The organism is Mesorhizobium sp. WSM4807 (assembly GCF_055811615.1).
In genome coordinates, this window is sequence record NZ_JBVVQY010000010.1 from 187,647 (window position 1) to 229,606 (window position 41,960).

The following is a 41,960-nucleotide window of genomic DNA, read 5'->3' on the forward strand; positions in this document are numbered from 1 at the left end:
TTTTTTTTTTTTTTTTTTTGGGGGGCCCCCCCCCCCCCCCCCCCCCCCCCGCGGGGGGGGCCCCCCCCCCCCCGCGGGGGGGGGGGGGGCCACGTCCCGCTCGACCCCCAGTCCCGGTTGATAGTAGCCGGCTTTTGGCACGCTGACAGGTTCAGCGACTGCCACACCTGATCCGACGAGACTTGCCAGCCTCTGCACCAGCGCCGTCATATTCTCCGGGCCGCCTTCACGGAAATAGCCAAGCAGCGCGTCCAACTCTTCGCGCGGCAGCGTCGAGCATTCGATCAGCCGGAGATCCTCGTCGCGGCATTCGCCGGGCAGCAGCGCCAGTTTTATGCCGCGTGCGCGGGCGGTCGAGGCGAGCTGGTCGCAGCCGTAGCGCCACCAGTCGTAGCCGCCGAGGATGCGAACCAGAATAACCCTGGCGTGCCGGGCGACGCTGTCGATCCAGAGATCGACGGACATCGGATGGCGGAGATCGCGCAAAGCCGCCAGCCGCATCGAGGGCAGGCGTTCCGCGTCCGTCTTCCACGCTGCTGCCAGCCCGGCCAGATCGCTGTCGGTGAAAGACAGCGCCACGACATCGGCAGGCGTCTGCCTGAGATCAACAGGCTCGGCGAGATCGTCGAGCGAGGCGGATGTTGTGGTGAGGATGTGCATCGCGGCTCGTGCCTGAGGTCAGCCGGCGAGAATACGCTCGATGGCCGGGCGGTTCAGCCCTTTCAGGCCGATGACGACGAGGCGCGAACGGCGCTCGTCCTCGGCGGTCCAGGCGCGGTCGTAATAGTGATTGACGCGTGGGCCGACGGCCTGCAGCAGGAGCCGCATCGGCTTGCCGCCGACCTCGACGAAACCCTTGACGCGCAGCACGTTTTCTTCCTCGGCCGCGGTGGCGACGCGCAACGCCAGCTCGTCGGGATTGGCGATCGATGGAATGTCGATGACGAACGAGTCGAAATCGTCATGCTCATGGTCGAGCTCGTCGTCGTGATGGGTCTTGCGGTTCTCGATGTCGTCCTCGACGGCAAGGCCGAGGCCGAGCAGCACAGACGGATCGACCTTACCCTGCGAGGTCGGCACGATCTTGACGGCGCGCGCGGCATGCTCGCCGATGATCGCATTGGCCCGGGCCGAGCCGGCGGCGTCCATCAGGTCGCTCTTCGACAATATGATCAGGTCGGCGCAGGCGAGCTGGTCCTCGAACACCTCCTCGACCGGATCGTCGTGGTCGAGCGTCTCGTCCTGCGCGCGCTGCGCCTGCAGGGCGTCCATGTCGTTGGCGACGCGGCCTTCCGCCAGCGCCGGTCCGTCGACGACCGCAATGACGCCATCGACGGTCACCCGGCTCTTGACCGTCGGCCACTGGAAGGCCTGGACCAGCGGCTTGGGCAGAGCCAGCCCGGAGGTTTCGATCAGGATATGGTCGACTTTCGGCGATAGCGACAGGATCTGGTCGAGCGCCGGGACGAAGTCGTCGGCGACGGTGCAGCAGATGCAGCCATTGGCCAGTTCGACGATGTTTTCCTCAGGGCAGGTGTCGATGCCGCATCCCTTCAGAATCTCGCCGTCGATGCCGATATCGCCGAACTCGTTGACGATGATGGCCAGCCGCTTGCCGCCGGCGTTTTCGAGCAGGTGGCGGATCAGCGTCGTCTTGCCGGCGCCGAGGAAGCCGGTGACGACGGTGCAGGGCACGCGGGAGATGTTAGCGGACGACTCTGGAGTGGTCATATCTGGTCCTTCAAAAGGTCGAGGGGAGGAATGCGGGCGACGAGGCCGCGTTTCAGGCAATCGGGGCGGCCGCGCCATGGAATGAGGCCGTCCGTCGAGGTGGCGAAGAGCTTTGCACCGGCGACCAGATCGGCGCCGCTGGTCACGGTCAGGTCGCCGAAGACATAGCTCCAGCAGCCGTCGCGCAGGATAGCGGCGCTGAGGCGGCGCTTGCAGTTGCCGAGGCATTCGACGGTGCGGATACGGATATTTTCGCCTGATACAGCGCGGCGCGTGTCTTCGGCCAACAATTCGCCGGCGCGAGGATGGCCATCGGAGCCAGTCTCATCGCGGCAGGAGGCGCAGACGATCACGGTGACGTCGGCCAGAGCATCCCTATCGCCGGACAATACGCCCGCTGTCTCAGCCGAAAAACTGCTGTCGCGTTCCAAATCAGGCTCCTTGCCCGGAAAACCCGCCAGGCGATCGGATTCTTATGTCCTAGACGGCAGGTCTCCTGGCTCGCGGGTCATCGCCTTGGTGCCGCCTTCCCGGGACCGTCCCAGTGGTTATCGGCCTTGGCTCGTCGCTTACAGTTGCGGGGACAGCCGCGGATTTGAAATCGGGATTTCGCACCGCATTCCCTCTTGGCTCCTCCCTTTGCCGAGAGGAGACCGTCTGAACCGGATTTAGGCTTGTGCAGGCAGTCGTGTCAACGCACGTCTACGACGCGGCAATGTTGGCGAGAGCCGAACCCAGATCGCCGGCCGGCGTCACCTCGATGCGATCCAGGCCGAGCCAACCCTGCATCAGCTTCAACTCGTCGAAGAGTTCGGCGGCGGTTTGCGGCGGGGCGCCGGGCTCGGCATAGGCGGCATGGACGCGCAGCACGCCGGCGGGGCGGTCGGCCTTGAGGTCGACGCGCGCCACGATCCTTTCGCCGAGCAGGAACGGCAGCACGTAATAGCCGTATTGGCGCTTTTCGGCGGGGGTGTAGATCTCGATGCGATAGCGGAAGTCGAACAGTCTTTCCGTGCGCGCTCGTTCGAAGACGACCGGATCGAAGGGAGCAAGCAAGGCGCGCGCCTCGATCTTGCGCGGAAAACGGGCATCCCTGTGAAGATAGGCTGTTTTGTCCCAGCCTTCGACGCGAACCGGCAAAAGATCACCGGCGTCGACCAGTTCCTCAATGCGGCCCTTGATGTCGGCGGGAGAGAGACGGAAATAGTCGCGCAGGTCGCCCGCTGTCGCGACGCCGTGGGCGCGGGCGGAAATGCGCAGCAATTCGCGGTGCGCGTCCTCCGGGGAGGGCACCGGCAAAGCAAGTACTGCCGGCGGCAGCACGCGCTCCGGCAGATCGTAAAGCCGCTCGAAGCCACGACGCGACGCCGTGGTGATACGGCCGGCCCAGAACAGCCATTCGAAAGCGTGCTTGGCATCGCTCCAACCCCACCAGCCGCCGTTTCCCTTCTGGCCTTCGAGGGCGGATGCGGCGACCGGCCCTCGTTCGACGACCTCGCGATAAATGTCTTCAATGTAGGCGGCGCGTTCGCGGCCCCACTTGGCCAGTCCGTTATACATTTCCTCGCCACGTTCGGCCCGCTCCATGCGCCAGCGCATCAGCGGATAGGTTTCGACCGGCAGAAAGGAGGCTTCGTGCGCCCAATATTCGAAGACCGTGCGCTTGCGCGTCACGGCGGCGTTATCGAGCAGCGCAAGCGGGTAGGGGCCAAGCCGCGAATAGAGCGGCATATAATGGGCGCGCACCACCGCGCTGACGGAATCGATCTGCAGCAGGCCGGTCCGGGCAAGCACACGGGCCAGATGGCGGCGATCCGGCGTGCTGCTGGGGCGAGGATCGGCAAACCCCTGTGCGGCAAGCGCAACGCGCCGGGCCATGGCGAGCGAGATTTTTTCCTTCATGCAGACGGCACTCTGTTGGCGCTCGACCAAAGTGGGAGCGATGATTCCGCACCATGCTAGCAGGGTTTTGGCGGCATCTATGTCAGGAGAGAAAACTGGAGTAAAAAATGAAGGAAATCAAACAGGAGCGGATCGGATCAGTTTATCCGGATATGCCGTCGAGCACCGGGTTTTGAACAAGGTTTGACTTGCTTCGCCGAAAGCCCTGCGCTAACCCTCGCCGCGTTGCAGCATAGAGCCCCCTAAAACGGTTCAGTGGTTAAACTGTCACGCTTCCGCAAGTGGGTCCGGTGCTGTAATCAGAGTGGATTGGCCGCCAACGGAAAGCTGCAGCATGAACGCATTGTTGAGTTCGTACCTGCCCATCGTCCTGTTCATCGGCGTGGCGCTGGTCGTCGGCCTGGCGCTGCTTGCCGCACCCTTCCTGGTGGCCTACCGCAACCCCGATCCGGAAAAGCTTTCCGCCTATGAATGCGGCTTCAACTCGTTCGATGACGCCCGCATGAAGTTCGACATCCGTTTCTACCTGGTGTCGATCCTGTTCATCATCTTCGATCTGGAGGTGGCCTTCCTGTTTCCGTGGGCAGTGTCTTTCAGCCAGATCGGCATGCTCGGTTTCTGGTCGATGATGGTGTTTTTGGCGGTGCTGACCATCGGCTTTGCCTATGAATGGAAGAAAGGAGCGCTGGAATGGGATTGAGCGACAATTCCGGCACGCTCGTCGCGCCGAAGCCAAAGGGCATTCTCGACCCCAGCACCGGAAAGCCGGTGGGGGCGAATGATCCTTTCTTCCTCGAGATCAACAACGAGCTGGCCGACAAGGGCTTTCTCGTCACCTCGACCGAGGCGCTGATCACCTGGGCGCGTAGCGGCTCGCTGATGTTCATGACCTTCGGTCTTGCCTGCTGCGCGGTCGAGATGATCCACACCTCGATGCCGCGCTATGACAGCGAGCGTTTCGGCGTCGCGCCGCGCGCGTCGCCGCGCCAGTCGGACATCATGATCGTCGCCGGCACGCTGACCAACAAGATGGCGCCGGCGCTGCGCAAGGTTTATGACCAGATGCCGGAGCCGCGCTACGTCATCTCGATGGGCTCCTGCGCCAATGGCGGCGGCTACTACCACTATTCCTATTCGGTGGTGCGCGGCTGTGACCGCGTCGTGCCGGTCGACATCTATGTGCCCGGCTGTCCGCCGAGCGCGGAAGCGCTGCTCTACGGCATCCTTCTGCTGCAAAAGAAGATCCGCCGCACCGGCACGATCGAGCGGTGAGCGGGATGATGAGCCTGAATGAACTCTCGACCTATCTCGGCGAGAAGCTGAGCGGCCGGATCGGCGAGGCGGTGTTTGCCTATGGCGAACTCACCATCTCGGTCGAGCCGCAGGATCTGATCGAGGTGGTGAGCTTCCTGCGCGACGATCCAAAATGCCAGTTCATCTCGATCATCGACGTCTGCGGCGCCGATTATCCATCGCGGGCCAAGCGCTTCGACGTTGTCTATCACCTGCTGTCGCCGAAGCAGAATATTCGCATCCGCATCAAGGTCCAGGCCGACGAGGAGACGGTGGTGCCGTCGATCACTGGCGTTTATCCCGGCGCCGACTGGTTCGAACGTGAGACCTACGATCTCTATGGCGTGCTGTTTTCGGGCCATCCCGATCTCAGGCGGATTCTGACCGATTACGGCTTCGAGGGTCATCCGCTGCGCAAGGATTTCCCGCTGACCGGTTTCGTCGAGGTGCGCTACGACGACGAGGCCAAGCGGGTCATCTACGAGCCGGTCGAGCTCAAGCAGGAATTCCGCAATTTCGATTTTCTCAGCCCTTGGGAGGGGACGGATTACGTCCTTCCGGGGGATGAAAAAGCCAAGACGAATTGAGACGCCAAAATGGCTGAAACTTCCGTCCGCAACTTCAATATCAACTTTGGGCCTCAGCACCCTGCTGCCCATGGTGTTTTGCGGTTGGTTCTAGAACTCGATGGCGAAGTCGTCGATCGCGTCGATCCGCATATTGGGCTGTTGCATCGCGGCACCGAAAAGCTGATCGAAGCCAAGACCTATCTGCAAGCCGTGCCCTATCTCGACCGGCTCGACTATTGCGCGCCGATGAACCAGGAGCATGCCTTCGCGCTGGCCGCAGAGCGGCTGCTCGGCATCGAGGTGCCGAAGCGCGGCCAGCTGATCCGCGTGCTTTATTGCGAGATCGGCCGCATCATGTCGCACATCCTCAATGTGACGACACAGGCGATGGATGTCGGCGCGCTGACGCCGCCGCTTTGGGGCTTCGTCGAGCGCGAAAAACTCATGGTGTTCTACGAGCGGGCCAGTGGCTCGCGCATGCATGCAGCCTATTTTCGGCCCGGCGGCGTCCACCAGGACCTGCCGCAGCAGCTGGTCGAGGATATCGGCAACTGGATCGATCCGTTCCTGAAATCGCTCGACGACCTCGACGCACTGCTGACCGGCAACCGCATCTTCAAACAGCGCAATGTCGATATCGGCATCGTCTCGCTGGCCGACGCCTGGGCCTGGGGTTTTTCGGGCGTCATGGTGCGCGGCTCCGGCGTCGCCTGGGATCTGCGCAAGTCGCAGCCCTATGAATGCTATGCCGAGATGGATTTCGACATTCCAATCGGCAAGAACGGCGACTGCTTCGACCGTTACCTCGTGCGCATGGAAGAGATGCGCCAGTCGGCGAAAATCATGCGCCAGTGCGTAGACCTGCTGCTCGGCAAGGATGGCACAGGGCCGGTGTCGAACCTCGACGGCAAAGTGGTGCCGCCGAAGCGTGCGGCGATGAAGCGTTCGATGGAGGCGCTGATCCATCACTTCAAGCTCTACACCGAGGGCTACCGCGTGCCGGCCGGCGAGGTCTATGCGGCGGTCGAAGCACCGAAGGGCGAGTTCGGCGTCTATCTGGTCTCGGACGGGACCAACAAGCCCTACCGCTGCAAGCTGCGCGCGCCAGGCTTCGCGCATCTGCAGGCCATGGACTTTCTGTGCCGCGGCCACATGCTGGCCGACGTCACCGCCGTTCTCGGCTCCCTCGACATCGTGTTTGGTGAGGTCGATCGCTAAATGTCAGTCCGCCGTCTCGCAGAAGCCAGCCTCCAGCCAGCCGCCTTCGCCTTCAACCGGGCGAATGCGGCAGCGGCGAAGCAATGGATCAAGAAATATCCGAAGGGCCGCGAGCAGTCGGCGATCATCCCCTTGCTGATGCTGGCGCAGGAGCAGGAAGGCTGGGTGACCAAGGCGGCGATCGAGACGATCTCCGACATGCTCGGCATGCCTTACATCAGGGGGCTCGAAGTTGCGACCTTCTACACCCAATACCAGCTCAATCCGGTCGGCACCCGCGCGCATATCCAGGTCTGCGGCACCACGCCCTGCATGCTGCGCGGCTCGGAAGCACTGATGAACGTGTGCCGCTCGAAGATCCATCACGACCAGTTCCACACCAACGACAAGGGCACGCTGTCGTGGGAAGAGGTCGAATGTCTTGGCGCCTGCGTCAACGCGCCGATGGTGATGATTTTCAAGGACACGTTCGAGGACCTGACTCCAGAGCGGCTTGCCGAGATCATTGATCTCTATGACGCCGGCAAGGGTGCCTCGGTGAAGCCGGGGCCGCAGAACGGCCGCATCACCTCCGAGCCGATCACCGGCCTGACGACGCTGAAGAACGAAAAGGCGATCCTGAAGACGACCCGCGACAGGGAAGCCAAGGCAGCCGCCAAGGCAGCCAGGGAGGCAGCGCCAGCGGCAATTGTCGCGACGCCAGCCGCTCCGGCCCAGGCACCGGCCGGCCCCGTTGCGCCGTCGAAGGCCAGCAAGCCGAAGACCGATGCGCCCGAAACCAGCCCGGCGCTGAAGTCGCCTTCGCCGGTCAAGGTGGCACCAGAGACGGAAAAGGCGGCGAGCGTCGCCGCACCGCGGCATTCGGCCGCCAACGCCAACAAGGCCGCGCCGGAAGTCGAAAAGGTTTTGAAACAGCGCAGCGGTCCCATAATCAAGGCTGAACCAGCGGCCGCTTTCAAGGCGCCGGAAGCCAAGGGCACGCAGCTCGGCGCTGCCGGTAAGACGGCCGCCGCGAAGACGACCAATGCCAAGCCTGCCAAGCCTTCGCTCGAGGACAAGAACCGGCCGGCCGGCATCGCAAGGCCGGCATTGGTCGACGATCTCAAGCTGATCTCAGGCGTCGGTCCGAAGATCGAGGGCATCCTGCATTCGCTTGGCATCTTCACTTACGCGCAAGTCGCGTCCTGGAAGAAGGCCGAGCGCGAGTGGGTTGACGGCTATCTCAGCTTCCACGGCCGCATCGAGCGCGAAGACTGGGTCAAGCAGGCCAAGGCGCTCGCCAAGGGCGGGATCGCCGAATATTTCCGCGTCTTCGGCAAGAAACCGGTCTGAGGAACGAACAATGCTTCAGGACAGAGACCGCATCTTCAACAACATTTACGGCCGCTTCGACAAGTCGCTGGCCGGCGCGATGGCGCGCGGCGCCTGGGACAACACGCCCGGCATCATCGCCAAGGGGCGCGACTGGATCGTCAACGAGATGAAGGCATCAGGCTTGCGCGGCCGCGGCGGCGCCGGCTTCCCGACCGGGCTGAAATGGTCGTTCATGCCCAAGCAGAGCGACGGCCGGCCGAGCTATCTCGTCGTCAATGCCGACGAATCCGAGCCCGGCACCTGCAAGGACCGCGACATTTTGCGCCATGACCCACATACGCTGGTCGAGGGCTGCCTGATCGCCGGCTTCGCCATGGGCGCGGTCGCCGCCTACATTTATGTGCGCGGCGAGTTCATCCGCGAGCGCGAGGCGCTGCAGCGCGCCATCGACGAGGCCTATGAGGCCAAGCTGATCGGCAAGAACAACACGTCCGGCTACGATTTCGACATCTACATGCATCATGGCGCCGGCGCCTACATCTGCGGCGAGGAAACGGCGCTGCTCGAAAGCCTCGAAGGCAAGAAGGGCCAGCCGCGGCTGAAGCCGCCATTTCCGGCCAATGTCGGCCTCTATGGCTGCCCGACGACGGTCAACAATGTCGAGTCCATTGCCGTGGCGCCGACCATTTTGCGCCGTGGCGCGGCCTGGTTCTCGTCCTTCGGCCGGCCCAACAATGTCGGCACCAAGCTGTTCTGCATCTCCGGCCACGTCAACAATCCGTGCACCGTCGAAGAAGCGATGTCTATCCCGTTCCGCGAACTGATCGAGACGCATTGCGGCGGCATTCGCGGCGGCTGGGACAATCTGCTGGCGGTCATTCCGGGCGGCGCTTCGGTGCCGCTGGTGCCGGCGGAGCAGATCATCGACGCGCCGATGGATTTCGATGCGCTGCGCGACCTGAAATCGGGCCTTGGCACGGCGGCTGTCATCGTCATGGACAAATCGACCGATGTCGTGAAGGCGATCGCGCGGCTTTCCTACTTCTACAAGCACGAGAGCTGCGGCCAGTGCACGCCGTGCCGCGAAGGCACCGGCTGGATGTGGCGGGTGATGGAGCGTCTGGTGCGCGGCGAAGCGCAGAAGCGTGAGATCGACATGCTGCTCGACGTGACCAAACAGGTCGAAGGCCATACGATCTGCGCGCTGGGCGATGCGGCGGCATGGCCGATCCAGGGCCTGATGCGGCATTTCCGTGGCGAGGTGGAGCGGCGTATCGACGAGTTTTCCCGCAACGCGCACCGCGCAGAGCCGGTGATGGTGGCGGCAGAATAGAGACGAATTCGAAATACGGGCGAATGCCCGATTGGAATGCGGGCAAGTGCCCGATTTGAGGAAACAGGCCGGGGCATACGGAAGAAACGACCAGGAGACCACCTATGTCGCTGAATTCGAGACTCGATCATTTGATGCCAGATTTGGACCCGTTCGAAAAAATGAACCAGGACCTGACCAGGATGATGCCGAAGGAGATGGCCAGCGCCGTCAATCTGCTGGCGCACCCTGTCGCGGGTGCGGCAGCGATGTCGGCGCTTGGCATCGGGCTTGCCAATCATGCCTTTGGGGTATGGATGGGCGTGCTCTCGGGTGCCGCCGAGGCCTCGCAGCGGCTCTTCCAGCCGATGGTCGACGATTTCGATGCCAGGATCGAACGCTTTTCCGAGACAGGGACGAGCTCCTCGACCAAGGCGCGCGCGGCGACGAAAACCTTGATTGCCGAGGCGCAGTCCTTCGCCAGGGACGTGAACGACATAGCCGCGAGCAGCATGGATGATGCACGCAGCGTGGTGGATGCAGCCGCCGCACCGGCCGGGTTGATGCCGGAGGACTTCAAGCAGCCCAAAGCCATGGATCGTCCGGCAAATCCGGCCGACCTCAAGGCGATATCGGGCATCGGGCCGAAGCTGGAAGAGGTGCTGAACGGCTTGGGCATCTGGACGTACGGCCAGATCGCGGCATGGACGCCGGAAGAGATCGCCTGGGTTGACGATTATCTCTCATTCAAGGGCCGCGTCGGTCGCGACAATTGGCTTGGTCAGGCGGCGGTGCTGGCCGCGGCCAAACATTGAATTCAATGCCGGGCGCGGTTTCGGCTGCGCCCGGAGAGAAAGATTGCGGAATGTCCGCAGGGGTTTGAGACGACATGGCAAAGCTCAAGGTCGACGGGAAAGAGATTACTGTACCCGACCACTACACGCTGCTGCAGGCAGCCGAGGACGCCGGCGCGGAAGTGCCGCGCTTCTGCTTCCATGAGCGGCTGTCGATCGCCGGCAATTGCCGCATGTGCCTGATCGAGGTGAAAGGCGGGCCACCCAAGCCGCAGGCGTCCTGTGCCATGGGCGTGCGCGATCTGCGCCCGGGACCGAATGGCGAAACGCCGGAAATCTTCACCAACACGCCGATGGTCAAGAAGGCCAGGGAAGGTGTGATGGAATTCCTGCTGATCAACCATCCGCTCGATTGCCCGATCTGTGACCAGGGCGGCGAGTGCGACCTGCAGGACCAGGCGATGGCGTTCGGCGTCGATTCCTCGCGCTATCACGAGAACAAGCGGGCGGTCGAAGACAAATATATCGGGCCGCTGGTCAAGACGATCATGAACCGCTGCATCCATTGCACGCGCTGCGTCCGCTTCACCACCGAAATTGCCGGTATTTCAGAGCTCGGCCTGATCGGCCGCGGCGAGGACGCCGAGATCACCACCTATCTCGAAAGCGCGATGACCTCGGAACTGCAGGGTAACGTCATCGACCTTTGCCCGGTCGGTGCGCTGACCTCCAAACCCTACGCCTTCCAGGCGCGACCGTGGGAACTGACTAAGACCGAATCCATCGACGTCATGGACGCCGTCGGCTCGGCGATCCGCGTCGATTCCAGAGGCCGCGAGGTAATGCGCATCCTACCGCGTACCAACGAGGCGGTGAATGAGGAGTGGATTTCCGACAAGACCCGCTTCATCTGGGACGGCTTGCGCGCCCAGCGCCTCGACCGGCCATACGTACGCAAGAACGGCAAGCTGGCCCCGGCAAGCTGGGCCGAGGCTTTCTCCGCGATCAAGGAAGCGGTGTCGAGTACCGCACCCGACAAGATCGGCGCCATATCAGGCGATCTTGCTGCCGTCGAGGAGATCTATGCGCTGAAGCTGCTGATGGCGTCGCTCGGCTCGAAGAACACCGACTGCCGCCAGGATGGTGCTGCGCTCGATCCGTCGCTCGGCCGGGCAAGCTATATCTTCAACCCGACCATCGAGGGCATCGAGCAGGCGGACGCGGTGCTGATCATTGGCGCCAATCCGCGCTTCGAAGCGTCCTTGCTCAACGCTCGCATCCGCAAGCGCTGGCGGGTCGGCAACCTGCCGGTCGGCGTCATCGGCGATGTCGGCGATACGCGCTACGATTATGAGCAGCTCGGCGCCGGAACGGAATCGCTGAAGGATCTGGCGGACGGCAATGGCAAGTTCTTCCAGGTGCTGAAGAAGGCGACGCATCCGCTTGTTATCGTCGGCCAAGGTGCGCTGGTACGTTCGGATGGCGCGGCCGTGCTCGGCCAGGCGGCGAAGCTTAGCCTGGCCGTCAATGCCGCGAGAGCCGACTGGAACGGCTTTGCCGTGCTGCACACAGCGGCGGGGCGTGTCGGCGGTCTTGATGTCGGCTTCGTGCCGGGCGAGGGCGGCAAGAACGTCGCCGGCATGCTGGGCGACATGGACGTGCTGTTCCTGCTCGGCGCCGACGAGATCGCCATGGCCAAGACCGGCGCCGCCTTCGTCGTCTATATCGGCACGCATGGCGACCACGGCGCGCACCGCGCCGACGTCATCCTGCCGGGCGCCGCCTATACCGAGAAGTCGGGCACCTACGTCAACACCGAGGGCCGCGTGCAGCAGACCAACCGTGCCGGCTTCGCGCCGGGCGATGCCCGCGAGGACTGGGCGATCCTGCGGGCGCTGTCGGATGTGCTGGGCAAGAGATTGTCGTTCGATTCACTGCCGCAGCTTCGCGCAAAACTCTATGGCGAATACCCGCATCTTGCCCGCATCGACCAGGTCGCGGCCGGCAACACTGACGATGTCGCCAGGGTGGCGAAGCTCGGCGGGCGGCTTAACAAGGGCAGCTTCACCTCGCCGGTTAGGGATTTCTACCTGACCAACCCGATCGCGCGGGCTTCCGCGGTGATGGCGGAATGCTCGGCGCTGGCGAAAAACGGCTTCAGGCAGGCGGCGGAATAAGCATGGACACCTTCTTCTCCTTTTACGTGCTGCCGGCGCTGCTCATCCTGCTGAAGTCGGTCGTGCTGATCGTCGTGCTGTTGATCTTCGTCGCCTACATCCTGTACGCGGATCGCAAGATCTGGGCGGCGGTGCAGTTGCGCCGCGGCCCCAACGTCGTCGGCCCATGGGGCACGCTGCAGGCTTTCGCCGACCTTCTGAAGTTCGTGTTCAAGGAGCCGGTGATTCCGTCCGGCGCCAATAAGGGCGTTTTTCTGCTGGCGCCGTTGGTGTCGGCGGTGCTGGCGATCTCGGCCTGGGCGGTCATTCCGGTCAATGAGGGCTGGGCGATCGCCAACGTCAATGTCGGCATCCTCTACGTCTTCGCCATCTCCTCGCTCGAGGTCTATGGCGTGATCATGGGCGGCTGGGCGTCCAACTCGAAATATCCGTTCCTCGGCGCGCTGCGCTCGGCGGCGCAAATGGTGTCCTACGAAGTCTCGATCGGTTTCGTCATCGTTACCGTGCTGCTTTGCGTCGGCTCGCTCAACCTGTCCGATATCGTGCTGTCGCAGCAGGATGGGCTGGGCACGCGGGTTGGCCTGCCCAACACCTTCCTCGACTGGCATTGGCTGTCGCTGTTCCCGATGTTCATCATCTTCTTCATCTCGGCGCTGGCCGAGACGAACCGCCCGCCTTTCGACCTTGTGGAAGCCGAATCGGAACTCGTTGCCGGCCATATGGTCGAGTATTCGTCGACGCCGTTCCTGCTGTTCTTCCTCGGCGAATATGTCGCCATCGTGCTGATGTGCGCGCTGGCCACCATCCTGTTCCTCGGCGGCTGGCTGCCGCCCTTCGACTTCGCTCCCTTCACTTGGGTTCCGGGCCTGATCTGGTTTGTGCTCAAGGTCTGCCTGGTGTTCTTCATGATCTCGATGGTGAAGGCCTTCGTGCCGCGCTACCGCTACGACCAGCTGATGCGGCTCGGCTGGAAGGTCTTCCTGCCGATCTCGCTGGCGATGGTGGTGATTGTCGCCGCGTTCCTCAAGATCACGGGGTTTGCGTGATGTCTGCTCTAGCCCAAGCCGCAAAATCGCTGCTCCTGCAGGACTTTGTCAGCGCTTTCTTCCTGTCGATGCGCCAGTTCTTCGCGCCGAAGGAGACGATCAACTATCCGCACGAGAAGGGGCCGACCAGTCCGCGCTTCCGCGGCGAGCATGCGCTGCGCCGCTATCCGAACGGCGAGGAACGCTGCATCGCCTGCAAATTGTGCGAGGCGATCTGCCCGGCGCAGGCCATCACCATCGAGGCCGGCCCGCGCCGCAACGACGGCACGCGCCGCACCGTGCGCTACGATATCGATATGGTGAAGTGCATCTATTGCGGCTTCTGCCAGGAGGCCTGCCCTGTCGACGCCATCGTCGAGGGGCCGAATTTCGAGTTCGCGACCGAGACGCGCGAGGAACTTTATTACGACAAGGACAAGCTCTTGGCCAATGGCGACCGCTGGGAGCGCGAACTGGCGCGCAACATCTCGCTGGATGCGCCGTACCGCTGACATTTGACGCATGGACGAGGCGAAGGGCCTCGTTTAAGGAACACGCGGCTTCGGCACCGTAGGCGGAACGAAGCACACAACGGACAGTGCGAAAGCCGGTCCGACAGGAACCCCGGGGGAACCCATGCTGAATGGACTAGAGGCGGCCTTTTTCTACCTCTTCGCCTTTGTCGCGGTGGCGTCGGCGTTCATGGTCATTTCGGCGCGCAATCCCGTGCATTCGGTGCTGTTCCTGATCCTGACCTTCTTCAATGCCGCGGGCCTGTTCATGCTGACCGGCGCCGAGTTCCTGGCGATGATCCTGCTTGTCGTCTATGTCGGCGCGGTCATGGTGCTGTTCCTGTTCGTCGTCATGATGCTCGACGTCGATTTCGCCGAAATGAAGGAAGGCGCCCTGCAATATGCGCCGATCGGCGCGCTGGTCGGGCTGATCCTGGCGGCTGAGCTGATCGTCGTGCTCGGCGGCTATACGTTCGCGCCGCAACTGGCCGCGACGGTTGCAAAACCCATTCCGGACCTTGCCGCGCGCTCGAACACCGCAGCGCTCGGCGACATCCTCTACACGGACTACCTCTACTATTTCCAGATTGCGGGCCTTGTGCTGCTGGTCGCCATGATCGGCGCCATCGTGCTGACGCTGCGCCATAAGCCGGGCATCAAGCGGCAGTCAATTGCCGCCCAGGTCGGCCGCACGCCGGCAACGGGAATGGAAATCCGCAAGGTCAAGACGGGCGAAGGAATCTGAGATGGTCGTCGGCATCGCACACTATCTGACCGTATCGGCGATCCTGTTCACGCTCGGCGTGTTCGGCATTTTTCTCAACCGCAGGAACATCATCGTCATCCTGATGTCGATCGAGCTGATCCTGCTCGCGGTCAACATCAATTTCGTCGCCTTCTCGGCAGCACTCGGTGATCTCGTCGGACAGGTGTTTGCGATGTTCGTGCTGACGGTCGCAGCGGCTGAAGCTGCGATCGGCCTCGCCATTCTCGTCGTCTTCTTCCGCAACCGCGGTTCGATCGCGGTCGAAGACGTGAACATGATGAAGGGTTGACGGAAACCACCATGTATCAGGCCATCGTCTTCCTTCCTCTGCTCGGCTTCCTGATCGTCGGCCTGTTCGGCACGTCGCTTGGCGCCAAGGCGTCCGAATACCTCACCTCCGGCTTGCTGGTGATATCAGCCGTGCTGTCGTGGGTCGCCTTATTCTCGGTCGGCTTCGGCGAGGGCGAAGTGTTCACCGTGCCGGTGCTGCGCTGGATCCAGTCGGGCGGGTTAGAGGCCGCCTGGGCACTGCGCATCGACACGCTGACGGTGGTTATGCTGGTCGTCGTCAACACGGTGTCGGCGCTGGTTCACATCTACTCGATCGGCTACATGCATCACGACCCGAACCGGCCGCGCTTCTTCGCCTATCTGTCGCTGTTCACCTTTGCCATGCTGATGCTGGTGACGGCCGACAACCTCGTGCAGATGTACTTCGGCTGGGAAGGCGTCGGCCTCGCCTCCTATCTCTTGATCGGCTTCTGGTACAAGAAGCCATCGGCCAATGCCGCCGCGATCAAGGCCTTCGTCGTCAACCGTGTCGGCGATTTCGGCTTCGCGCTCGGCATCTTCGGGGTGTTCGTGCTGTTCGGCTCGGTCAATCTCGGCACCATCTTCGCCAATGCGGCGACGTTCGTTCCGGCCGAAGGTGCCCCAGAGGGCGCTGCCGTATTGACCTTCCTCGGCTATGCGCTCGACAAGCAGGCTGCGATGACCGTTGTCTGCCTGCTTTTGTTCATGGGCGCCATGGGCAAGTCGGCCCAGGTGCCGCTGCACACCTGGCTGCCGGACGCCATGGAAGGCCCGACGCCGGTCTCGGCGCTCATCCATGCCGCCACCATGGTGACGGCCGGCGTGTTCATGCTGGCGCGGCTGTCGCCGCTGTTCGAACTGTCGCATTCAGCGCTGATCGTGGTCACCTTCATCGGCGCCTTCACCGCCTTCTTCGCGGCGACCGTCGGCCTCGTTCAGAACGACATCAAGCGCGTCATCGCCTATTCGACCTGCTCGCAGCTCGGCTACATGTTCGTGGCGCTTGGTGTCGGTGCCTATGGCGCGGCGATCTTCCATCTGTTCACGCATGCCTTCTTCAAGGCGCTGCTGTTCCTCGGCTCGGGCTCGGTGATCCACGCCGTCTCCGACCAGCAGGACATGCGCAAGATGGGCGGCCTCAGAACGCTCATTCCGAAGACCTACTGGATGATGGTGATCGGTACGCTGGCGCTGACCGGCGTCGGTATCCCGGTGACAGTCATCGGCACCGCCGGCTTCTTCTCCAAGGACGCGATCATCGAAAGCGCCTTTGCCGCGCACAATCCGATCGCCGGCCTTGCCTTCGTGCTGCTGGTCGTCGCCGCCTGCTTCACCAGCTTCTATTCCTGGCGGCTGATCTTCATGACCTTCCACGGCCAGCCGCGGGCGAGCCACGAGGTGATGCACCATGTCCATGAATCGCCGCCGGTCATGCTGGTGCCGCTGTTCATCCTGGCGGCGGGCTCGCTGTTCGCCGGCCTGATCTTCCATGGCGCCTTCATCGGCGAGGGCTATGCCGAGTTCTGGAAGGCATCGCTGTTCACGCTGCCGGAAAACCATATCCTGCACGACATCCACGAAGTGCCGCTGTGGGTGAAGCTGGCGCCGTTCATCGCCATGCTGATCGGCTTTGCGATTGCCTGGCAATTCTACATCCGCGCGCCGGAAATGCCGAAGAATTTGGCGGCGCAGCATCGCGGGCTCTACGCCTTCCTCCTCAACAAGTGGTATTTCGACGAACTCTACGACCTCCTGTTCGTGCGGCCGGCAAAACGCCTCGGCCACTTCCTGTGGAAGACCGGTGACGGCACCGTCATCGACGGGCTTGGTCCGGACGGCGTTTCGGCGCGCGTCGTCGACGTCACCAACCGGGTCGTCAAGCTGCAGACCGGCTACCTCTATCACTATGCCTTCGCCATGCTGATCGGCGTTGCCGCACTCGTCACCTGGATGATGCTCTGATGAAGATCCTCTCGCTGGTCACCTTCCTGCCGCTGGTTGGTGTGCTGCTCATCCTGTTCGTGCGTGACGACAGCGAGAATGCCCGCCGCAACATCCGCGCCATCGCGTTGTGGACGACGAGCATCACCTTCATCATCTCGCTGTTCATCTGGACCGGCTTCGACAATTCGGAGCCTGGCTTCCAGTTCGTCGAGAAGTTTGCCTGGCTGGATTCCGGCATCTCCTACCATATGGGCGTCGACGGCATCTCCATGCTGTTCGTCATCCTGACCACCTTCCTGATGCCGCTGTGCATCCTGGCTTCGTGGGAATCGATCGAGCAACGCGTCAAGGCCTACATGATCGCCTTCCTGCTGCTGGAGACGCTGATGATCGGCGTGTTCTGCGCGCTCGACATCGTTTTGTTCTATGTCTTCTTCGAAGCCGGCCTGATCCCGATGTTCATCATCATCGGCGTGTGGGGCGGCAAGCGGCGCGTCTATGCCTCGTTCAAGTTCTTCCTCTACACGCTGGCCGGCTCGGTGCTGATGCTGCTCGCCATCATGGCGATGTTCTTCCAGTCCGGCACCACCGACATTCCGACGCTTCTGACGCACAACTTCCCGGCCACCATGCAGACCTGGCTATGGCTCGCCTTCTTTGCCTCCTTTGCCGTGAAGATGCCGATGTGGCCGGTGCACACTTGGCTGCCGGACGCGCATGTCGAGGCGCCGACGGCCGGGTCGGTGATCCTGGCCGCCATCCTGCTCAAGATGGGCGGATACGGCTTCCTGCGCTTTTCGCTGCCGATGTTTCCGATCGCCTCGGAGATGTTCGCGCCGCTGGTCTTCGCGCTGTCCGTGGTCGCCATCATCTACACCTCGCTGGTGGCGCTGATGCAGGAGGACATGAAAAAGCTGATCGCCTATTCGTCGGTCGCCCATATGGGCTTCGTCACCATGGGCATCTTCGCGATGAACCAGGAAGGGGTCCAGGGGGCAATCTTCCAGATGCTGTCGCACGGCCTCGTCTCCGGCGCGCTATTCCTCTGCGTCGGCGTCATCTACGACCGCTTGCACACGCGCGACATCGACGCCTATGGCGGGCTGGTCAACAACATGCCGAAATACGCCACCGTGTTCATGATCTTCACCATGGCCAATGTCGGCCTGCCCGGCACCAGCGGCTTCGTCGGCGAGTTCCTGACCATGCTCGGCGTGTTCCGGGTCAACACCTGGGTGGCGTTCTTCGCCGCCACCGGCGTCATCCTGTCGGCCGCCTATGCGCTCTGGCTCTATCGCCGGGTGATCTTCGGCGCGCTGACCAAGGACAGCCTGAAAGGCCTGCTCGACCTGTCGGCGCGCGAGAAGGTGATCATCTACCCGCTGGCCGCGCTGGTCATCTTCTTCGGCGTCTACCCGGCGCCGGTCTTCGACGCGACGGCCGAATCGGTCAAGGCGCTCGTCACCAATGTCACCGCATCCATCGACACCGCGCAGACCGCGGCGGCTAACTGACTGAGAGGTTTTGCGAACCATGACGCCGGACCTTCTCTCCAGCCTGTCGTTGTCGACACCAGAGCTGATCCTCGCCACTGGCGCCCTGGCGCTGCTGATGCTCGGCGCCTATTCGCGCGCCAACACCACCACCACGGTGAGCGGCCTTGCCGTCGCCGTCCTGGTGGTTGCCGGCGTCTGGACGATCTTTTCCACCGGGCAGGGCAACGCTTACGGCGAAGCCTTCGTCCAGGATCCCTTCGCCCGCTTCATGAAGGTGCTGGCGCTGATGGGGTCGGCGGTGACGCTGGTCATGTCGATGCGCTTCGCCAAGGCGGAGCATTTCGACAAGTTCGAATATCCGGTGCTGATCCTGCTGTGCACGCTCGGCATGATGCTGATGATCTCGGCCAACGGCATGATCGGGCTTTATCTCGGCCTCGAATTGCAGTCGCTGGCGATCTACGTGCTGGCGGCGATCAACCGGGACAATCTGCGCTCGACCGAGGCGGGTTTGAAATATTTTGTCCTCGGCGCGCTGTCGTCGGGCATGCTGCTTTACGGCATCAGCCTCGTCTACGGCTACACCGGCAACACCGGGTTCCAGGAGATTGCCACGGCGTTGGGCGGCGGCGAGCGGCAGCTTGGCCTCGTCTTCGGCCTGGTCTTCGTGCTGGCCGGCCTCGCCTTCAAGATATCGGCGGTGCCGTTCCACATGTGGACGCCCGACGTCTATGAAGGCGCGCCGACGCCAGTGACGGCCTTTCTCGCCGCGGCGCCGAAGATGGCGGCGATGGCGCTGATCGTGCGCGTCACCATGGGCGCGTTCAAGCCGATCGCCGCCGACTGGCAGCAGATCATCGTCTTCATCTCGATCGCCTCGATGGTGCTCGGCGCCTTCGCGGCTATCGGTCAGACCAATATAAAGCGGCTGATGGCCTATTCCTCCATCGGCCATATGGGCTACGCGCTGGTCGGCCTCGCCGCCAACAGCCAGGCTGGCGTGCGCGGCGTCGCTATCTACATGCTGATCTATCTGGTGATGACGCTCGGTACCTTCGCCTTCATCCTCGCCATGCGGCGCAAGGAAGGCAATGTCGAGCAGATCAGCGATCTCGCCGGCCTGTCGTCGACCAATCCGATCATGGCGACGATCCTCACCATCCTGATGTTCTCGCTGGCCGGCATCCCGCCGCTGGCCGGCTTCTGGGGGAAGTGGTACGTGTTCCTCGCCGCCATCAACGCCAACCTCTACGCGCTGGCGATCATCGGCGTGCTGGCCTCGGTGGTGGGCGCCTACTATTATCTGCGCATCATCAAGATCATGTGGTTCGACGAACCGGTCGGCGGCTTCGTGCCGATGGCGACCGAGCTTCGCGTCGTGCTCGGCGTCTGCGGCGCCTTCGTGCTGTTCTACGTGCTGATCGGCGGGCCGATCGGCACCTATGCCGAAGCCGCAGCCAAGACATTTTTCTGACGGGATGGCATTTCGGCTGGCTCCAACAGCGGCCTCGGAAGGGTTTCGGCTCGAGGCACATGACACGGTCGGCTCCACCAATGCGCTGGCGCTGGACCATGCGCGGGCGGGGGATCCGGGCAAGCTCTGGGTCGTTTCAAAAAAACAGGAAAGCGGTCGTGGCCGGCGAGGCCGGGTCTGGGCGACGCCCGAGGGCAATCTGGCGGCGACGCTGCTGGTGGTCACAAATGCCGAGCTTCGCCTGGCTGCGACGCTCGGCTTCGTCGCCGGCCTGGCGCTGGCCGATGCGCTCGACGCCGTCGTGCCGAAGGGCCGGATCGCAATCGGCCTCGACGGCGGCAGCGATGGAAGAAGCCGTTTCGAGCTGAAATGGCCAAACGATGTGCTCGCCTCCGGCGCCAAGCTTGCCGGCATCCTGCTGGAATCGGCGATACTCGAAGGCGATCGCTTCGCGGTGGCTGTGGGCGTCGGTGTCAATGTTGTGGCTTATCCCAAAGATTTGCCTTATCCGGCGACATCGCTCAGGGCGCTGGGCGCTGCTTGCGATGCCGAGACGTTGTTTCTGGCGCTGTCGGATGCCTGGAGCGAGAATGCGCGGCTGTGGAATGATGGGCGCGGGCTTTCCGCCGTCAGGCGGCGCTGGCTGGCGCGCGCGGCAGGGCTTGGCGGGCAGGTTGCTGTCAGAATTGACGGTAATGTGGTGCGCGGCACGTTCGAGACCATTGACGAGGACTGCCGTTTCGTGATCCGCGACGATGAGGGTTCGGTTCTGACGATCGCCGCCGGCGATGTGCATTTCGGTGCAGTCGCGTCGGCCCAGTTTTGACGGGTCAGGTTTGACCGGCCCCGTTTGGAAGGGCTTGGCTTGACCGGCCAGGAAAGGAAAGATCATGGCGACAGCGGAAAACGCCGAACTCGTCTTCGTGCCGCTCGGCGGCGTCGGCGAGATCGGCATGAACTTCGCCCTCTATGGCTACGGCCCGGCCAATGCGCGCGAATGGATCGTCGTCGATGTCGGTGTCACCTTTCCCGATGCCAGCCTGCCCGGCGTCGACCTGGTGCTGCCAGACACGCGCTTCATCGAGGAGAACATCGCCAATCTGCGCGGCATCGTCATCACGCACGCGCATGAGGACCATTACGGCGCGCTGCTCGACACATGGCCGAAGCTCAAGGCGCCGGTCTGGATGACGCCGTTCGGCGCTGGATTGCTGGAAGCCAAGCGGCAGGGCGTGCAAGGTGCACCGAAAATCCCGGTGACGATCTACCGCGCCGGCGAAAAATTCAGCGTCGGCCCGTTCGAGATCGAGGCCATCCCGGTCGCGCATTCGATCCCCGAACCGATGTCGCTGGCGATCACCTCGCCGGCCGGCACCGTCATCCATACCGGCGACTGGAAGATCGATCCGGCGCCGACGATCGGGCCGATGACCGACGAGGCCCGCTTCCGCGCCTATGGCGACAACGGCGTGCTGGCGCTGATCTGCGATTCCACAAATGCGCTGCGGGAAGGGGAATCGCCATCGGAAGTGGCGGTTGGCGAGGGCCTCAAGGGCGTCATCCAGAGCGCCAAGGGCCGGGTCGCGGTCACCACTTTTTCCTCCAATGTCGGGCGTATCGTCTCCATTGCCAAGGCGGCACGCGATGCTGGCCGCCAGTGCCTGGTGCTCGGCCGCTCGCTGAAGCGCGTCATCGATGTTGCCGGCGAGCTCGGCTATATGGACGGGCTGCCTGAATTCATCGCCGAGGAGGACTTTGGCTTCATCCCGCGCGAAAACCTCGTCATCATCTGCACTGGCAGCCAGGGCGAGACGCTTGCGGCCTTGGCAAAACTGTCGCGCGATGAGATGAAATCGGTGTCGCTGACGGCAGGCGACACGGTGGTGTTTTCCTCGCGCACCATTCCCGGCAACGAGAAGGGCATCCTCGAGATCAAGAACCGGCTGATCGATCTCGGCATCAAGATCATCGAGGACGGCGATGCGCTGGTGCACGTCTCCGGACATCCGCGTCGCAGCGAATTGCGCAAGATGTATCAATGGGTGCGCCCGCAGATCGGCGTGCCGGTGCATGGCGAGGCCGCGCATCTGGTGGCGCAGGGGTCGCTGATGTCGGTGTCCGGCATCGGCCAGGTGGCGCAGGTCCGCGACGGCGACATGCTGCGGCTCTATCCCGGTGCGGCGACGATCATCGACCAGGTGCCGTTCGGCCGCATCTACAAGGACGGCAGGCTGATCGGCACTGACCAGGCGATGGGCATTCGCGACCGGCGCAAGCTGTCCTTTGCCGGCCATGTCGCGGTTAATGTCGTGCTCGACGACAGGTATGAGCTCGCCGGCGATCCCGATCTGGTCGCCATCGGCGTCGCCGAGGCCGATGCCCACGGCGAGAGCCTGGAAGACCTGATGATCGATGCGGCAATCGGCGCCGTGGACTCCATCCCCCGTCAGCGCCGAAGAGATCTCGACCTCGTGCAGGAGGCAGTGCGCCGCGCCGTCCGCGGCGCCGCCAATGAAGCCTGGGGCAAGAAGCCGCTGGTGACGGTGTTCGTCACAAGGTAAGGGGAGTAGGGGAGTAGGGCAGTACGGCAGTAGGGGGAGAAGTAGTTTTTCCCTACTCCCATACTGCCCTATTGCCTTACTGCCCTGAGGAAAACCTATGCTCGGACGCCTGAACCATGTCGCGCTTGCTGTGCCGGATCTGGCCGCGGCGACGGCGGCCTATCGCGATACGCTCGGCGCTCGGGTGAGCGCGCCGCAGGCGCTGCCGGAGCATGGCGTGACGGTGGTGTTCGTCGATGTCGGCAACACCAAGATCGAATTGCTGGAGCCGCTCGGCGAGGATTCGCCGATCGCGGCATTCCTCGAGAAGAACCCCTCGGGCGGCATGCATCATGTCTGCTACGAGGTCGACGACATTCTTGCCGCGCGTGATCACCTCAAGGCCAGCGGCGCCCGCGTCCTTGGCGACGCCGACCCGAAGATCGGCGCGCATGGCAAGCCGGTGCTGTTCCTGCATCCCAAGGATTTCTTCGGCACGCTGGTCGAACTGGAGCAAGCATGAGCTGGGTTTCGTTCCTCGCCCTGTTCTTCATCACATGGTGGGTAGTGCTGTTCGCCATCCTGCCGTTCAGTCTGAGGACGCAGGACGAGGATGAGGACGTGACGCTGGGCACGGTACCCAGCGCGCCGCGCGGACCCCATATGCTGCGCGCCGTGCTGCGGACGACGATCGTCACGATGGTTCTTCTTGGCATCTTCTATGGCATTACGAGGGGGCTCGGCCTCGGCATCGACGACATCCTGCACATCGTGCCGGATTTCAGCCAGAGACCCCAAAATTAGACCGCCGGGCACGGCTGGCCACATCTTGCATGCGAGCACCAATCCGGGCTGGAAGCCGATGCAGGTTCCGAACCCGCTGTGCTGACGCAAGGTAAAGTGGTTTAGTAATTTGTCGTGCTAACCAGATGATTGCACAAAAAAAATGCAAGGCACAAGGCCTTGCAATTTAAACGCGTCCGATCTGTTTCCGGTGTCCGGCGGCAGCGAGTAACCGCGCCTAGATCGCATCCTCCCAAGACTTTGACCGCGTAGGAGGGCAGATTTCTTTCCGCCCTCTCGGTTATCGGGGCACATTAGACCAAGGCATGTGAAAATGTCACGCAGAATTTTGCCCGGAAATAAGCAATCTCGTGCTGCAGTGCACAATAGTATGGCAGGCGTTGCTTGCGAAACGACCAGCAAGGCGGATGAGGCACTGCGGACCCTTTGCGGCGTCCCGAGGGGCGGGTTTCCATTCCGTCATGAAATGGCTATGAAGCGGGGCAAGCAAGCCTGCGCTGCGCCGATTCCGGTGCGGCAATCCTCTCTCTCACGGACCAGTCCATGCGTTTGTCGCGCTATTTCCTGCCTATCCTCAAAGAAAATCCGCGCGAGGCCGAAATCGTCTCGCACCGGCTGATGCTGCGCGCCGGCATGATCCGCCAGCAGGGGCAAGGCAGTTTCTCCTGGCTGCCGCTCGGCAAAAGGGTGCTGGACAAGGTCTGCCGCATCGTTCGCGAGGAGCAGGACCGGGCCGGCGCGCTCGAGATCCTGATGCCGACCATCCAGTCCGCCGAGCTGTGGCGCGAAAGCGGCCGCTATGACGACTACGGCAAGGAGATGCTGCGCATCAAGGACCGGCAGGACCGGGACATGCTCTATGGACCGACCAACGAGGAGATGGTCACCGAGATTTTCCGCGCCTATGTGAAGTCCTATAAGGATCTGCCGCTCAATCTCTATCACATCCAGTGGAAATTCCGCGACGAGGTGCGGCCGCGCTTCGGCGTCATGCGTTCGCGCGAGTTCCTGATGAAGGACGCCTATTCCTTCGATCTCGATTTCGAAGGCGCCAAGGCGGCCTATAACAGGATGTTCGTGTCCTATCTCAGGACGTTCACGCGCATGGGGCTGCAGGCAATCCCTATGCGTGCCGACACCGGGCCGATCGGCGGCGACCTCAGCCACGAATTCATCATCCTGGCCGACACCGGCGAGAGCCAGGTCTATTGCCATCGCGACTATCTCGCGCTTGATGTGCCGGGGGCGGACACCGACTTCTCCAACGATGCCGCGATCGGCGATATCGTCAAGACATGGACGACGCCCTATGCCGCGACCGACGAGATGCACGACGAGGCGGCGTGGGAGAAGGTTGCGACAAGCGACCGGGTCTCGGCGCGCGGCATCGAGGTCGGCCACATCTTCCATTTCGGCGACAAATATTCGAAGCCGATGGGTGCCAAGGTGACCGGGCCCGACGGCAAGGATCATTTTGCCTCCGGGGGGTCCTACGGCATCGGTCCGACGCGGCTGGTCGCGGCGATCATCGAGGCCAGCCATGACGACAACGGCATCATCTGGCCGGAGGCGGTGGCGCCTTTCGACATCGGCCTGATCAACATGAAGGCCGGCGACGCCGAGTGCGACCGCGTCTGCGACGAACTCCATGCGGCGTTTGTCGCCGTCGGCAAGGACGTGCTCTACGACGATACCGACCAGCGGCCAGGCGGCAAGTTCGCCACCGCCGACCTGATCGGTCTGCCGTGGCAGGTCATCGTCGGGCCGCGCGGCGTGGCGGCCGGCGAGGTCGAGATCAAGAATCGCAGGACCGGCGAGCGTGAGACGCTGCCGATCGTGGACATGAAGAAACGCTTCGGTTTTGCCGGATGAGCGAAGCCGCAGCGAAACCCCCGGGCGCCGGAGCTTTTTCCGTTTTCGAACGCATGGTCGCATGGCGCTATCTGCGCTCGCGCCGCAAGGAGACGGTGATCTCCGTCATCGCATCGATCTCCTTCCTCGGCATCATGCTGGGCGTCGCCACGCTGATCGTCGTGATGGCTGTCATGAACGGGTTTCGCGCCGAGCTCCTGACGCGCATCCTCGGCGTCAACGGCCATCTGATCGTGCAGCCGCTCGACATGCCGCTGGAGGACTATGAGCAGGTTGCCGGCCGCATCAACGGCGTGCCCGGCGTCCAATACGCCATTCCGCTGATTGACGGGCAGGTCCTGGCGCAAGGCAACATCGGCGGCGGATCAGGGGCGCTGGTGCGCGGCATACGCGGCGAAGATCTCGGCAAGATTTCAATCGTCGCCAGCAATATCAAGCAGGGCTCGATCGCCGGCTTCGACACAGGCGAGGGCGTCGCCATCGGCAGCCGCATGGCCGACAATCTCGGTCTTGTGCTCGGCGACACCATCACGCTTATCGCGCCCGACGGCGATGTGACGCCGCTCGGCACGACACCGCGCATGAAAGGCTATCCGGTCACGGCGATCTTCGAGGTCGGCATGTCAGAATATGACAGCTCCATCGTCTACATGCCGTTCTCGGAAGCGCAGCTCTATTTCAACATGGATGGCCGGGCTCAGGCGATCGAGATCTATGTCGACAATCCCGACAATGTCGATGCGCTGAAAGCGAAGGTCGAGGAGGCGTCGCAGCGGCCGATCACCATGGTCGACTGGCGAGAACGCAACAGGACTTTCTTCGATGCGCTGCAAGTGGAGCGCAACGTCATGTTCATGATCCTGACGCTGATCGTGCTGGTGGCGGCGCTCAACATCATCTCGGGCCTGATCATGCTGGTGAAGGACAAGGGCCACGACATCGCCATCCTGCGCACCATGGGCGCCACGCGCGGCGCAATCCTGCGCATCTTCCTGATGACGGGCGCGGCGATCGGCGTGGTGGGCACCATCGCAGGGGTGCTGCTGGGCGTTGTAATCTGCCTGAACGTCGAGCGAATCCGCCAGTTCTTCTCCTGGCTGGCCGGCGAGAGGCTGTTCAATCCCGAGCTCTATTTCCTGAGCCAGCTGCCTGCCCGCATGGACGCCAGCGAGACGATCTCGGTGATCCTGATGGCTCTGGTGCTGTCGTTCCTGGCGACGCTGTTTCCGGCATGGCGCGCGGCCAGGCTCGATCCGGTCGAAGCGCTGAGGTACGAATGATGGCCGAGGCCATTATCGAGCTGAAGAGCGTCGAGCGGCACTATGTCCAGGGGCCGCGCAAGCTGACCATCCTCAACGGCGCCGATTTTTCGCTGAAGCGCGGCGAGATCGTGGCGCTGGTTGCGCCTTCGGGTACCGGCAAATCGACGCTGTTGCACACCGCCGGACTGCTGGAGCGGCCCGACGCCGGCGACGTGATTCTGGCAGGCCGCGCCTGCGGGCGGCTTTCCGACGACGAGCGCACGGCGATCCGCCGCAACGATGTCGGCTTCGTCTATCAGTTCCATCACCTGCTGCCGGAGTTCACGGCGCTGGAAAACATCATGATGCCGCAGCTGATAAAAGGGCTGACGCGCAAGGAGGCTGCCGAGCGTTCGGCGCAACTGCTCGACTACATGCAGATCGGCAAGCGGGCGCAACACCGGCCGTCCGAACTGTCCGGCGGCGAGCAGCAGCGCGTCGCCATCGCGCGCGCCGTCGCCAATGCGCCGCTGGTGCTGCTTGCCGACGAGCCGACCGGCAACCTCGACCCGGTCACCGCCTCCTATGTGTTCGAGGCATTGGGAGCGCTGGTCCGGCAATCGGGGCTGGCGGCGCTGATCGCCACCCACAATCACGAGCTTGCCTCGCGCATGGACCGTCGAGTCACGCTGGCCGACGGCAAGGTTGTTCCGCTTTAGGGTGTATCGATATTCAGGTGATGCCGGCCTGCGAACGTCGGTTTCCTGCGCTTCCGGTGCTCACGTACTTAAGTACGCTCCGCTCCGGTTCTCGGAAGCCACCATTCTGGTCGCTTCGCGCCCGTCTTCGACTCCGGCGCGGCCTGACCTGAATCTCGACACACCTAACGGGCTGATCACCAGCGGCCGCGTTTTCCCGCACGCAGCCAGCGCGGAAACGGCGGAGATCCGCCTCTCAACCTTTCCTTAACCCTGCCGAACTGAGCGCCCGAATTTCGCGACACGCTCTGATTGCGGTCGTTGACATTCGAACAAAATCAGAACAAAATACGAACATACTGAAAACAGGAGAGAGTTATGACCGGTCTTATTCAGGATGTCGTGTCACTGGTGTGCATGAGCACGTTTCTCATTTCCATGGCGATCTGGATCGGAGCGATGTGACGCAGCGCGACCCGTTCTTCACCGGGTGAGGGCGGCGTCGGAGCTCGGTGGTTCAGCGCCGCTTTGTGAGCCGATCTTGCGGGCCAACTCGACAAGCAAAGGTGCCGCGGGTCCGAAGACATCCTCGAAGGCGGATTTTAGCGCGAGGTCGAGATCGGCCATCGTTATGGGAAGACCGAGATCGACGAGACTGGTGATGCCGTGATCCTGTACGCCGCACGGCACGATGCCGCTGAAGTGGGCGAGATCCGGCTCGACATTGATGGCGATACCGTGAAAGCTCACCCAGCGCCTCAGCCTGATGCCGATGGCGGCGATCTTGTCCTCGGCGAGCGATCCGTCGGCCAGGGGCGGGCGATCCGGCCGCACCACCCAGACGCCGACGCGATCCTCGCGCCGTTCGCCACGCACGTTGAAGGCGGCGAGCGTGCCGATGATCCATTGTTCAAGTGCGGCGACGAAGGCGCGGACGTCCTCGCGCCGCCGCTTCAGGTCGAGCATCACATAAGCGACCCGCTGGCCTGGCCCATGATAGGTGTATTCGCCGCCGCGCCCGGCCGCGAACACCGGAAAACGGTCCGGCTCGATCAGATCCTCGATGCGGGCGCTGGTGCCGGCGGTGTAGAGCGGCGGGTGCTCGACCAGCCAGACCATCTCGCCGGCGGCGCCGCTTCGGATCGCTTCGGCACGCGCCTCCATCACGGCAAGCGCATCCGGATAGGCGGTGAGGCCGGGTTCGATCCGCCATTCGACCGGCGCCGAACCGGGCAGGGGCAGGAACGACGTGGCGATCTGGCTGCGTTCTGTCATGGTGTGTCTCGTGTCGCCCCACATATGGCGGCAATCAGTTGAAACGTCCAGTTCCGGGCGCGTTCCAACCCCTTTGGAGGGTTATGCTGAATGCCGGGCAATTATTGCGCGACGCGCCCTTGTTTCGCCGGAAACGATTTGCTACACGCCGCGAGCCGGTTCGTTCCGGCTCCTACCACGTGCGGTCGTGGCGGAATTGGTAGACGCGCAGCGTTGAGGTCGCTGTGGGGCAACCCGTGGAAGTTCGAGTCTTCTCGACCGCACCAGCTTTATCCAATAAGCTACTATTTTTATTGCGCAATTTTGTGTTTCCCTGCAGTTCTTCCCAAGACTGTTTATGCAAGCTGAAACACTGCCCGGACCTGCGGGTGGTTTGGGCGCGGAACGCCGCGCACTAACCGCGTGGTTTGACGCAAAGCCGTCATACGGCAAGGCCGTTGCCGGAAGGCAATGCATCTCTCAGCTACTCATTCGCCCCCACGCCTGAAAGATGCGCGGCAGGGATATGGTCGTGTCCGGCCGGTCGGCAAAGGCTTTGATCTCCGCGTCACATGGTCGACCTCTTCGGCGGAGGCGATGCCCGATGTCGCGATCGCCTCGGCAATCGCCGCCATGGTGAGCGACGTGGTCTGCTTGACGTCGCGGCTTCGCCCGAAGGGCTGGACGAGACAGGAGTCGACACTGGCAAAGCCCGCGCTCTCCAGAAGGCGGACCAGCCTGCGCCCGATGAACGGGTCGCCGCCGCGCGCCTTGAGCGTCGCGACAAAGAGCTCGCGATAGCGGTCGACGGCCGGACAAGGCGGATCGCAGAACTGGCCGGCATAGTCGATGTCCTCGACGATCAAGACCCCGCCGGGCGCCAGTGCCGCCCTCGCTCTCGCCAGCACGTCCTCCGGCCTCGCGAGATGCGTGAGTACGAACCGGATATAGCCCAACGCGGCGCCCGAGACCGGCCACGGATCGAGCACGCTGGCCTGGTGAAACGCGACATTGGCGAGGCCGCGGTTGGCTGCCTCTTCGCGGGCCGCCGCCAGCTTCTCTTCGTCGAGATCGAATCCGACGACGCGGCCGTTTGAACCGATCCGAGCCGCCAGTTCGAAGCTGACGTGACCGCCGCCGCAACCGGCGTCCAGCGCCAACATTCCGTTCAGTGGTTCGAAGCGGTCGAGAAGCGCCCGGGTTGCCGGCGCCAGCACGCGCGAAATGAGGGTGAGCCGCGACCGCCCCTCCTCGCCACCCTTGATGATGTAGGTCCGGAGTTCCTCTGCCTTGGCCATGGGTTTTTCCCCAATCGCTATTGCCGCTGGTTGCTATTGACGCTCACGTTAGGCCAGCATCGGCGCCAAGCGGCCCGCCTCCTTCCACAGCAAAGTGCCATAAGGCGCCGCGGGCGATCAACAACGAAGCTCCCCGTTGTTACAGACGTAACCAAACTCCGTTTCGCTGAAATCATTCTGTAGCGAAATTCTCCGAGACAATGCCGTTCTCGACATGAGAGCAGCGGAGCGCGAAGGATGAGCTATCACCAGTCATGTAACGTCGTCAGAAACCTTGTCTCGGCGGTCGGGATCATGGCCACCGTACTTGCTCTGATCGCGGCGGCACCCGCGCAGGAAGTGACACTGACGGTGGCCGACCAGAATCCGCCGACCTCCTGGGGCTCCGTCCACGCGACGCAGCCCTGGATCAGGAAGATCGAGGAAGCAACCAAAGGCCGCGTGAAGATCGAGCACTATCCGGGCCAGACCCTGGTGAAAGGGACGGAAACGTGGAACGCGGTGCGCGCCGGCATCGTCGACATCGGCTGGTGCTTCCACGGCTACTGGCCGGACATCACCCCGCTGTCGGACGTGATCACCCTGCCTGGCCTGCCGATCACGTCCGCCGAAAAAGGCAGCGAGGTGTTGTGGACGCTCTACGAAAAGTTCCCCGCCATGCGGAAGGAATATGCCGAGATCCAGCCGCTGGCGCTGCGGACGAGCCATCCGTACTTCCTCCTCACCACTAGCAAACAGGTGAAGACGCTGGATGACCTGAAGGGTCTCAAGATACGCGTGACCGGCGGACCGCCGACCGAGCAGATGAAGGCGCTGGGCGCCGTGCCGACACTGGTCCCGATGCCGGATGTCTACCAGGCTCTCGACAAGGGCGTGGTCGACGGCATGGGAGCGCCCTGGGGAGGCGGTGAATGCCTTCCGGCTTTACGAGGTCGCGAAATACGACACGATCGCGCCGCTTTCTGCCGTGTACGGCTCGCTGTGCGCCAACAAACAGAAATAGGAGAGGCTGCCCACGGACATCCGCGACGCCATCATGAGCGTCAGCGGCCTCGAAGGTTCGAAATTGTGGGGCAGGAACTTCTTCGACGCAGCCGAACAGGCAGCCCTCGACAGGGCCGAGGCGGAAAACCGTGAGATGATCCGCTACGCGATGCCGACGGAGGAGGTGGCGCGCTGGAACAAGATCGCCGCTCAGCCGCTCTGGGACGCGTGGGTCAAAAAAATGGAAGCCAAGGGCCACGGGGAGGCTCGACAGATTCTCGAAGCCACCGTCGAGATGTTGAACGACTGACGGTCGCCGGTTCCCAGAGCGAGACGACGCCTCGACGAAAATTCATCCTTCAAGAAGCCGATGTCCGACACGATGCCACCTTCCCACGACATGACCGTTTTTGGACGAATCGAGACGTGGCAGCGGCGTTGCGAGCTCATGCTCGCTTACGTCGCCGTCACCGCGACCGCAATCATGATGCTGCTGACCAGCGCCGACGCCGCCTGTCGCTATTTTTTGAACAGCCCGATCCTGATCGCCTACGAGCTCACCGAGAAATACTTGATGACCGCGGCAATCTTTCTCGGCCTGCCCTCCGCATTTCGAGGCGGAGCCTTCGTCCGGGTGACCTTTCTGGTGGATCGGCTTTCGCTGTCGCTGCGATCGATTGCTGAGCACCTCGCATACGTCATTGCCATACTGTGCTGCCTGGTATTCGCGGCGGCGACCGTGCAGCAGGCATACCGCTCGCTCTCCGACCCAACGACACTGAGTGCGCTTCCAGTTCCGGTCAGCCCGGCGTACTTGCTGGCGCCGCTCGGCTTCCTTGTTCTTGTGCTGGCAATCCTGACCAGTCCGCCGCGTCCTGACCGGTCCGCCGCATCGTGAACGTTAGCCGATGCTTACCGCGCTTCCCCTTGTCGCCCTGGTCGCGCTTCTGCTGCTCGGCGTGCCGATCGCGGTCGCGCTTGCCGCGTCGGGCATGCTGGGCATTTATGTGGTGACCGGCGATCTCGCCAAGATGCTGGGCATCGTCGCCCTGACGCCGTTCGATACGGTGGCGAACTATGCGCTCACGACGATCCCGATGTTCATCCTGATGGCCTATTTCTCGGCTTCGAGCGGGCTGGCGCGCGACCTTTACACGGCGGCGAGCAACTGGTTGTCGCTCATCCGCGGTGGGCTTGCTATCGCCACCATGTTCTCCTGCGGGGTTTTCGGCGCGATGTCTGGTGCGAGCGTCGCCGCGGCCTCGGTGATGTCGAACATCGCCATGCCGGAGATGCGCCGGCACGGCTATTCCGACGAGCTTGCCGCCGGCGCGATCGGCGTCGGCGCGACGCTCGACATCCTGATCCCGCCAAGCGTCGCCATGGTGATCTACGGGCTCGCCACGCAAACTTCCGTCGGCAAGCTGCTGGTCGCCGGCATCGTGCCCGGCATTCTGGCCGGCATCCTGCTGGCATTGACGATCTATCTCTGGGTCACGATCAGCCCGGCGCATGCGCCTAAGACCTATCGCGCTCCGGCCAGGGAGCGCTGGGCAAGCCTGGCGCGCGTATGGCCGAGCCTGTTGCTCATCGTCGTCGTGATCGCGTTGCTCTACCTCGGAATCGCGACTCCGACCGAGGTCGGTGCGGTCGGCGCGTTGATGGCGGGCGTGATCGGCGTCGCATTAGGCAGGTTGTCGGCGCACGACGTGTTGCAGGCGCTGAAATCGACGATTCGCATCTCCGCGATGATTTTCCTGATCCTGATCGGCGCGACCTTGTTCGGCCACTACATGACGCTCAGCCGTATCCCGCAGGAGATCGTCGCGTTGGTGACCGCTATCGATCTCAATCGCTGGGTGGTGATCATCGCCATTTTGGCGGTCTACTTCGTCATCAGCATGTTCATGGACGAGATCCCGCTGCTGCTTCTGACATTGCAACTGACGTTCCCGCTCATCACTTCGCTCGGCTTCGATCCGATCTGGTTCGGCGTCGTTTCCATGATGATGGTCACTATCGGGCTTGTCTTCCCACCGATCGGCCTTGTCGCGTTCGTCGTTGGCACAACCGCGGGAGCCGACCTGACGAAGGTCTACAAGGGCACCAGCATCCTGACGATTGCGCTCGGCGTGACGACAGTGCTGCTGATCATCTTCCCGCAGATTGCCCTGTGGTTGCCGGCGACAATGCGCTGATCTCCGTTGCTACAACTGTAATCAAATTCCTCCTCCTTGAAATTATTCCGTAGTGCCGCCCATCGACTATCGCGCCCAACATTCTCGTCAATCAGGAGAGCGCGATGTATCGAAACGGCATTTTTCCGCACGAAGTGCGCCGAGCCCTCGATGGACAGATCAAGGGAATCAACTCGGCAAGAACCGCAGGCAGGCGCGTGTCAGATCCTGACATTCAGTCGCTGCTGCGACCGCTTTACGAGAAGCGCTACGGCTCGCGCAGAAAACACGCCGGCTATCAGCGATCCAGCCGCTGACTCGGTTCGGTATCGCTTTTTCCCAACGAGCCGGGAGGGACAACACCGATGTGTCCGAACAAGGATCGGCAAACCCGAGAAACCGATGATCTTCTGTTCACCTGGCGGCAGCGGCAGGGTCCTTTGGATCTGCTGGCGCTGGAGCATAGGGCGCGCCAGGCACGAGCCGAGGCTCTGCGGATCCTGGCCCGTAGCGCAGTCCGGTGGTGCCATTCGCTCCCCTTGGCCCGTTCGCCGACCGGACCCGGCGTCAATGCGCCCTCGGTCGAGGCTCACGTCCGCAACCAAAAGTCGAAAAGCTGAAGACGAAAGCTAGAGCATTAGGCAGCCAAACGTCTTCGTCTGGCGTTCGACAAAACGCGTTGAAACAAAGAGTTAGAGCGCGGTTTTGGTTCCATCGGGGCGCAAAGCGCTCTAGACACGACTTTCCAGCCGCGAAAGCAGGTAGTCGACCTCTTGTCGGGCCGCCGCCGACAACGCACCGCCCGGCTTGCGCTGGGCGTCGGACGCGATGGCACCCCGCTTCATCATTACATATTTGCGTACCGCAAGTCCCACGCCGGGTTGCTGCTCATAGCGCAGATAGGGCAGGTGGGCGTCGAAAAGATCGTGCGCTTTGTCGCGCTCGCCGGCGGCAGACAGTTTCACCACGTCGACCAGCATATCGGGGAAGGCATAGCCGGTCATCGCGCCATCGGCGCCGCGCTCCATCTCGAAGTCGAGGAAGAGGCCACCATTACCGGTGAGGATGGACAGCGGCCGCAGCGAGCCGTCCTTCTGGAAGCCGCGCAGCGCGCTGATCTTCTCCAGGCCCGGCCAGTCCTCGTGCTTGAGCATGAAGCAGGCCGGATTGTCGGTGACGATGCGGCGGATGACGGCCGGCGTCATGACGACCGAGAGGGTCAGCGGATAGTCCTGCAGGACGAAATGAACATCCTCGCCGACCGCTTCGGATGCGTTGCGGAAATAGGTGACGATCTGGTCGTCGGTGCGCAGCGCCGGCGGCGGCGCAATCATCACGCCCTGCGCGCCAACCTCCATCGAGGCGCGCGCAAGGCTGCGCATGGCGGCGAAGCCAGGGGCAGAGACGCCGACGATGACCGGCAGCTGAGTGCGCGCCACGATACGTTTGACGATCTCGAGCGATTCGCCGGCGTCGAGCTTCGGGGCCTCACCCATGATGCCGAGGATTGTCATCCCATCGACGCCGCAGCGCTCGTAGAAATTGACCATCGAATCAAGTGATTCCCAGTCGATCCTGCCATCCGCCTCGAACGGCGTCGGGGCAATGGTGTAGACACCTTTGGTGTCAGGACCGATGGCCATGAGATCCTCCTAAATTCAGCTTTCAGTCGTAGCGCAGGACCGATGGTCCGATCCAACCCGGCAGTTGGTCCGGACGGGCGGGCGCGAAGATTTTGTAGTGGACGCAGCCTTCCGGTCCCGTGCCGATCGCGCAATGGCGGGGCCGGCGGGAAAGAAAAGAAGGTCGCCCGGATGTGCGTCGAAGATGCCGTCGATGGTGAGCTTACACATGCCCGATACCGTGACAAGGATCTGCTCGTTGTCGTGCCAGTGCGGAACGGAGCCATCTTTATGAGTGACAGGCAGGCGTTGAAGTAACCGCATGGTAAGCTTGCTTCGCTATCACATACATAATGCCATCGACGTCGGCATTTGAACCTTGGTAAATTAGCATGATCTCAATTGCGGAGGCGGGGAACTACAGTCCATCGACAAAATGGTCATTGCGCCTTGCGTTCTTTCTGGCAATCTACGTGACGTGCGCGTCTGCGATAAGTCCGCAGTCTTTCTTCCACCTAACGCTCGTTTATGCCCAGAAGTTCGCCGCCGGTATTCCGATCTTGTTTGTTGCTGGTGTCTGTTCCGCTGCGCTTATTTATGGTCGAGGAAAACCAACTCGCTACGCCGTAGATTTGGTCCGAGCGCGCTGGCGTGGCTGTTTGCTGGTGCTGCTGTTCTTCTTTGCCAGCTTGACCGCGTTCTCTACCTACAAGATGGCCATCCCGTCCGTCGTTCCATTCTATGCGGACAACTGGTTAGCCGATCTGGATGAATGGTTGCACGGGACAGCGCCGTGGGAACTCACGCACAGGCTCGACAGCAACATTTGGTCAATCGTCGTCTTCAACAGCTATGAGGTCATTTGGTTTTTCCAGTGGTTCGGCACGATGCTTTTCGTGTCTCTCTGGTCGGACAAGATTGGCCGCGTCCGCTACCTCTGGGCAGCCGCGCTGACGTTATCCATCCTCGGCACTGTGCTGGCCTTGGCGCTGGCATCGGTTGGGCCGATCTACTACCACCAGTTTGTTGGCGAGGGCCGCTTCAACGGACTCAACGCCGCCATGGACGGTCTCGACTATAGCCACATGGTGCGGGAGCCCGCTGCATATCTTCTGACGGCTTACCAGAGCGGCCGGCCAGACCTTGGCGGTGGCATCTCGGCCATGCCAAGCATGCACGTCGCCTTTGCCACACTGAATGCCTATCTGCTTTCTTCCCTCAATCTCTGGCTCGGTATTCTCGGTTGGATGTTCGCAGCCCTGATAATGTACGGTTCGGTATATACCGGATGGCACTACGCTGTTGACGGCTACGTCTCCATCATCGTGGTGTCGGTGATCTGGTGGGTGACCGGACGCCAGCCAGCGCAGATCGAGACACAGTTTGCGGTACGCCAACCCATAGAAGGTTAGGTGCCTGGCAATGTCAGCCAGGGGCACAGCGCTGGTTAACTGGGCGTCGCCCTCTGCATAAGGGACGACAAATCCGCGAGGTCGAAACTCGCGGAAAAGAGAAGTCTGCGCTGTCGGACAATGCAATCATGCTCTCCGGCTGTCATCCTTCTTCGGCCGCGAGATCAGGCGCGATCCGCGCAGCGATTGAAGTCAAGAAACTGTCGATCGGGGGAATGACTTTGCCAAAGTCAAAATCCAGCCTTAACCTTCTGCAACGCATTTCGAGGTTGAGAACCCGGTTTGATACTCGATCTGCCTGGGAAAGCCGCGCGGAACGGAGCCATCCTTATGAATGACATCCAGGTGAGGATTGCAGGAGGGGACACCATTCGAAGCCTGCATGCCGACCTGCCAGTCAACGCCACGTTCCATATCTGGCTTAAGGCGACCAAGCCGGACGTTCCGGGCTCGCTGTCTTTTTCCAATGTCCGTGGCAAGTTCGGCGAGGTGAGCGTTACGAACGCCGAAGAGTATGAATTCAGAATTTTTCACGTCTTCGGCGGCGGCAGTGTCAAACTGGACTACGACACGGATCAAACCTCGGTATCGGTTGCCTACTGGTTCGCATTGGCCGACGTGCTGGAGACAGGCATTACAGTTCTCCACACCAATCCCGGAAATGCGCCGCCGAACATCCCTGACAGCTATCATTTTCGCCCGCCGTTCGGCTGGATGAACGATCCAAACGGATTCGGTCGGTTTGGAGGTCGCCCACATCTCTTTTACCAGCATTATTCCCATGGACTTCGGTGGAATACGATGCATTGGGGCCACGCCGTATCTTCCGACTATTTGCGGTGGCGTCACATGCCCATCTTCCTGTTCCCGTCGGAAGATCTTACCGCAAGGCCCGACAAACGGGGCGGTGCATATTCCGGCTCAGCCGTCCCGCTTGCCGATGGCCCGGGTATTCGCGTCTTTTTCACCGAGCAGGTACAGGACCGTATCCCGGAACAGCAAATCCAGCTCACTGCCACTTCCAGCGACCTCATCATGGCGGGAAATGCCGACGTCATCCTGCCGTACCGCCCGCTTGACGAGGGATTGACAGCGGATTTTCGCGACCCATACGTCTTCAGGGGACCGGATGGCCTTTGGAAGATGCTGCTGGGCAGCCAGAGCGATGAAGGCGGCGTTGTCCTGCTCTACGAAACCCGTGACCATACGGCCGCCACCGGCTGGACATATATCGGCAAGCTTCTGGTCGAGAAACACTATCGGACGACGGCGATCGAATGTCCCTGTTTGCTGCCGCTCGACGGGCCCGCGACCGATCCCGCGACGCGCTGGGTTCTAATTCTCGGGCTGATGAATAGTGAGGACCAGTCCACCCGGCGCAAGAACCTGACCATGGCCATTGTCGGCTGGTTCGATGGTCGGACGTTTGCCAAGGAATTCGAACAGGAACTGGACTTCGGGACGGATAATTACGCCTTCCAGGCCTTCGTCGACGGTGATGCCATTGTCGGTATAGGATGGCTTGCCAACTGGGCCGACACCGGACCGGCGATCGATTTCCCCACAGCCATGACGTTGCCTCGCAATATCCATCTGTCTGCAGGCGAGTTGCATACCCCGCCCATCGGAGCAGCCGAGAGCCTGCGGAGCCATATTCTGGATCGGACACGCCTCGCAGCCGGAGAACAGGTAAGCTTTATCAATGGCGCGGTCGAAATCCTGTTCGAGTTGGAAAGGCCGGGTGCCCATTTCCGCCTGAAACTCCAACATCCAACTGTCCGACTTGAAGTTGTGGTTGACGACGAGGGACTTGCCATTTGTCATGAAGACGGCGGCGCAGCGGAATCTCCTCACTATATCGCCAAGGGAGCCCGTCCAAAACGGCTGCGGATATTCCTCGACTACGGATCGATCGAGGTTTTCGCGGATCGCGGCCGTTGGGCTGGCACGAAGCGGATCAGCGGTTTTGAGCCGGTACAATCGGCACGTCTCATCGCCGAGACGGGGGCCGTTCTACACGCGACGGTATGGGCGCTCAAACCTTGACAGGGAGATCAATATTTTCAGCTCAGGATCGGGCGTCCGCAAACACCGACCAATGAGCGAGGCCTTCGACGACGCCAAGGGCGAACTGTTTCTTCGCGCTGTAAATCAGCGGGTTGTCCCGCGCCATGTCAAGCAGTTCGGGAAGGGCATTGGCAACGACAATCCCACGCGCACCCGGCAGGTCGAACATACTGCGATCGTTGTTGGTATCGCCGGCGACCACCACCTCATCCAGACCGATGCCGAGTTCATTGCAGAGCCAGGCCAGCGCCTGCCCCTTGTCTGCTGAACGCGGCAGGATGTCGAGATCGCGTCCACTCGAATAAATCATCGTCACTGACAGGCCGGCCTCGGCCAGAGCGCGCTCGATGCTGGCAAGGGCTTCCGGACTTGCGTCGTGCAGGTACCAACTCGATTTGAAGGCGTGTTGATAGCCGTCGGGTTGGCGGACGGTGTCTTCGAGCGATCCGAGCACCGCATCGACCTTTTCAAGAGACCAGCCTTCCGAAAACCTCTGGGTAAAATGCCCGAGACGCGAGGTGTGCCGCGGACCGGCGAGCATCGTACCGACACCGCCGATCACATAGTCCGGCGCTGGCAGGCCGGCTTCGTCGACGAAGTTCAAAATGTCGTCGGCCAGACGACCGCTGTTGTAGACGAGAACCGGCCGGTGCTCGGGATCGAGCGCTTCCCATTTTAACCGAAAGCGTGACGTCGCCGGCGGATCACCTGCCAGAGTCCCGTCGAGATCACTCGATAGAAGCGCGATCGGTTTCAATCGCCGTCGTTCCAAGGTTCGTCCCAATCATGGTCGTCGACCGCTTTCAACACCGGACGTCCTTCGACAAGGCTGACCAACTGCTGCGCGATACCTGTCCAGGTGAACAGGCTGCGCGCCTTGTGCGCACCCATGCGGCCCAGGCGACCGTAGAGGCGCGGGTGCTTCATAGGCTTGACGATGGTGATACCGAGATCCTCCTTGTCGAACGGATCACCGAAGAGCGCATGTCGGCCATAGCTGATCCCGCGATAGAGGCCGCCATGGATCGTAACCACGGTCGGCGTTCCGCAGGCCATCGCCTCGATCGCGGTCATGCCGAACGGCTCGTAGCGGCTCGACAGGACGAACATGTCCGCCGCCCGATAGGTGTCGGCCAGATCCTCGTCGGCAACATAGCCTGAAAAGACGACACGATCCTGCAAGCCTAGCTGTTCAACCTGTTCCTTGAGCTGGTTCAGGATCTTCTGTTCCTGCTCGTCCATGTTCTCGCCGCCGACAGCGAGCCTCAGGACCGCATCCGGCACACGCGGCGCCACCACGGAAAACGCATCGATCAGCAGGTCGTAGCCCTTGTTGGTGGCGAGCCGGCCGAGCGCCAGGATCGTTCGCCCCTCGAAGCCGAGCCGATGGCGGATCAGCCGGCGAGAAGCCTCGCTGACAGGGAAGAACCGGTTGTCGTCGTAACCGGGCGGGATCATGTGTACGCGATCGCGCTCGAGACTGTAGTCTTCGACCAGCATGTCCACCTGCGGCGGCGTTGTTGCGATCACCATCGCGCAGCTTCGATAGATGATCGTCTCGTGCTTTATGCGCTCGGTGAAATTGAACTCGGCCTCGAATGTATCGGCCTTGTCCGGGTAATCCGTCTTCATCTGGCGCTGCTTCCATATGCCGAGGGAATGCGGCGTATGGATGTGCGGGATAGTGAGCGCTTCCGACAGTCGTTGCCCCGCCACACCAGCATCCCAGTAGTGACTGTTGATGAAGTCGTAGGAGAGGTTTTCCCTGCGAATCAGGCGCAGCGCGTTTTCACACCACTCGAGAAGGTGGCGGTGAAGATATTCCTTCGGAATAAAATCGCGTCCGCCACAGGCGACACGCAGGACACGAACCCCGTCTGCCACTTCATCGACAGGAGGCTGGTCTTCAAATCGCCGCGTCCAGATATCGACGGCATAGCCCAACTGGGCCAGCTTTTTTGCAAGTTCCAGGACGTAGACCACCTGTCCGCCGGTATCGGCCGCGCCGAGTGGTGGGTTGGCAGCTACGTAGCCGTGGGTTGAAATGAGTGCAATTCGAGGTGTCGCCGCATCCGAGGTGACGTCCGGCATCTGTATCCTTCTCTACGATTCTGCACGCCCGCAGTCGAAAGCGTGCCCAATTCACAACTATAAGGATTCCACCCTCCATTCGCAAATTCCGAGCATGCGCTCAGGTCAACGCATTTGACGTGATGGTAAGGCAAACCGGCTCTGTCGCATATTTCGGTCACCGAGTTGCCTGGAATCGACGTTCGACGGTTCTTCGAGGATTTACGGTGTCCAACGGCTGCCATTTCGATCAGTCTGTCATCCCTTGCGCCCGTTGGTCTCTGACCTCATCGCCTGAGCCCTCGCGTCCTTGCGGGGAGGGCCGAGTGCGGCATCAACGTCTGTCGGGCGATCCGGTTGCACCAGCCTTCGCTCCACGGCGGGGAAGGGCGTATTTCGTTTGATATTCCCACGCGTTGCGCCATAGAGGCGGACTCTCAGGTCGAATCGTGCCGCCGCACTATCTTTGTGTTTGAGCATCGGATTTTTCCCAAAACCGGTTTCCACTTTTGGGTCCAATGTTCTAGACGTGACAGGCACCTTTTCCGGAATTCTGATGGCGGGAGGCGCTGGTGGAAGGCCAGGACGAACAGACGACCGGCGCCAGGGCCGCTGACGGCAGCCATGCCGACATTTATGGCGAGGACGGCGCCATTCTGTCGTCGTTCTTGGCCCAGATCGGCGCCGCGATCGCCGATCGCGACACGCTGACGCTGAAGCGTGAAGTCGACGACCTGCACCAATCGGAACTCGGCGATCTGCTCGAGGCGCTTCATCCCGAACAGCGCCGCGCGCTGGTCGAATTGCTGGGCGCCGATTTCGATTTTTCCGCGCTGACCGAGGTCGACGAGGCGATCCGCCGCGACATCGTCGACAGCCTGCCCAACGCGCAGATTGCCCAGGGGGTGCAGGATCTCGATTCCGACGACGCGGTCTACATTCTCGAGGATCTCGAAAAGGAAGATCAGGACGAGATCCTGTCGCAACTGCCGTTCACCGAGCGGATCAGGCTGCGCCGCTCGCTCGACTATCCCGAAGAGACTGCCGGCCGCCGCATGCAGACGGAGTTCGTCGCGGTGCCGCCGTTCTGGACGATCGGCCAGACCATCGACTACATGCGCGAGGACCAGAACCTACCCGACCGCTTCAGCCAGATATTCGTCATCGACCCAAGCTTCAAGCTGCTCGGCGCCATCGACCTCGACCAGATCCTGCGCACCAAGCGCTCGATCAAGGTCGAAGAGGTCATGCATGAGACCAGGCACGCCATTCCGGCCACGATGGACCAGGAAGAGGCGGCGCGCGAATTCGAGCAATACGACCTTCTCTCCGCCGCCGTCGTCGATGAGAATGACCGGCTGGTCGGCGTGCTGACCATCGACGATGTCGTCGACGTCATCCAGCAGGAAGCAGAGGAGGATCTGCTGCGCATGGGTGGTGTCGGCGATGAAGAACTGTCGGACAGCATTCTCTCGACCTCGCGCTCGCGCGTTCCGTGGCTGCTGGTCAACCTCGGGACGGCCTTCATCTCGGCCTCGGTGATCAGTATGTTCGGTGCGACGATCGAGGAAATGGTCGCACTTGCCGCACTGATGCCGATCGTCGCCTCGCTGGGCGGCAATGCCGGCACGCAGACGATGACAGTGACCGTGCGCGCGCTCGCCACACGCGACCTCGATATCTACAATGCCGGTCGCGTCATTCGCCGCGAGGTTGTGGTCGGCTTGCTGAATGGCATGGTCATTGCGGCGATCCTCGGGCTGGTCGCCGGCCTCTGGTTTCACAATCCCGATCTCGGTTTCGTCATTGCCGCGGCGATGATCGTGAACATGCTGGCTGCGGCACTCGGCGGCATTCTGATTCCTCTGTTCCTCGACAGGCTCGGCGCCGATCCGGCGATTTCGTCATCAATCTTCACGACGATGATTACCGACGTTATCGGTTTCCTCGCCTTCCTTAGCCTTGCCACCTGGTGGCTGCATCTGGGCGCGGGAGCCGGATAAGGCCAGGGCAACGAGTCCAGGTTAACGGGGTTGGAGAGCTGCCATCAGGTAGTCGGTATCCCAGGTTGCGAGTTTTCGC

At 62.2% G+C, this 41,960-nt stretch carries 40 protein-coding genes, 1 tRNA gene, 1 pseudogene and 1 riboswitch; of the genes and pseudogenes, 32 read left to right on the plus strand and 10 right to left on the minus strand.

The features are described 5' to 3' along the window. From AC0L3N_RS15925 to AC0L3N_RS15940, 4 genes and pseudogenes are all read right to left on the minus strand, one after another. A pseudogene (locus tag AC0L3N_RS15925) lies at positions 1–660 on the minus strand (cobaltochelatase subunit CobN); the annotation flags it as partial. A gap of 18 nt (positions 661–678) precedes the next feature. Beyond that, complete coding sequence (gene cobW, locus AC0L3N_RS15930) at positions 679–1,731, minus strand: cobalamin biosynthesis protein CobW (protein ID WP_473548472.1); 1,053 nt, start codon at positions 1,729–1,731, stop codon at positions 679–681. Then, on the minus strand, positions 1,728–2,162 hold the full coding sequence (locus AC0L3N_RS15935; protein ID WP_473548473.1) for a DUF1636 family protein: 435 nt from the start codon (positions 2,160–2,162) through the stop codon (positions 1,728–1,730). The genes cobW and AC0L3N_RS15935 overlap by 4 nt, the downstream gene beginning before the upstream one ends. A 38-nt stretch (positions 2,163–2,200) precedes the next feature. After that, positions 2,201–2,404: riboswitch (cobalamin riboswitch) on the minus strand. Between the two features lie 29 nt (positions 2,405–2,433). Next, positions 2,434–3,633, minus strand: a complete 1,200-nt coding sequence (locus AC0L3N_RS15940; RefSeq protein ID WP_473548474.1) for a winged helix-turn-helix domain-containing protein — start codon at positions 3,631–3,633, stop codon at positions 2,434–2,436. A 334-nt stretch (positions 3,634–3,967) separates the two neighbouring features. Between AC0L3N_RS15940 and AC0L3N_RS15945 the strand changes: the two genes are divergently transcribed. The 22 genes from AC0L3N_RS15945 to AC0L3N_RS16050 all read left to right on the plus strand — a co-directional run bounded on the left by AC0L3N_RS15945 (position 3,968) and on the right by AC0L3N_RS16050 (position 27,015). Next, positions 3,968–4,333, plus strand: coding sequence for an NADH-quinone oxidoreductase subunit A (locus AC0L3N_RS15945; RefSeq protein ID WP_023798850.1), 366 nt, complete (start codon positions 3,968–3,970; stop codon positions 4,331–4,333). Continuing rightward, positions 4,324–4,905, plus strand: a complete 582-nt coding sequence (locus tag AC0L3N_RS15950; RefSeq protein ID WP_027156092.1) for a NuoB/complex I 20 kDa subunit family protein — start codon at positions 4,324–4,326, stop codon at positions 4,903–4,905. Before AC0L3N_RS15945 ends, AC0L3N_RS15950 begins: the two co-directional genes overlap by 10 nt. Positions 4,906–4,913: 8 nt before the next feature. Beyond that, complete coding sequence (locus AC0L3N_RS15955; protein ID WP_287186968.1) at positions 4,914–5,513, plus strand: NADH-quinone oxidoreductase subunit C; 600 nt, start codon at positions 4,914–4,916, stop codon at positions 5,511–5,513. A 9-nt stretch (positions 5,514–5,522) separates the two neighbouring features. Next, positions 5,523–6,713: an NADH-quinone oxidoreductase subunit D gene (locus AC0L3N_RS15960; RefSeq protein ID WP_473548475.1), complete on the plus strand. Its 1,191-nt coding sequence runs from the start codon at positions 5,523–5,525 to the stop codon at positions 6,711–6,713. After that, positions 6,714–8,045, plus strand: a complete 1,332-nt coding sequence (locus tag AC0L3N_RS15965) for an NADH-quinone oxidoreductase subunit E (protein ID WP_473548476.1) — start codon at positions 6,714–6,716, stop codon at positions 8,043–8,045. A 10-nt stretch (positions 8,046–8,055) separates the two neighbouring features. Continuing rightward, a complete protein-coding gene (gene nuoF, locus AC0L3N_RS15970; RefSeq protein WP_123151869.1) occupies positions 8,056–9,360 on the plus strand; it encodes an NADH-quinone oxidoreductase subunit NuoF in 1,305 nt (434 codons plus the stop codon). Between the two features lie 104 nt (positions 9,361–9,464). Continuing rightward, on the plus strand, positions 9,465–10,154 hold the full coding sequence (locus tag AC0L3N_RS15975; protein ID WP_473548477.1) for an NADH-ubiquinone dehydrogenase: 690 nt from the start codon (positions 9,465–9,467) through the stop codon (positions 10,152–10,154). A 74-nt stretch (positions 10,155–10,228) separates the two neighbouring features. Next, complete coding sequence (nuoG, locus tag AC0L3N_RS15980) at positions 10,229–12,310, plus strand: NADH-quinone oxidoreductase subunit NuoG (protein ID WP_473548478.1); 2,082 nt, start codon at positions 10,229–10,231, stop codon at positions 12,308–12,310. 2 nt (positions 12,311–12,312) lie between these two features. Continuing rightward, positions 12,313–13,356, plus strand: a complete 1,044-nt coding sequence (gene nuoH, locus AC0L3N_RS15985) for an NADH-quinone oxidoreductase subunit NuoH (protein WP_473548479.1) — start codon at positions 12,313–12,315, stop codon at positions 13,354–13,356. Beyond that, complete coding sequence (nuoI, locus tag AC0L3N_RS15990; RefSeq protein WP_023798861.1) at positions 13,356–13,847, plus strand: NADH-quinone oxidoreductase subunit NuoI; 492 nt, start codon at positions 13,356–13,358, stop codon at positions 13,845–13,847. The genes nuoH and nuoI overlap by 1 nt, the downstream gene beginning before the upstream one ends. A gap of 124 nt (positions 13,848–13,971) precedes the next feature. After that, positions 13,972–14,592 carry an NADH-quinone oxidoreductase subunit J gene (locus AC0L3N_RS15995; RefSeq protein WP_091594336.1) on the plus strand — a complete coding sequence of 207 codons (621 nt, stop codon included), beginning with the start codon at positions 13,972–13,974 and terminating at the stop codon, positions 14,590–14,592. Between the two features lies 1 nt (position 14,593). Beyond that, positions 14,594–14,902: an NADH-quinone oxidoreductase subunit NuoK gene (gene nuoK, locus AC0L3N_RS16000; RefSeq protein WP_077383429.1), complete on the plus strand. Its 309-nt coding sequence runs from the start codon at positions 14,594–14,596 to the stop codon at positions 14,900–14,902. A gap of 11 nt (positions 14,903–14,913) precedes the next feature. Continuing rightward, positions 14,914–16,887, plus strand: coding sequence for an NADH-quinone oxidoreductase subunit L (gene nuoL / locus AC0L3N_RS16005; protein WP_473548480.1), 1,974 nt, complete (start codon positions 14,914–14,916; stop codon positions 16,885–16,887). Next, complete coding sequence (locus AC0L3N_RS16010; RefSeq protein ID WP_473485355.1) at positions 16,887–18,383, plus strand: NADH-quinone oxidoreductase subunit M; 1,497 nt, start codon at positions 16,887–16,889, stop codon at positions 18,381–18,383. Before nuoL ends, AC0L3N_RS16010 begins: the two co-directional genes overlap by 1 nt. Positions 18,384–18,402: 19 nt before the next feature. Next, positions 18,403–19,839 (plus strand): NADH-quinone oxidoreductase subunit NuoN, encoded by a 1,437-nt coding sequence (gene nuoN / locus AC0L3N_RS16015; protein WP_473548481.1) that lies wholly within the window; start codon positions 18,403–18,405, stop codon positions 19,837–19,839. A gap of 4 nt (positions 19,840–19,843) precedes the next feature. Beyond that, positions 19,844–20,665, plus strand: coding sequence for a biotin--[acetyl-CoA-carboxylase] ligase (locus AC0L3N_RS16020; protein WP_473548482.1), 822 nt, complete (start codon positions 19,844–19,846; stop codon positions 20,663–20,665). Positions 20,666–20,729: 64 nt separating this feature from the next. Next, positions 20,730–22,400, plus strand: a complete 1,671-nt coding sequence (locus tag AC0L3N_RS16025) for a ribonuclease J (RefSeq protein WP_473548483.1) — start codon at positions 20,730–20,732, stop codon at positions 22,398–22,400. 97 nt (positions 22,401–22,497) lie between these two features. Next, the gene (gene mce, locus AC0L3N_RS16030; RefSeq protein ID WP_095494636.1) at positions 22,498–22,902 is read left to right on the plus strand and encodes a methylmalonyl-CoA epimerase; all 405 of its coding nucleotides are present in this window, start codon (positions 22,498–22,500) and stop codon (positions 22,900–22,902) included. Further along, positions 22,899–23,183, plus strand: coding sequence for a DUF1467 family protein (locus tag AC0L3N_RS16035; protein ID WP_473548485.1), 285 nt, complete (start codon positions 22,899–22,901; stop codon positions 23,181–23,183). Before mce ends, AC0L3N_RS16035 begins: the two co-directional genes overlap by 4 nt. 543 nt (positions 23,184–23,726) lie before the next feature. After that, the gene (gene proS / locus AC0L3N_RS16040) at positions 23,727–25,055 is read left to right on the plus strand and encodes a proline--tRNA ligase (protein ID WP_473548486.1); all 1,329 of its coding nucleotides are present in this window, start codon (positions 23,727–23,729) and stop codon (positions 25,053–25,055) included. Next, complete coding sequence (locus AC0L3N_RS16045; protein WP_473548487.1) at positions 25,052–26,335, plus strand: lipoprotein-releasing ABC transporter permease subunit; 1,284 nt, start codon at positions 25,052–25,054, stop codon at positions 26,333–26,335. Before proS ends, AC0L3N_RS16045 begins: the two co-directional genes overlap by 4 nt. Continuing rightward, positions 26,332–27,015: an ABC transporter ATP-binding protein gene (locus AC0L3N_RS16050; RefSeq protein ID WP_174654574.1), complete on the plus strand. Its 684-nt coding sequence runs from the start codon at positions 26,332–26,334 to the stop codon at positions 27,013–27,015. The genes AC0L3N_RS16045 and AC0L3N_RS16050 overlap by 4 nt, the downstream gene beginning before the upstream one ends. Before the next feature lie 462 nt (positions 27,016–27,477). Here AC0L3N_RS16050 and lipB read toward each other — a convergent pair whose 3' ends face one another. Then, a complete protein-coding gene (gene lipB, locus AC0L3N_RS16055; protein WP_473548488.1) occupies positions 27,478–28,269 on the minus strand; it encodes a lipoyl(octanoyl) transferase LipB in 792 nt (263 codons plus the stop codon). A 181-nt stretch (positions 28,270–28,450) separates the two neighbouring features. Here lipB and AC0L3N_RS16060 point away from each other — a divergent pair. Further along, positions 28,451–28,535, plus strand: a tRNA-Leu gene (locus AC0L3N_RS16060). 201 nt (positions 28,536–28,736) lie between these two features. Here the strand turns inward: AC0L3N_RS16060 and AC0L3N_RS16065 are convergent. After that, a complete protein-coding gene (locus AC0L3N_RS16065) occupies positions 28,737–29,546 on the minus strand; it encodes a methyltransferase domain-containing protein (RefSeq protein WP_473548490.1) in 810 nt (269 codons plus the stop codon). Positions 29,547–29,783: 237 nt separating this feature from the next. Between AC0L3N_RS16065 and dctP the strand changes: the two genes are divergently transcribed. From dctP to AC0L3N_RS16095, 6 genes are all read left to right on the plus strand, one after another. Then, positions 29,784–30,683: a TRAP transporter substrate-binding protein DctP gene (dctP, locus tag AC0L3N_RS16070; protein WP_473548494.1), complete on the plus strand. Its 900-nt coding sequence runs from the start codon at positions 29,784–29,786 to the stop codon at positions 30,681–30,683. Between the two features lies 1 nt (position 30,684). Beyond that, a complete protein-coding gene (locus AC0L3N_RS16075; RefSeq protein ID WP_473548496.1) occupies positions 30,685–30,840 on the plus strand; it encodes a hypothetical protein in 156 nt (51 codons plus the stop codon). Positions 30,841–31,014: 174 nt separating this feature from the next. Continuing rightward, complete coding sequence (locus AC0L3N_RS16080; RefSeq protein WP_473548497.1) at positions 31,015–31,428, plus strand: TRAP transporter small permease; 414 nt, start codon at positions 31,015–31,017, stop codon at positions 31,426–31,428. Positions 31,429–31,438: 10 nt separating this feature from the next. Next, positions 31,439–32,728: a TRAP transporter large permease gene (locus tag AC0L3N_RS16085; RefSeq protein ID WP_123151854.1), complete on the plus strand. Its 1,290-nt coding sequence runs from the start codon at positions 31,439–31,441 to the stop codon at positions 32,726–32,728. Between the two features lie 104 nt (positions 32,729–32,832). Beyond that, positions 32,833–33,024, plus strand: a complete 192-nt coding sequence (locus tag AC0L3N_RS16090) for a hypothetical protein (protein WP_123151853.1) — start codon at positions 32,833–32,835, stop codon at positions 33,022–33,024. A 48-nt stretch (positions 33,025–33,072) separates the two neighbouring features. Further along, complete coding sequence (locus AC0L3N_RS16095) at positions 33,073–33,327, plus strand: RSP_7527 family protein (protein ID WP_473548499.1); 255 nt, start codon at positions 33,073–33,075, stop codon at positions 33,325–33,327. Positions 33,328–33,438: 111 nt separating this feature from the next. On the opposite strand, the gene AC0L3N_RS16100 is transcribed toward AC0L3N_RS16095, so the two are convergent. After that, on the minus strand, positions 33,439–34,350 hold the full coding sequence (locus tag AC0L3N_RS16100) for a dihydrodipicolinate synthase family protein (protein ID WP_473548500.1): 912 nt from the start codon (positions 34,348–34,350) through the stop codon (positions 33,439–33,441). Positions 34,351–34,365: 15 nt separating this feature from the next. Then, a complete protein-coding gene (locus tag AC0L3N_RS16105; RefSeq protein WP_473548502.1) occupies positions 34,366–34,653 on the minus strand; it encodes a cupin domain-containing protein in 288 nt (95 codons plus the stop codon). Positions 34,654–34,721: 68 nt separating this feature from the next. Here AC0L3N_RS16105 and AC0L3N_RS16110 point away from each other — a divergent pair, with 68 nt between their 5' ends. Both AC0L3N_RS16110 and AC0L3N_RS16115 read left to right on the plus strand, forming a co-directional pair. Then, complete coding sequence (locus AC0L3N_RS16110) at positions 34,722–35,741, plus strand: phosphatase PAP2 family protein (RefSeq protein ID WP_473548503.1); 1,020 nt, start codon at positions 34,722–34,724, stop codon at positions 35,739–35,741. A gap of 330 nt (positions 35,742–36,071) precedes the next feature. After that, the gene (locus AC0L3N_RS16115) at positions 36,072–37,787 is read left to right on the plus strand and encodes a GH32 C-terminal domain-containing protein (RefSeq protein ID WP_473548504.1); all 1,716 of its coding nucleotides are present in this window, start codon (positions 36,072–36,074) and stop codon (positions 37,785–37,787) included. 22 nt (positions 37,788–37,809) lie between these two features. Here AC0L3N_RS16115 and AC0L3N_RS16120 read toward each other — a convergent pair whose 3' ends face one another. After that, complete coding sequence (locus AC0L3N_RS16120) at positions 37,810–38,565, minus strand: HAD-IIB family hydrolase (RefSeq protein ID WP_473548505.1); 756 nt, start codon at positions 38,563–38,565, stop codon at positions 37,810–37,812. Further along, the gene (locus AC0L3N_RS16125; protein WP_473548507.1) at positions 38,562–39,899 is read right to left on the minus strand and encodes a glycosyltransferase family 4 protein; all 1,338 of its coding nucleotides are present in this window, start codon (positions 39,897–39,899) and stop codon (positions 38,562–38,564) included. The genes AC0L3N_RS16120 and AC0L3N_RS16125 overlap by 4 nt, the downstream gene beginning before the upstream one ends. Positions 39,900–40,450: 551 nt before the next feature. Here AC0L3N_RS16125 and mgtE point away from each other — a divergent pair. Next, positions 40,451–41,881 (plus strand): magnesium transporter, encoded by a 1,431-nt coding sequence (mgtE, locus tag AC0L3N_RS16130; RefSeq protein ID WP_473485372.1) that lies wholly within the window; start codon positions 40,451–40,453, stop codon positions 41,879–41,881. Positions 41,882–41,960: the final 79 nt, after the last annotated feature.

Bases quoted from the DNA above. Each gene is read 5' to 3' on its own strand.
- cobW (WP_473548472.1), bottom strand. From the start codon at position 1,731: ATGACCACTCCAGAGTCGTCCGCTAACATCTCCCGCGTGCCCTGCACC.
- AC0L3N_RS15940 (WP_473548474.1), bottom strand. From the start codon at position 3,633: ATGAAGGAAAAAATCTCGCTCGCCATGGCCCGGCGCGTTGCGCTTGCC.
- AC0L3N_RS15945 (WP_023798850.1), top strand. From the start codon at position 3,968: ATGAACGCATTGTTGAGTTCGTACCTGCCCATCGTCCTGTTCATCGGC.
- AC0L3N_RS15950 (WP_027156092.1), top strand. From the start codon at position 4,324: ATGGGATTGAGCGACAATTCCGGCACGCTCGTCGCGCCGAAGCCAAAG.
- AC0L3N_RS15955 (WP_287186968.1), top strand. From the start codon at position 4,914: ATGAGCCTGAATGAACTCTCGACCTATCTCGGCGAGAAGCTGAGCGGC.
- AC0L3N_RS15960 (WP_473548475.1), top strand. From the start codon at position 5,523: ATGGCTGAAACTTCCGTCCGCAACTTCAATATCAACTTTGGGCCTCAG.
- AC0L3N_RS15965 (WP_473548476.1), top strand. From the start codon at position 6,714: ATGTCAGTCCGCCGTCTCGCAGAAGCCAGCCTCCAGCCAGCCGCCTTC.
- nuoF (WP_123151869.1), top strand. From the start codon at position 8,056: ATGCTTCAGGACAGAGACCGCATCTTCAACAACATTTACGGCCGCTTC.
- AC0L3N_RS15975 (WP_473548477.1), top strand. From the start codon at position 9,465: ATGTCGCTGAATTCGAGACTCGATCATTTGATGCCAGATTTGGACCCG.
- nuoG (WP_473548478.1), top strand. From the start codon at position 10,229: ATGGCAAAGCTCAAGGTCGACGGGAAAGAGATTACTGTACCCGACCAC.
- nuoH (WP_473548479.1), top strand. From the start codon at position 12,313: ATGGACACCTTCTTCTCCTTTTACGTGCTGCCGGCGCTGCTCATCCTG.
- nuoI (WP_023798861.1), top strand. From the start codon at position 13,356: ATGTCTGCTCTAGCCCAAGCCGCAAAATCGCTGCTCCTGCAGGACTTT.
- AC0L3N_RS15995 (WP_091594336.1), top strand. From the start codon at position 13,972: ATGCTGAATGGACTAGAGGCGGCCTTTTTCTACCTCTTCGCCTTTGTC.
- nuoK (WP_077383429.1), top strand. From the start codon at position 14,594: ATGGTCGTCGGCATCGCACACTATCTGACCGTATCGGCGATCCTGTTC.
- nuoL (WP_473548480.1), top strand. From the start codon at position 14,914: ATGTATCAGGCCATCGTCTTCCTTCCTCTGCTCGGCTTCCTGATCGTC.
- AC0L3N_RS16010 (WP_473485355.1), top strand. From the start codon at position 16,887: ATGAAGATCCTCTCGCTGGTCACCTTCCTGCCGCTGGTTGGTGTGCTG.
- nuoN (WP_473548481.1), top strand. From the start codon at position 18,403: ATGACGCCGGACCTTCTCTCCAGCCTGTCGTTGTCGACACCAGAGCTG.
- AC0L3N_RS16020 (WP_473548482.1), top strand. From the start codon at position 19,844: ATGGCATTTCGGCTGGCTCCAACAGCGGCCTCGGAAGGGTTTCGGCTC.
- AC0L3N_RS16025 (WP_473548483.1), top strand. From the start codon at position 20,730: ATGGCGACAGCGGAAAACGCCGAACTCGTCTTCGTGCCGCTCGGCGGC.
- mce (WP_095494636.1), top strand. From the start codon at position 22,498: ATGCTCGGACGCCTGAACCATGTCGCGCTTGCTGTGCCGGATCTGGCC.
- AC0L3N_RS16035 (WP_473548485.1), top strand. From the start codon at position 22,899: ATGAGCTGGGTTTCGTTCCTCGCCCTGTTCTTCATCACATGGTGGGTA.
- proS (WP_473548486.1), top strand. From the start codon at position 23,727: ATGCGTTTGTCGCGCTATTTCCTGCCTATCCTCAAAGAAAATCCGCGC.
- AC0L3N_RS16045 (WP_473548487.1), top strand. From the start codon at position 25,052: ATGAGCGAAGCCGCAGCGAAACCCCCGGGCGCCGGAGCTTTTTCCGTT.
- AC0L3N_RS16050 (WP_174654574.1), top strand. From the start codon at position 26,332: ATGATGGCCGAGGCCATTATCGAGCTGAAGAGCGTCGAGCGGCACTAT.
- lipB (WP_473548488.1), bottom strand. From the start codon at position 28,269: ATGACAGAACGCAGCCAGATCGCCACGTCGTTCCTGCCCCTGCCCGGT.
- AC0L3N_RS16065 (WP_473548490.1), bottom strand. From the start codon at position 29,546: ATGGCCAAGGCAGAGGAACTCCGGACCTACATCATCAAGGGTGGCGAG.
- dctP (WP_473548494.1), top strand. From the start codon at position 29,784: ATGAGCTATCACCAGTCATGTAACGTCGTCAGAAACCTTGTCTCGGCG.
- AC0L3N_RS16075 (WP_473548496.1), top strand. From the start codon at position 30,685: ATGATCCGCTACGCGATGCCGACGGAGGAGGTGGCGCGCTGGAACAAG.
- AC0L3N_RS16080 (WP_473548497.1), top strand. From the start codon at position 31,015: ATGATGCTGCTGACCAGCGCCGACGCCGCCTGTCGCTATTTTTTGAAC.
- AC0L3N_RS16085 (WP_123151854.1), top strand. From the start codon at position 31,439: ATGCTTACCGCGCTTCCCCTTGTCGCCCTGGTCGCGCTTCTGCTGCTC.
- AC0L3N_RS16090 (WP_123151853.1), top strand. From the start codon at position 32,833: ATGTATCGAAACGGCATTTTTCCGCACGAAGTGCGCCGAGCCCTCGAT.
- AC0L3N_RS16095 (WP_473548499.1), top strand. From the start codon at position 33,073: ATGTGTCCGAACAAGGATCGGCAAACCCGAGAAACCGATGATCTTCTG.
- AC0L3N_RS16100 (WP_473548500.1), bottom strand. From the start codon at position 34,350: ATGGCCATCGGTCCTGACACCAAAGGTGTCTACACCATTGCCCCGACG.
- AC0L3N_RS16105 (WP_473548502.1), bottom strand. From the start codon at position 34,653: ATGCGGTTACTTCAACGCCTGCCTGTCACTCATAAAGATGGCTCCGTT.
- AC0L3N_RS16110 (WP_473548503.1), top strand. From the start codon at position 34,722: ATGATCTCAATTGCGGAGGCGGGGAACTACAGTCCATCGACAAAATGG.
- AC0L3N_RS16115 (WP_473548504.1), top strand. From the start codon at position 36,072: ATGAATGACATCCAGGTGAGGATTGCAGGAGGGGACACCATTCGAAGC.
- AC0L3N_RS16125 (WP_473548507.1), bottom strand. From the start codon at position 39,899: ATGCCGGACGTCACCTCGGATGCGGCGACACCTCGAATTGCACTCATT.